This window comes from Maribacter sp. PR66, assembly GCF_028464205.1.
GTDB classification, from domain to species: Bacteria; Bacteroidota; Bacteroidia; order Flavobacteriales; family Flavobacteriaceae; genus Maribacter; species Maribacter flavus.
In genome coordinates, this window is the sequence record NZ_JAQPCH010000006.1 from 114,419 (window position 1) to 172,089 (window position 57,671).

Annotated in this window: 49 protein-coding genes and 1 riboswitch (2 of these 50 running past the window's edge); of the genes, 32 read left to right on the forward strand and 17 right to left on the reverse strand. The window is 42.5% G+C overall.

Annotated elements, in window-relative coordinates:
* The 3 genes from PP181_RS12040 to PP181_RS12050 all read right to left on the reverse strand — a co-directional run.
* Positions 1-160, reverse strand: partial view of a DUF4252 domain-containing protein gene (locus PP181_RS12040; RefSeq protein WP_138258946.1) — the 5' portion only. 395 nt of this gene lie to the left of the window's left edge; only the first 160 of its 555 coding nucleotides appear in the window; the start codon lies at positions 158-160; its stop codon lies beyond the left edge, outside the window.
* 159 nt (positions 161-319) lie between these two features.
* The gene (locus tag PP181_RS12045) at positions 320-769 is read right to left on the reverse strand and encodes a hypothetical protein (protein WP_138258947.1); all 450 of its coding nucleotides are present in this window, start codon (positions 767-769) and stop codon (positions 320-322) included.
* Positions 756-1,268 carry an RNA polymerase sigma factor gene (locus tag PP181_RS12050; RefSeq protein WP_138258948.1) on the reverse strand — a complete coding sequence of 171 codons (513 nt, stop codon included), beginning with the start codon at positions 1,266-1,268 and terminating at the stop codon, positions 756-758. The genes PP181_RS12045 and PP181_RS12050 overlap by 14 nt, the downstream gene beginning before the upstream one ends.
* A gap of 208 nt (positions 1,269-1,476) precedes the next feature.
* Here PP181_RS12050 and PP181_RS12055 point away from each other — a divergent pair, with 208 nt between their 5' ends.
* Both PP181_RS12055 and PP181_RS12060 read left to right on the forward strand, forming a co-directional pair.
* Complete coding sequence (locus PP181_RS12055; protein ID WP_272637303.1) at positions 1,477-3,003, forward strand: S41 family peptidase; 1,527 nt, start codon at positions 1,477-1,479, stop codon at positions 3,001-3,003.
* Positions 3,004-3,025: 22 nt separating this feature from the next.
* Positions 3,026-4,498: a S41 family peptidase gene (locus tag PP181_RS12060; protein ID WP_272637304.1), complete on the forward strand. Its 1,473-nt coding sequence runs from the start codon at positions 3,026-3,028 to the stop codon at positions 4,496-4,498.
* A gap of 50 nt (positions 4,499-4,548) precedes the next feature.
* Here PP181_RS12060 and PP181_RS12065 read toward each other — a convergent pair whose 3' ends face one another.
* Positions 4,549-6,447, reverse strand: a complete 1,899-nt coding sequence (locus PP181_RS12065) for a TonB-dependent receptor plug domain-containing protein (protein WP_272637305.1) — start codon at positions 6,445-6,447, stop codon at positions 4,549-4,551.
* A 70-nt stretch (positions 6,448-6,517) separates the two neighbouring features.
* A riboswitch (cobalamin riboswitch) is annotated at positions 6,518-6,735 on the reverse strand.
* Between the two features lie 223 nt (positions 6,736-6,958).
* Here PP181_RS12065 and PP181_RS12070 point away from each other — a divergent pair.
* The 6 genes from PP181_RS12070 (at position 6,959) to PP181_RS12095 (ending at position 12,239) form a co-directional block, all read left to right on the forward strand.
* Entirely contained in the window at positions 6,959-8,107 is a 1,149-nt protein-coding gene (locus PP181_RS12070; RefSeq protein ID WP_272637306.1) for an ABC transporter substrate-binding protein, read from the forward strand.
* A gap of 1 nt (position 8,108) precedes the next feature.
* Positions 8,109-9,140: a FecCD family ABC transporter permease gene (locus PP181_RS12075; RefSeq protein ID WP_154918936.1), complete on the forward strand. Its 1,032-nt coding sequence runs from the start codon at positions 8,109-8,111 to the stop codon at positions 9,138-9,140.
* An 81-nt stretch (positions 9,141-9,221) separates the two neighbouring features.
* Entirely contained in the window at positions 9,222-9,938 is a 717-nt protein-coding gene (locus tag PP181_RS12080; protein ID WP_246160885.1) for an ABC transporter ATP-binding protein, read from the forward strand.
* A 30-nt stretch (positions 9,939-9,968) separates the two neighbouring features.
* Positions 9,969-11,321, forward strand: coding sequence for a DNA recombination protein RmuC (gene rmuC / locus PP181_RS12085; protein ID WP_154918934.1), 1,353 nt, complete (start codon positions 9,969-9,971; stop codon positions 11,319-11,321).
* Positions 11,322-11,325: 4 nt separating this feature from the next.
* Positions 11,326-11,691 (forward strand): 6-phosphogluconate dehydrogenase, encoded by a 366-nt coding sequence (locus tag PP181_RS12090; RefSeq protein ID WP_272637307.1) that lies wholly within the window; start codon positions 11,326-11,328, stop codon positions 11,689-11,691.
* Entirely contained in the window at positions 11,691-12,239 is a 549-nt protein-coding gene (locus PP181_RS12095; protein WP_272637308.1) for an acyl-CoA thioesterase, read from the forward strand. Before PP181_RS12090 ends, PP181_RS12095 begins: the two co-directional genes overlap by 1 nt.
* Here the strand turns inward: PP181_RS12095 and pgl are convergent.
* Entirely contained in the window at positions 12,236-12,949 is a 714-nt protein-coding gene (gene pgl, locus PP181_RS12100) for a 6-phosphogluconolactonase (protein WP_272637309.1), read from the reverse strand. The two genes, PP181_RS12095 and pgl, sit on opposite strands and share 4 nt — an antisense overlap.
* A gap of 11 nt (positions 12,950-12,960) precedes the next feature.
* Positions 12,961-14,496: a glucose-6-phosphate dehydrogenase gene (zwf, locus tag PP181_RS12105; protein WP_272637310.1), complete on the reverse strand. Its 1,536-nt coding sequence runs from the start codon at positions 14,494-14,496 to the stop codon at positions 12,961-12,963.
* A gap of 132 nt (positions 14,497-14,628) precedes the next feature.
* Between zwf and gndA the strand changes: the two genes are divergently transcribed.
* The 4 genes from gndA to PP181_RS12125 all read left to right on the forward strand — a co-directional run bounded on the left by gndA (position 14,629) and on the right by PP181_RS12125 (position 19,807).
* On the forward strand, positions 14,629-16,041 hold the full coding sequence (gene gndA / locus PP181_RS12110; RefSeq protein ID WP_272637311.1) for an NADP-dependent phosphogluconate dehydrogenase: 1,413 nt from the start codon (positions 14,629-14,631) through the stop codon (positions 16,039-16,041).
* Between the two features lie 15 nt (positions 16,042-16,056).
* Complete coding sequence (locus PP181_RS12115) at positions 16,057-16,398, forward strand: ribose-5-phosphate isomerase (protein WP_272637312.1); 342 nt, start codon at positions 16,057-16,059, stop codon at positions 16,396-16,398.
* Between the two features lie 174 nt (positions 16,399-16,572).
* Complete coding sequence (locus PP181_RS12120; RefSeq protein ID WP_272637313.1) at positions 16,573-18,102, forward strand: M20/M25/M40 family metallo-hydrolase; 1,530 nt, start codon at positions 16,573-16,575, stop codon at positions 18,100-18,102.
* A gap of 190 nt (positions 18,103-18,292) precedes the next feature.
* The gene (locus PP181_RS12125; RefSeq protein ID WP_272637314.1) at positions 18,293-19,807 is read left to right on the forward strand and encodes an NADP-dependent isocitrate dehydrogenase; all 1,515 of its coding nucleotides are present in this window, start codon (positions 18,293-18,295) and stop codon (positions 19,805-19,807) included.
* A 69-nt stretch (positions 19,808-19,876) separates the two neighbouring features.
* Here PP181_RS12125 and carB read toward each other — a convergent pair whose 3' ends face one another.
* Together carB and rpmH are read right to left on the reverse strand one after the other, a co-directional pair.
* A complete protein-coding gene (gene carB / locus PP181_RS12130) occupies positions 19,877-22,729 on the reverse strand; it encodes a carbamoyl-phosphate synthase large subunit (protein WP_154918926.1) in 2,853 nt (950 codons plus the stop codon).
* 103 nt (positions 22,730-22,832) lie between these two features.
* Positions 22,833-22,994, reverse strand: coding sequence for a 50S ribosomal protein L34 (rpmH, locus tag PP181_RS12135; RefSeq protein WP_084696363.1), 162 nt, complete (start codon positions 22,992-22,994; stop codon positions 22,833-22,835).
* A gap of 245 nt (positions 22,995-23,239) precedes the next feature.
* Between rpmH and PP181_RS12140 the strand changes: the two genes are divergently transcribed.
* Positions 23,240-23,755 carry a DUF2892 domain-containing protein gene (locus PP181_RS12140; RefSeq protein WP_272637315.1) on the forward strand — a complete coding sequence of 172 codons (516 nt, stop codon included), beginning with the start codon at positions 23,240-23,242 and terminating at the stop codon, positions 23,753-23,755.
* A 13-nt stretch (positions 23,756-23,768) separates the two neighbouring features.
* Here PP181_RS12140 and PP181_RS12145 read toward each other — a convergent pair whose 3' ends face one another.
* Together PP181_RS12145 and PP181_RS12150 are read right to left on the reverse strand one after the other, a co-directional pair.
* Positions 23,769-24,728 carry a lytic transglycosylase domain-containing protein gene (locus tag PP181_RS12145; RefSeq protein WP_154918924.1) on the reverse strand — a complete coding sequence of 320 codons (960 nt, stop codon included), beginning with the start codon at positions 24,726-24,728 and terminating at the stop codon, positions 23,769-23,771.
* Between the two features lie 46 nt (positions 24,729-24,774).
* On the reverse strand, positions 24,775-25,437 hold the full coding sequence (locus PP181_RS12150; RefSeq protein WP_154920247.1) for an alpha/beta hydrolase: 663 nt from the start codon (positions 25,435-25,437) through the stop codon (positions 24,775-24,777).
* A 165-nt stretch (positions 25,438-25,602) separates the two neighbouring features.
* On the opposite strand from PP181_RS12150, the gene PP181_RS12155 reads away from it, so the two are divergent.
* Entirely contained in the window at positions 25,603-25,896 is a 294-nt protein-coding gene (locus PP181_RS12155) for a GNAT family N-acetyltransferase (RefSeq protein WP_138258968.1), read from the forward strand.
* 27 nt (positions 25,897-25,923) lie between these two features.
* Here the strand turns inward: PP181_RS12155 and mtaB are convergent, their stop codons facing one another.
* From mtaB to PP181_RS12170, 3 genes are all read right to left on the reverse strand, one after another.
* Entirely contained in the window at positions 25,924-27,252 is a 1,329-nt protein-coding gene (mtaB, locus tag PP181_RS12160) for a tRNA (N(6)-L-threonylcarbamoyladenosine(37)-C(2))-methylthiotransferase MtaB (protein WP_154918923.1), read from the reverse strand.
* A 16-nt stretch (positions 27,253-27,268) separates the two neighbouring features.
* The gene (locus PP181_RS12165) at positions 27,269-28,444 is read right to left on the reverse strand and encodes a GlmU family protein (RefSeq protein ID WP_272637316.1); all 1,176 of its coding nucleotides are present in this window, start codon (positions 28,442-28,444) and stop codon (positions 27,269-27,271) included.
* A gap of 138 nt (positions 28,445-28,582) precedes the next feature.
* Entirely contained in the window at positions 28,583-28,855 is a 273-nt protein-coding gene (locus PP181_RS12170; RefSeq protein WP_154918921.1) for a type B 50S ribosomal protein L31, read from the reverse strand.
* 180 nt (positions 28,856-29,035) lie between these two features.
* Between PP181_RS12170 and PP181_RS12175 the strand changes: the two genes are divergently transcribed.
* The 7 genes from PP181_RS12175 to PP181_RS12205 all read left to right on the forward strand — a co-directional run bounded on the left by PP181_RS12175 (position 29,036) and on the right by PP181_RS12205 (position 35,809).
* Positions 29,036-29,554, forward strand: a complete 519-nt coding sequence (locus tag PP181_RS12175; protein ID WP_138258972.1) for a DUF4199 domain-containing protein — start codon at positions 29,036-29,038, stop codon at positions 29,552-29,554.
* 40 nt (positions 29,555-29,594) lie between these two features.
* The gene (locus PP181_RS12180) at positions 29,595-30,569 is read left to right on the forward strand and encodes a glycosyltransferase family 2 protein (protein ID WP_272637317.1); all 975 of its coding nucleotides are present in this window, start codon (positions 29,595-29,597) and stop codon (positions 30,567-30,569) included.
* Between the two features lie 30 nt (positions 30,570-30,599).
* Positions 30,600-32,309, forward strand: coding sequence for a phospho-sugar mutase (locus tag PP181_RS12185; protein WP_272637318.1), 1,710 nt, complete (start codon positions 30,600-30,602; stop codon positions 32,307-32,309).
* Entirely contained in the window at positions 32,309-34,132 is a 1,824-nt protein-coding gene (locus PP181_RS12190) for an ABC transporter ATP-binding protein (RefSeq protein ID WP_272637319.1), read from the forward strand. The genes PP181_RS12185 and PP181_RS12190 overlap by 1 nt, the downstream gene beginning before the upstream one ends.
* Positions 34,133-34,284: 152 nt before the next feature.
* Positions 34,285-34,827 carry an RNA polymerase sigma factor gene (locus PP181_RS12195; protein ID WP_272637320.1) on the forward strand — a complete coding sequence of 181 codons (543 nt, stop codon included), beginning with the start codon at positions 34,285-34,287 and terminating at the stop codon, positions 34,825-34,827.
* A 33-nt stretch (positions 34,828-34,860) separates the two neighbouring features.
* The gene (locus tag PP181_RS12200; RefSeq protein WP_154918916.1) at positions 34,861-35,382 is read left to right on the forward strand and encodes a hypothetical protein; all 522 of its coding nucleotides are present in this window, start codon (positions 34,861-34,863) and stop codon (positions 35,380-35,382) included.
* Positions 35,375-35,809, forward strand: coding sequence for a hypothetical protein (locus PP181_RS12205; RefSeq protein ID WP_154918915.1), 435 nt, complete (start codon positions 35,375-35,377; stop codon positions 35,807-35,809). Before PP181_RS12200 ends, PP181_RS12205 begins: the two co-directional genes overlap by 8 nt.
* A gap of 102 nt (positions 35,810-35,911) precedes the next feature.
* On the opposite strand, the gene PP181_RS12210 is transcribed toward PP181_RS12205, so the two are convergent.
* On the reverse strand, positions 35,912-36,946 hold the full coding sequence (locus PP181_RS12210) for a WD40/YVTN/BNR-like repeat-containing protein (RefSeq protein WP_154918914.1): 1,035 nt from the start codon (positions 36,944-36,946) through the stop codon (positions 35,912-35,914).
* Positions 36,947-37,017: 71 nt separating this feature from the next.
* Between PP181_RS12210 and PP181_RS12215 the strand changes: the two genes are divergently transcribed.
* Positions 37,018-38,238: an RsmB/NOP family class I SAM-dependent RNA methyltransferase gene (locus PP181_RS12215; protein ID WP_272637321.1), complete on the forward strand. Its 1,221-nt coding sequence runs from the start codon at positions 37,018-37,020 to the stop codon at positions 38,236-38,238.
* Here PP181_RS12215 and PP181_RS12220 read toward each other — a convergent pair.
* Positions 38,235-38,603: a winged helix-turn-helix transcriptional regulator gene (locus tag PP181_RS12220; protein WP_272637322.1), complete on the reverse strand. Its 369-nt coding sequence runs from the start codon at positions 38,601-38,603 to the stop codon at positions 38,235-38,237. The two genes, PP181_RS12215 and PP181_RS12220, sit on opposite strands and share 4 nt — an antisense overlap.
* A gap of 103 nt (positions 38,604-38,706) precedes the next feature.
* Positions 38,707-40,293: an amidohydrolase gene (locus PP181_RS12225; RefSeq protein WP_272637323.1), complete on the reverse strand. Its 1,587-nt coding sequence runs from the start codon at positions 40,291-40,293 to the stop codon at positions 38,707-38,709.
* A 167-nt stretch (positions 40,294-40,460) separates the two neighbouring features.
* Between PP181_RS12225 and PP181_RS12230 the strand changes: the two genes are divergently transcribed.
* From PP181_RS12230 to PP181_RS12270, 9 genes are all read left to right on the forward strand, one after another.
* The gene (locus PP181_RS12230; RefSeq protein WP_272637324.1) at positions 40,461-40,829 is read left to right on the forward strand and encodes a hypothetical protein; all 369 of its coding nucleotides are present in this window, start codon (positions 40,461-40,463) and stop codon (positions 40,827-40,829) included.
* Between the two features lie 113 nt (positions 40,830-40,942).
* Positions 40,943-44,635, forward strand: coding sequence for a phosphoribosylformylglycinamidine synthase (gene purL, locus PP181_RS12235; protein ID WP_272637325.1), 3,693 nt, complete (start codon positions 40,943-40,945; stop codon positions 44,633-44,635).
* A 262-nt stretch (positions 44,636-44,897) separates the two neighbouring features.
* On the forward strand, positions 44,898-46,670 hold the full coding sequence (locus tag PP181_RS12240) for an AMP-dependent synthetase/ligase (RefSeq protein WP_272637326.1): 1,773 nt from the start codon (positions 44,898-44,900) through the stop codon (positions 46,668-46,670).
* 144 nt (positions 46,671-46,814) lie between these two features.
* Positions 46,815-47,267: a MarR family winged helix-turn-helix transcriptional regulator gene (locus tag PP181_RS12245; RefSeq protein WP_154918908.1), complete on the forward strand. Its 453-nt coding sequence runs from the start codon at positions 46,815-46,817 to the stop codon at positions 47,265-47,267.
* A 15-nt stretch (positions 47,268-47,282) separates the two neighbouring features.
* On the forward strand, positions 47,283-49,688 hold the full coding sequence (locus tag PP181_RS12250; protein WP_272637327.1) for a 3-hydroxyacyl-CoA dehydrogenase/enoyl-CoA hydratase family protein: 2,406 nt from the start codon (positions 47,283-47,285) through the stop codon (positions 49,686-49,688).
* A 122-nt stretch (positions 49,689-49,810) separates the two neighbouring features.
* Positions 49,811-51,001, forward strand: coding sequence for an acetyl-CoA C-acyltransferase (locus PP181_RS12255; RefSeq protein ID WP_138259010.1), 1,191 nt, complete (start codon positions 49,811-49,813; stop codon positions 50,999-51,001).
* Positions 51,002-51,064: 63 nt separating this feature from the next.
* Positions 51,065-51,394: a four helix bundle protein gene (locus PP181_RS12260; protein ID WP_430905216.1), complete on the forward strand. Its 330-nt coding sequence runs from the start codon at positions 51,065-51,067 to the stop codon at positions 51,392-51,394.
* Positions 51,395-51,443: 49 nt separating this feature from the next.
* Positions 51,444-53,252 (forward strand): acyl-CoA dehydrogenase family protein, encoded by a 1,809-nt coding sequence (locus PP181_RS12265; protein ID WP_138258988.1) that lies wholly within the window; start codon positions 51,444-51,446, stop codon positions 53,250-53,252.
* Between the two features lie 102 nt (positions 53,253-53,354).
* A complete protein-coding gene (locus tag PP181_RS12270; RefSeq protein WP_272637328.1) occupies positions 53,355-54,806 on the forward strand; it encodes a pyridoxal phosphate-dependent decarboxylase family protein in 1,452 nt (483 codons plus the stop codon).
* Here PP181_RS12270 and PP181_RS12275 read toward each other — a convergent pair.
* Entirely contained in the window at positions 54,793-56,598 is a 1,806-nt protein-coding gene (locus PP181_RS12275) for a glycoside hydrolase family 15 protein (protein ID WP_154918904.1), read from the reverse strand. The two genes, PP181_RS12270 and PP181_RS12275, sit on opposite strands and share 14 nt — an antisense overlap.
* Before the next feature lie 102 nt (positions 56,599-56,700).
* On the opposite strand from PP181_RS12275, the gene PP181_RS12280 reads away from it, so the two are divergent.
* Positions 56,701-57,671, forward strand: partial view of a bifunctional alpha,alpha-trehalose-phosphate synthase (UDP-forming)/trehalose-phosphatase gene (locus PP181_RS12280; protein ID WP_272637329.1) — the 5' portion only. The gene runs 1,243 nt beyond the window's last position; the window shows 971 of its 2,214 coding nt (coding positions 1-971); its start codon is at positions 56,701-56,703; its stop codon lies off the right edge, out of view.

Sequence of the window (57,671 nt, forward strand, 5' to 3'; positions counted from 1 at the left end):
CATCTGAGTTTACACTCATTTTCCCAAGCATCTGGAACATTTTTGGCTGCATGGCCACAAAGGTGACCTTGTCATTGTCCTCGTACTTGTCAAAAATATCCTGGGCAGTGGTAAAAAAAGGCGCCAAGACCAAGATTCCTATAAATAATAGCTTTTTCATCTGTTTATTTTTATTGTTTTTAATAGGTCATATGCAATTCGCCAATAACTATCTCAGTGGGTATAAAGAATTGTTATGGCTCATTTCATATTTTTTTGTTTAATCATTTTATTTGTTAAAACTTAAGCTAATTGGTTTAAAAATTTATCCGTATCGTTACTACTCTTTCGTTAAGAATTTATTCGTATTCTTTTGAAATTCCTCCAAGTGGTACAGTTGCTCCGTTCCCTTGTTAAAATTTATCGCCAATAAGGCCAGGGCTTCCTGTGCAGAGGCTATTTCCTCTGGTGTAAACTCTTCTGCCAAGGTTACAGGCTTGGGCGTTGAATTATAAAAATATACCCCTATGGTAAAAACAGCCACCGCAGCCACGGATACCCATTTATACAAAGTTCGGAAACTTCCTTTGGGCGTTTTGGTCAATGCCAATTTTTTTGTGTAACGCTCTTCCTTGGCAACCGCAAAATATTGGAACATTGGTGCATATTGCTCTAAATGTGCAGGTATGTCTTCCCTTGAAAAATAGTCCCTTAGGCTTTCCTCCTCGGCAACGGTAGTGGTAGCATCAAAATACTTTTCCACCAATTTTTCCACTTTATCCAATTCCATAACTATGTTTTTGTATTAATCTTTCCCTAACTGTTTTTCTGGCCCTTGAAAGTGCGACACGAACTGCGGTCGGTTTCATTCCCAAAAGCTCCTCTATTTCCTCATATTCGTATTGTTCCACATCCCTCAATTGAAGTACCATCTTTTGTTGTTCCGGCAATTCATCCATTATCTTTTCAACCCAACTTAGACTATCCCTCGCCTCTACCTGTTTTTGAAGGGAAGTGCTTCCCTCATCCCCGTAATTGCTATGTACCAGTTTCAAATTGCTAGCCTGTTTTGATTTCAATCGGTCCAAACAAAAATTCTTGGTCATGGTCATGGCGAATGCCTCTACGTTATTATAGGATTCAATCGACTTCTTCTTGGTCCATAATTTCAGCAAAATCTCCTGTGTGGCATCTTCGGCTTCCTCACTGGATACCAATAGTCGCTTTGCCAAACGGTATAACTTATCCTTAAAGGGCATAACCACATTTAAAAACTCAGCTTGTTTCATTTTAGGTTTTGTTGCTCAAAATACCTTGTTAAGGCATTCTATAGGGAAGACGACAATCAACGATTTTTGTTACAATTAATTTTTTATTCGGGCTTGTGTAAGTAAATTTAACATCTATATCTATGGATTTTACGTAACTATAAAAAATGCTAAAGGAACATTAACTCCGCAATTGGTATGGAAATTGCTGCGTTATAATAAAATTGCTATGAAAAAATACATTTTGTTTTTATTGTTTGTTGGGATACTTACAGAATCCTGTAAAAAAAATGACGACGCTCCGGTCATTGAAGAAGAACAGGAAGAAATAGTTGAAGAGGAAGTAGTTGAAGAGGAAATCGATATACAGGTACAGAATTTCATGTGGCAGACATTGAATGCCTATTATTTTTGGCAAGCCGATGTTCCCGTATTAGCGGATAACCGATTTTCCACCCAAGTTGAATACGAATCTTATTTAAGGTCACATCCCAATCCCGAAAACTTCTTATTGAATGAGCTTCTTTTTTCCGAGGATCGCTTTACCTTTTACAGTGATGATTATAAGGAACTAACGAATTTTCTTTCTGGAATTTCCAAAAGTAACGGTCTTGAATTCGGACTTTCCAGAATTGGTAGTTCCGATGATGTCTTTGGATTTGTGGAATATGTCATCAAAGATTCCGATGCTTCTACAAAGGACATCAAAAGGGGCGATTTCTTTATTGGCGTTAATGGAACCGAACTTACTGTAAACAACTATATCGATTTATTGTTTGGAGAAAACGATACCTATACGCTTAATATGGCAACTATCGAAAACAATACCATCAGTCCAAACGGTAAGGAGGTAACATTAACCAAACAAGAGGGTTTGGTGGAAGACCCAATTTTAGTAAACTCAGTTCTCAATATTGGGGATAAGAGAATTGGCTATTTAATGTATAATTCCTTCACGCCAGGCTCCGGAGAAGCTTTGAACAATGTTTTTGCCGATTTTAAAGGTCAAAATGTAACGGATCTTGTTTTGGATTTGAGGTATAATTCCGGCGGTAGGGGAACAACGGCACAAATCCTGGCAAGTCTTATCTATGGCACCAATACAAGCGACTTGATTTTTAGGACAAGGTACAATGATAAAGTCCAAGCCTTATTTGAGCCTGGAGAACTGGATAATAATTTTGTCGCTACTACGGGAACTGCCAATGGAAATTCGAATGCTGCCTTGAATACGTTGAACTTGAACACCGTATACATATTGGCGACGGATGCATCCGCTTCGGCAAGTGAATTGGTCATGGTAGGTTTGGAACCTTACATGAACGTAATACACATAGGTACTACCACTGTTGGTAAAAACCAAGGCTCCATAACTTTTGTGGATGATCCAGAAAATGGAAACTTTTATGATTCTGAACGTGAGGACCAAATCAACCCGGAAAATCAATGGGGATTACAGCCCATAGTTAGCAGAGTAGAAAATAGTGCCGGTTTTTCGGATTATGCGGATGGATTGGTCCCGGATATTGAATTGGAAGAGGATGTCACCAACTTGGGTACTTTAGGGGACGTCAACGAACCTTTGTTGGCAAGGGCCATTCAAGAAATTACGGGCATTAGTGCCAAAAGAAGTTTTGAAGTAAACATGCCTGTAAATCTAGTTTCCAGTTCCAAACTGTATGATGAACGCAATATGGCCTTAATCCTCAATGGTTTGAACGTTGGTTCTAAAAACATCTTGAAGGAAATAAAATAAGCTATACCGAGTTCTACCTAGTATGAGTATCAAAAGTCTTTTGCCCCTAGTTTTTGTCCTAGCCGTTTTTTCCTGTTCCAAGGACGATGAATTATCCGTTCCAAAAACAGTAGATCCGCTGCCATCTTCCAATGTTCCCGTCCAGAACTTTATGTGGAAAGCCATGAATTTCTGGTACTTCTGGCAAGCCGATGTCCCAGATTTGGCGGATAACCGTTTTCAAGATTCTGAAAGTTATACGGAGTTTTTACAATCCGTGGAGGAGCCCGGGGCCTTTTTCGATAGTAAATTGCTTTATATAGAGGACAGGTTCAGCTTTTATAATTCTGATTATAGGGAACTGACCAATTCCTTGGCCGGGATTTCCAGAAGCAATGGGCTTGAATTTGGACTGGTAAGAAAAGTCAATAGTGAAGAGGTTTTTGGTTATGTTCGATATATAATACCAAATTCCGATGCGGCTACCAAGGATATTGAACGTGGCGATCTGTTTACCGGTGTCAATGGTACCACCTTGACCATCAATAATTTCCAAAATTTACTTTTTGGTGCCAATAACACGTATGTACTGAACATGGCCGATTTTTCGAACGGGGATGTCATACAGAATGAAAGGGAAGTTTCCCTTACCAAGGAGGAAGCTTTGGCGGAAAATCCGGTTTTCATTTCAAAATCCTTTGAAGTAAACGGCATTACCATAGGGTATCTCATGTACAACCAATTTACAAACGAGTACGATGATGACCTCTATGATGCAGTTTTGGGACTCAAGAATCTAGGTATTACGGAATTGATTGTTGACCTACGCTACAATCCAGGCGGGTCCGTTAATACCACTAGAATACTGGCCAGTATGATCTATGATACCAATACGGACAATCTATTCCTGCGAAAGCGCTACAATAATAAAATCCAGGACCAATTATCTGAAAGTCAGCTAGAGGTCTATTTTACGGATAGGTTGGGTAGCAAAACCATAGAACCATTGGGACTTAACAAATTGTACGTGCTAACTTCGGCGAGTTCTGCTTCTGCCAGTGAATTGCTCATCAATAGTCTGGAACCTTACATTGATGTCGTAATCATTGGAGATGTCACCCGTGGGAAAAATGAATTCTCCACAACGCTTGTGGACGACCGTGAAAATTCCTACCTCTATACACCCTCCAGGGTAAATAAAATAAATCCTGATAATCAATGGGCCATACAACCACTTTTAGGGAGAAATGAAAATGCGGATGGATTCTTTGATTATACGGATGGATTAGTACCAGATATCCAACTAAAAGAGGATTACGGCAATTTAGGCATTTTGGGGGACCTCAACGAACCACTGCTGGCTCGGGCTATCCAAGAAATTACAGGAGCTACGGGTAAAAGGGACTTTACGGTAGAAAACCCGATTGAGATATTCTCCAGTTCCAAAATGTACGGTCCGTTCAAGGACAAAATGATCGATGATACCCTATATGAATTGGATTTGTCCTTAAACTAATACCATTCCAAAAAATAGTAGGCGACCTTAACGGTCGCCATTTTTGTAAACTATAGTGACAATCGCATCCCTATCCTAAAATTTCGCCCTCTAGTCGTATAGTTTAATAGTTCCACATAATCCTCATTAAGTACATTATCCAAGGAGGCAGACAATTGCACATGTTCACTGATTCGATGTTGGGCGGTTACATTCAAAAGTCCATAAGCAGCTAAATTCACATCCATAAACGTGTTGAAATCGGTGTCCAGTCGTTCGGACAGGTGTTGGTAGTTTACCGAAACATAGGTTCCCTGGTTAAAAGTATATCCAAGTTGGGCGTTCCATTTATGCTTGGGTAGACGTAAGGTAATATCGGTACTCAAATTGGTAAACGTATAATTGGCGTTTAATTGCAAATCGTTTAACAACACCGCGGAAACTTCCACTTCTACCCCATCAACCCTATTCGTTCCTTTACTGTTCTGATACCGACTTTCAAAGGTATCCGGGTCAATCACTACATACTCGATTCTTTCCTTTTCCAACCGATTAAAATAAACGGTATTGAACCTAAAATTCTTTGAAAGTCTTATTTCCATACCACCCTCCAACGTCGAGTTTTCTTCCGGGCGCAAATCGGTATTGGCACCAAAAGGACCGTATAATTGGGACAAATTAGGGGCGATGTATGAAGTGGCAAAAGAACCCAAAAACTTCAAATAGCCCTGATCCCATTTAATACGATACGACGGATTTAGATTGTAGATCCAATGTGCGCCATACTCGTTGTGGTTGTTCCATCGGGCACCGGCGTTTACGTTCAAACCAAAATCGCTCACATACACCAAATTGAAATACGGATCTAGGTTCCTGGAAGAAACCTTCTCCGTAAATACAGTCTTCCCCTTCACCAAGTTAAGACCCACAATGGTATAAAAGCGTTCGTTGAAGGTATACTTGTTGAATACATCCATAACAAAAGTTTCTGAATCGAAGGAATTGGGAAAATCCGATACAAATTCCCTTGTGATTTGATTGAAGGCTGTATTCAAATGCAAACTCCCCTTGGCGTAGGTGTAGGTATTTGCCAAACCGAATCGGGATTGTTCGCTATTAAAATGAAAATCGGCATCTTCAATAGGGAATCCATTATCATAGTCGGATCTCAATTTATTGTAGAAGGCCGATGCTTCCGAGTTAAGTTTTTTGGAAAAACGATATCCGACTTTAAAATTTCCATCGATCCTCGAAAAAACATCGGCTTTCTCTCCAAGGGCGGCGGAAAGTCCGTCCGTGAATTGATGTCCGCCAGAAGCCAAGAACGTTAGTTCCCTATTTTTCCCGGAAATGGTCACATTGTTGGAAATATCTGCAAGCGAATTGTTTCGATCAGTTTGGGACTGGTTCGTTCCCCAATTGGACACGACCTCCAGGTTCATTCCATCTTCATCAGATTGCTTTGTGGTAATATTGATGACGGCCGTGGCCGCTGAATTCCCATAAAGGGTACTGGCAGCACCCTTAACGATTTCAATATTTTCTATCTGTGAAAGATTCAGTAAGCGCAGGTCATACTCCGCATTTACATTGGAAGGGTCCGATACCTGGATGCCATCTATGATCACCAACACCTGTCGATTGTTGCCGCCCCTGGCGAATACGGAAATATTTTGACCGGCAAAACTTCGGGTTCCATTAATCTCCAGTCCACTTTTGGTGTTGATGACTTCGGCAACGGTACGGCCTTGGTTCCTTTCTAGTTCGGCCGCCGAAATTTTAATGACCGTTTTTCCCGAGTTTTCCCGTTTTAAGGAAAAACGAGAATCGCTTACGACTACTTCGTCCAAAACGTGTAATTGAACGGAGTCTTTGTTCCCTTGATCAATGCCAAGGGCCTGCCCATCTTGGGCAATCGCCTTGGTGCACAGCAACGCCATGGCACCAAAACCTACCAAATTTTTGTACATTCTTTAATCTCTTGTTCGAGCGAATAGTATGTCTGTCCCCATACGTAAACCTTTATCCCGAAAGTTTAACAATAGTTGTTTGAATCTGGCAGGTCTCCTGACTTGCATCGTATCGAGTTCCTTCCCGTTCCAGAATTCTTGGGAACAGTGGTTTTGTAGATTTCGATACGTACCGAATGCATCGGCGTAGCTTACAGTTGCGGGAACAGTTCCGGATTTACACCGGATTCCCTTTTAATCAATAGTCGGCATAAAGCAAACCATTGAACCAAAATTCGGGACGAAAGTAAAACTAATTTATTTATTCGCGCCTTTTCTTTCCCATTTTAATCGTCAACCAAATAAAACCGATAATGAAGTGCAGCAGGATAATACCCGCAATGATGTAGATAAGGGTGTTTGAAGATCCTCGCATGACCGGAATTTTGACCAAAGCTAGTAGAAGCGGTAGTAATAGAAAGTGACTTTTGTTACCTTGCAGCGATATTGCAACTGAAAAATCAATGCCACATTGAAGTACACTAGGGTAATTTACATTTTGGTTCTGCTAGGGGTTTGGAGTTGTAAGGAAACGCCCAAAACAGCAGATAAAACAACGGATTACACAGTAGTTCCCATTGAATATGCCAGGGGGGTTTCCATTGAAAAATCAGATACTGGCATTACCATACTTAAAATTACCTCACCTTGGCCTAATGCCGAAACGGCTTTTACCTATGCCCTTGTCCCCAAGGAAAAATTGCCCACTATAACCTTGGATTCTGATGCGTTTGATGCTATCATCGGCACTCCGGTTGAAAGCATCGTGGTGACCTCTACGACGCATATTCCCGCGCTGGAATCTTTGGACGTTTTGGATAAACTCATAGGCTTTCCGGATACGGATTACATATCCTCAAAACATGCCAGAAAGCGAATCGATGATGGCCAGATACAGGAATTGGGTAGCAATGAATCTTTAAATGCCGAAATGGTGTTGGCACTCAGACCCGAGTTGGTCGTCGGTTTTAGTATAAATGCCGAAAACAAAACCTACAATACCCTTCAAAAAGCCAATATTCCTGTAGTTTACAACGGCGATTGGACCGAGGAAAGTCCGTTGGGAAAAGCGGAATGGATCAAGTTCTTCGCGCCTTTTTTTGAGAAGGAAATGGAGGCCGACCGGATTTTTAAAAAAATTGCGAAAGACTATAACGATGCCGTTGCAATTGCCAAAAAAACGGGTACCGTACCCACCGTTTTAAGCGGTGCCATGTACAAGGATGTCTGGTATTTACCGGGTGGGGAAAGTTGGGCCGCCCAGTTTTTAAGGGATGCCAATGCAAACTATCTTTGGGCCGATACTCCAGAAACTGGCAGTCTTTCCCTGAGTTGGGAACATGCCCTGGAAAAAGGACAACATGCCGATCTCTGGATTGCACCAGCCCAATTCACCAGTTATATGCAAATGAAGGATGCCAGTACACATTATACTCAGTTCGACGCTTTTCAAAAAAGGAAAATATTTACTTTTTCCAAAACCAAGGGTGCCACGGGCGGAATCCTTTATTATGAGCTCGCACCTCAAAGACCAGATCTTGTACTAAAAGACCTTATCCATATTTTACATCCTGAGGTTTTACCGGAATACGAACCGTTTTTCTTTACCCCACTGGAATAAGTTGAGTCCGTCAAAAACATATAGGTTTCACTTCTTATTACTGGTTTGCATACTTTTCGTGTGCATTGTGGTCAATATCAGTTTAGGCTCCGTAGCTATTTCCTTTTCAGACACTCTAAAAACCCTTTTTGGTTTAAAAATTGACAATCCGTCTTGGGAATATATCATTTGGAACTATAGGGTACCTAAGGCTTTTACGGCTGTTTTAGCCGGAGCCGGACTCGGCTTGAGCGGATTGCTCATGCAAACCTTGTTTAGAAATCCGTTAGCGGGCCCTTTTGTCTTGGGCATAAGCTCGGGGGCCAGTTTGGGGGCAGCCATCCTTATCATGGGAATAACGTTGTTCGCGGGGGTGCTGTCAGCCACCTTCATAAATGATGTTTCCTTGGCCATTGCCTCCAGTTTGGGCAGTTTTTTGGTGCTTTTCTTGGTCATTGGAGTAGCGACCCGTGTAAAGGATACCATGGCTTTATTGATTATTGGATTGATGTTTGGCAGTATTACTACGGCGGTTGTAAGCGTGCTTTCTTACTTTGCGGATTCGGAAAAATTACAACAGTATGTTTTTTGGACTTTTGGGAGTATGGGTGGCCTTTCATGGCCGCAATTGGGTATTTTCAGTGCGATGATCCTTGTGGGAATCCTATTGAGCATAAGTACCATTAAATCCTTGAACGGATATTTATTGGGGGAAAATTATGCCCAAAGTCTAGGCGTAAACCTTAAAACATCCCGCTATTTGATTATCATAGCAACCGGAATATTGGCAGGAAGTATTACGGCATTCGCAGGTCCCATTGCCTTCATCGGTCTGGCCGTGCCCCATTTGACCCGGCAAATTTTTGACACTACGGACCATAAAATATTGGTTCCAGCGGTACTGATCTACGGTAGTTGCATTTTATTAATTTGTGACATGATCGCGCAGTTACCCGGTCAGGCAGCCGTATTGCCCATAAATGCCATAACCAGCATCATGGGTGCGCCGGTAGTCATTTGGCTATTAGTACGAAAAAGAAAGATGATTTTTTAATTAAGAAAGCATATCAAAAAGACAAAGGAAATAAACAGCGTTTTAGAAGTCAGGGATGTATCGGTGGGGTATCCCAATAAATTGGTATGCAAAAATATTAGCTTTTCGGTCGGTATTGGTAAATGCACGGCCATTGTTGGGGTGAATGGTATTGGGAAGTCGACCTTATTGAGAACCCTAGGAAAATTGCAACCACTCTTGGGAGGGAGCATTTGTATCGATGGCACTTCCATTGGGGAGATGAAGCCCCATCAATTCGCAAAAAGAACCAGTGTCGTCCTAACGGAACCGGTGGCCTCCAAAAACCTGACCGTACAGGAATTGGTCGCCTTGGGTAGGCAACCCTACACAAATTGGCTCGGTAATTTGACCCCTTACGATAGGAAAAAAGTGGGTGAGGCCTTGGATGTTTTGGAACTGAACGATCTGGGAGATAAAAAATGCTTTGAATTGAGCGACGGACAATTACAGCGTGTCCTTATAGCCAGGGCCTTGGCCCAGGACACCGATATTATCTTGCTGGACGAACCCACCACGCATTTGGACCTATTTCATAAGGTCAAAATTCTAAAACTGCTGAAATCTATTGCACATCATACCAATAAAACGCTTGTGTTTACGACACATGAAATTGAGATGGCCATTCAGCTTTGTGATACGATGTTGATTTTGGACGGAAACGAAAATCGGTTTGACCAACCTTGCAAACTAATTGAAAATAAGGCGTTTGAACGATTGTTTCCTACAGAAACCGTTCAATTTGATGCAGCTACGGGCACTTTTCGAATTCAGAAGTAACCTGTATCTTTACTCGAGTATTCAATAACGATGAACGAGACATTACTTTATATCATCATAGCAATCCTTTCCTTGGGAATTGGCTTTTTTTTGGGGCACTATATCCAAAATTTAAAGACCAAGTCCAGCCATAGTAAACTGGAAGAAGAAAACAGGCAATTGGAGCTTGCAAGGACCCAAATCGAAAATAAGAACCTGACCCTAGAGAACGAGCGTGAGGAACTCCGGTCAGAAAAAGAGCGGTTGGGCAATCAGATTGTGCGCTACCAGGCAGATTTGGAAAACCTCCAATTGAAGAATCAGGAGCAGAAAGAGGAAGTCGAAAAACTTCAGGAGAAATTCACCAAGGAGTTCGAGAATTTGGCCAATAAAATATTAGAGGAGAAAAGCCTAAAGTTCACGGAGCGCAACGAAAAGAATATCCGGAACATCCTACTTCCTCTCAACGAAAAAATACAACTTTTCGAAAAAAAGGTAGAGGAAAGTCAGAAGGAAAATATCAGTATCCATTCGGCTTTAAAAGAGCAATTACTGAACCTGCAGACCCAAAACCTGAAAATCACCCAAGAAGCGGAAAACCTTACCAAAGCTCTTAAAGGTGACAGCAAAATGCAGGGGAACTGGGGCGAGTTGGTACTGGAGCGTGTACTGGAAAAATCCGGTTTGGAAAAGGACCGGGAATACAGTGTACAGCAGAGTTTTACCCGCGAAGACGGATCCAGGGTAATGCCAGATGTCATCATCAACCTCCCGGATGGCAAAAAAATGATCGTGGATTCCAAGGTGTCCCTCACCGACTATGAACGTTATATCAATGCGGAGGAGGAATTTCAGGAAAAATTTCTGAAGGATCATATCAATTCGCTCCGTAGGCATGTGGACCAATTGTCCGCCAAGAAATATGAAGATCTCTACGAAATGGAGAGTCCGGATTTTGTCCTTATGTTCGTGCCCATTGAACCGGCCTTTGCCATTGCCATTAACAACGACAACACCTTGTACAATAAGGCTTTTGAACAGAATATCGTTATTGTTACCCCATCTACCCTATTGGCTACCTTACGCACTATAGATAGCATGTGGAACAACGAAAAGCAACAAAGAAATGCGATAGAGATTGCCAAACAGGCAGGCGCCTTATATGATAAATTCGAGGGATTTGTGTCCGACCTTACGAAAGTGGGTAAAAAAATGGACGAGGCAAAATCCGAATACAAAGGCGCCATGAACAAATTGTTTGAGGGTCGCGGTAATATCATTACGAGTATTGAGAAATTGAAAAAAATGGGCGCCAAGGCCAAAAAATCACTTCCTGAACCCATTCTCAAAAGGGCCAAAGAAGATGATTTTGAGGAAGAACAGGAACCTAGGTTAAATCTATAATTATATGAAGCGAATATTATTCCTCTTTCTTGGCGGTTGTGCGGTGCTGCTTGCCTTGATCTATGCCTTTATCTACTTTGTTCCCTACAGTGAGGGCGTGCGCTCTGGAGAACTTATAAAAATCAGTAATAAGGGTGTTTTGGTAAAAACTTGGGAGGGTGAAATAAGCCAAGGGATTTCCGGGGCGCAGATTTTTGCTTTTTCCGTATTGGATAAGGATAAGGAGGTCATTGAAAAACTAAAGGAATACCAAGGTCAGTACGTGAAAGTCAATTACACGGAGCGCTATGCTACCTTCTTTTGGTTGGGCGATACCAAATACTTTATAACCCATGTCGAACAGGAGCAATCCCCACATTTTAGAAACTAATGCAAGAATTTAAAACTGTAAAGGACTCCCAAGTTTCGATTACTGAGCTCATGCTGCCCTCCCACTCCAATTTTGGTGGAAAAGTACATGGCGGACATATCCTTAACTTAATGGATCAAATTGCCTTTGCCTGCGCGTCCAAACATTCACAACGTTATTGTGTAACTGCTTCGGTGAATCGGGTGGATTTTTTGAACCCTATAGACGTTGGGGAATTGGTTACTCTTAGGGCATCCATCAATTATACGGGAAAAACCTCCATGGTGGTTGGTGTTCGGGTGGATTCCGAAAATATCACCACGGGAAAGAAACGGCATTGCAATTCCTCCTATTTTACCATGGTCGCCAAGGATGAAAATGGGAATAGCGTTCCCGTACCTGGATTGATCGTGACGGACAAGCAAGGTGTTCGACGATTCGCCCGAAGCAAATACCGCAAACTGGAGGCAAAGGAACGGGATACCAAGTTTGAATCCTATAATTTTAAAGCCGACCAGTATTTGGTGGAGCTACAAAACGAAAACTGCAGATTGGAACTAGGTTCCTAAGAAATTTCCGAAGCTGCATCTTCGTCTAAAAACCATAACAATTCATTAGAACTTGGGTTTACCAAAGATGCTGGATATGCTTCGTATCCCGATTCTCGTTGGGTAATTATCCTCACTTTTTCAGATTTTCCAGCCCCGGTTACCAATAAAGCCACTGTTTTTGCGTGGTTGATGATTTTTCCGGTAATGGTTACCCTACGCTGCCCGGAATCCGGATGAATCGCGACTTCACAATTCATATCGGAATCCCATAATTGAATTTCGTGGGGAAATATGGAGGCCGTATGTCCGTCATCGCCCATACCCAATATGACCAGATCAAATTGGGGTATGCCGTCAACATGAGGAAGTTTCTCATCGAGCAATTTCGAATAACGTAGCGCTTCTTCATTGGGGTCATTCTCGCCCTTGATGCGGTGGATATTTGTTTCCGGTAGTTCGATTTTGGACAATAAATGGGCAACCGTCATCCTATAATTACTTTCGGCACCCGTTGGAGGCACACAACGCTCGTCGCCCCAGTAAAAATGAACCTTCGCCCAATCAATTTTATCCTTAAAGGAAGAAGCCAAGACATCGAACACTATTTTGGGTGTACTTCCCCCGGAGAGCGCAATATGTACTTTATCTCGTTCCTTAATAATTTTGGCCAAGAATTTCGAGAATTCAAGCGCTACCGTCTTTTTATCGGTATATACATTTAATTCCATACTGTAGTTGTTTAACAAAGAACACAATAGTTCTCATCGTCCGTAAGGTTCTCTCCTGGATTTCTCCAATACCCCTCCCCTTCAATCAATTCATCAGAATTTCTTGGGCCCCAAGTACCAGAGGGGTAGCCGTACATCCGCACGTCCTTTCCATTTTGCCAATAGTCCAAAATAGGATCTACGAATTCCCATGCGGCCTCCACCTCGTCTGCCCGGGCGTACAAGGTGGCATCGCCTTGCATAGCGTCTAAAAGTAATCGTTCATAGGCCTCCATTACATGCGCCTCCATCAAACTGGAATAATAGAAGTCAAGGTTGGCACGTTCTACTTTAAATCCTTGTCCCGGTACCTTGACACCAAATTTTATTAAGATACCTTCATCAGGTTGTATCCTGATAATCAATTTATTGTCCTTGTTCTGAATACCTGATTCTTTAAATATCTGATGGTGTGGACTCTTAAAATGTATGACCACTTCGGTAACTTTGGTAGGCATTCTCTTAGCGGTACGTACATAAAAAGGAACGTCCTTCCAGCTCCAATTGTCCACAAAAAATTTAATGGCGGCAAAGGTCTCCGTGGTGGATTCTGCGTCAACGTCCTCCTCTTCCCTGTAGCCCTTTACTATTTTTCCTTGAATATCTGATGCTATATATTGGGCACGGATGGTATTATCATGCAAAGTCTTTTCATCTCGCATAATCCTTAGGGATTTCAATGCCTTTACCTTCTCATCCCTAATTTCCTCCGGCTCGTCCCCTATTGGCGGTTCCATGACGATAAGGGATACTATTTGAAGTAAATGGTTTTGGAACATATCCCTAAGTGCCCCTGATTTATCGTAATAACCGCCGCGCTTTTCAACGCCCACACTTTCTGCATTTGTAATTTCTACATGTTTTATATAGTTCCTGTTCCATAAAGGTTCAAAAATACTATTGGCGAAACGGGTCACTAATAGGTTTTGCACCGTTTCCTTTCCCAAATAATGGTCTATACGATAAATCTGGGATTCCTTAAAATGCTCCTGAAGCCCTTGGTTCAAAGCTTTGGCGGTCTCCAGGCTATAACCAAAGGGTTTCTCGACTATCAAACGCTTCCATCCATTGTTTTGAGTGCTAAGGCCAGCCTCCGCCAAGTTTTTGGCAATGGTTTCGTAAAGCCTTGGAGGAGTGGATAAATAATACATAATATTACCCTGTGTTCTCTTTTCATCGTTCAATTGGCCTACCCGTTCTCTCAAAGAGGCATAATCCACACCATAGGATTCACCAAGGTCTTGATAGAAAAACATTTCCGCAAACTTCTTGGTTTTGGCTTCGTCAGAATTTTTCAGCTTTTCCTTTAAATAGTCGCTTTCTAGTACAACTTGGTTTCGAAAATCCGCATCTGTCATATCACTTCTGCTCGTTCCCAACACAACAAAATGCTCGGGCAATTGGTCTTCAGCGTAAAGGCTGTACAATGCCGGCACCAATTTCCTTGCGGTCAGATCCCCAGAAGCACCAAAAATGACCAACATTTGATTTTCCGTTTTCCTCTTCATCAATTTTTTATTTGAAGCCTAAAAGTATCGAAAACCATTGCCAATACCAATGAGTTGGTTTGAATATGCAGGGAATTATAGATATTTTTCGCTTACTTTTGAAATAAAGGAGTTATCAGGAAATAACATTTTATGGATATGAAATATGATTTTGGCATGGTGGGGCTTGGTGTAATGGGCCGTAATTTTATTTTGAACGTATCGGACAACGGATTTACGGCTTATGGCAATGATTTGGACCCGGAGAAGGTAAATGCCCTTATTAAGGAAGGTGGGGATACAAGCAAAGTAAATGCGTCAACCGATAGCAAAACCTTCTTGGAAGCACTTTCTACCCCTAGAAAAATTATGCTGCTGGTGCCTGCTGGCAAAATCGTAGATATGGTCATTGAATCCCTTCTACCCAATTTGGATGAGGGCGATTTGATCATTGATGGAGGAAACTCCTTTTACACCGATACAGATCGACGGGAAGCTTACCTAGCCAAAAAAGGCATCAATTTCTTTGGTGCCGGCGTTTCTGGTGGCGCCAAGGGAGCCCGTAAAGGTCCAAGCATCATGCCAGGTGGAAACAGGGAAGCCTATCAGCATGTAAAACCGATTTTTGAGGCAGTTGCGGCAAAATATCAAGGGGAACCTTGCGTAGCGTATTTGGGACCCAAATCGGCCGGGAACTATGTGAAAATGGTGCATAATGGTATAGAATATGGCCTGATGCAGTTAACTTCGGAACTCTATGATATACTAAAAAAGGGAGCTGATTACAACAATGATGAACTTCACAAAACCTTTGATGCATGGAACAAAGGTCGATTGCAGTCTTTTTTAGTGGAGATTACCTCAGAAATCTTTGAGCAGGAGGACGATTTGGCCGAAGGACGTTTGGTCGATCAAATCCTGGACAAGGCGAAGCAAAAAGGAACGGGCAAATGGACCAGCCAGAACGCAATGGATTTGGGTATACCCGTTCCATCCATAGATATTGCTGTAAGTATGCGCGAAATTTCGGCTCTAAAGGACGAGCGAATCGAGGCCGATAGGCTGTACGACCGACCCAAGGTGGAAAAAATGGATAAGGCCACCATGGAAAAATTGGCGGAAGAATCCCTGTACTTTTCCTTTATTATCACCTATGCCCAGGGATTACATCAATTGGCAGATGCGTCCAAAGAGTACGGTTACGATTTGAATATTGCAGAAATTGCCAAAATATGGCGTGCCGGATGTATCATAAGGGCCGGACTTTTGGCGGATATTTCGGAAGCTTTTGAAACCAACCCCTCGTTAGCAAATCTGTTGATGTCTCCAACTTTCGTCGAAAAGGTACAGGGCACGGTAGATTCGGCTAGGGAACTGGTCGCTTACGGAGCCAAAAATGGGATTCCGTTACCCGGACTTTCCAATTCCCTCACCTATTTTGACGCCTATACATCCAGTAGACTGCCCCTGAACCTGATACAGGCCCAAAGGGATTATTTTGGGTCGCACACCTACGAGCGATTGGACAGGGAGGGAATTTATCATACGGAATGGGAAAAGGAATAATGCGCTCTGTTGAATATGCCCTATAGTATCTACGTAGTAGAACTGCATAAAAAGGTTTTTACGGAACATAGAAAGTTTCGGGAAGCAAACCCTCAGTTCAATGGGGTTTTGGAATGCCTGTATGTAGGAATGACCAGTAAAACTCCCAAGGAGCGCTTTGAACAGCATAAAAACGGTGTTTTAAGTAAAAAGGGTGTAGATATTTCTTCCACTATCGTAAAAAAATATGGACTATATCTACGTGGAAGCCTTTATAACCAAATAAAACCTATTGCTACAAAGGAAGAAGCCCTAAAGATGGAACGTATGCTAGCCTTGGAATTACGTCGGAAAAGGTATGCGGTTTGGTTCAATTGAATTTGAAAAGGTTCGTTAACATGTTTCACCGAATTTCCCTTTCATTTGTAAGCCGTTTTCCAGTCATATTCGGAAGAACGTTTTTGATTTGGCAGCTGTATATTGATTTATAAGCTCCAAGCGAATCCGCATTTAAGAACTACATTTTACGTATTTTTCGTAAAAAATCACCAAATGTTCAAGTTAGTTCGCACCACCACACTTTTTATTCTAGTTTTTTTCCTAATCCCAAAGAAGCAATTCGGTCAAAAACTGCAAAGGGATCAAATTAAGGAACTAGCCCATCAATATACTATAACTTCCTTTCCAATGTTAAAGGAGCTTTTGAGTATTCCAAACGATGCATTTTTCAAGGAATACATAGAAAAAAACGTACATTGGTGTGAGAAAGCTTTCGGTAATAGAGGGTTTTCAACACAAAGATTGAAGACCACAACTGTTCCCTTATTACTTGCCGAAAGGAAACATAAAAATGCCAAAAAAACCGTTCTAATCTACTTACAGGTTGACGGACAACCTGTGGATTCCACAAAATGGTTTCAGCAGAGTCCATATATTCCAACACTAAAAAAATTGAACAATTCAGGAGATTGGGTTCCCATTTCTTGGGAATCTGTCAAGGATTATCATGATGATTGGCGCGTGTTCGCGCGTTCTGCGAGTGATGCAAAAGGTCCGGTTTCCATGTTTTTAACGGCACTGGATGCTACCAGTGAAAATGAAATTACCCCCAACTACAATATTAAGGTCATTATGGATTTTGAGGAAGAGCTGGGTTCCCCGCAGCTTCCAGATGCTGTAATCCGGAACAAAGACCTACTTTCTGCGGATATGCTAATTATTTTCGATGGCCCAAGACATATCACCAATAGACCTACCTTGACATTTGGGGCCAGGGGAATTGCCACCCTGCAACTAACCACATACGGTCCGGTTGTCCCCCAGCATAGTGGGCATTTTGGAAATTATGCGCCGAATCCGGCACTACGACTTTCCAGATTACTGGCATCCATGAAAGATGAGGAAGGGCGAGTAACAATCGATGGGTTTTATGAGGGTATCCAAATCGATGAAACAACGGAAAAAATACTAAGAGCCGTACCCGATAACGAAGAACAAATTATGGAAAGGCTACAAATAGCGGAGACGGATAAAGTGGGAACTTATTATCAGGAGGCCATTCAGTACCCATCATTGAATATTAGGGGGATGCAATCTGGATGGGTCTATGAGAAAGTTAGAACAATTGTTCCGGATCGCGCGGTAGCGGAATTGGATGTGAGACTGGTATTGGAGTCGGACCCAGAACGATTGATTAGATTGATCAAAGATCATATTAAATCCCAAGGATATGTGGTCATTGATCGGGAACCGACCAAGGAAGAACGGTTGGAACATCCAAAAATCGCTACCCTAACCCATGAAATTTCATACCAATCCTTTCGAACCGATTTTGATTCCGAAGTAGGCCTATGGCTTACGCGTGCACTTGAAAATGCCTTTGGAGAAACACCCATACGCATCCGTATGAGCGGGGGATCCATTCCTATCTCGCCCTTCGTCAACACTTTGGGCATTCCTGCAGTTACAGTCCCTACCGTAAACAGGGACAACAATCAGCACAGCCCTAATGAAAACCTAAGATTAGGAAATTACCGGGAGGGAATACAAACGATGATAGCCATCCTAAATGAAAGGTTATAAATGGACTTCAGATAGTATCAGGCATACTTCCTTTTAAAAACAAACCTTTGGGTAGTCAGAATTCTCAATACCAAGGAGGCTATAAAGTATCATTTTTATTTATAAAATATTTTAATGTTTATTATATTAAATATAAATAAAAATTTATGATTTAGTTTTAAGATCTTTGTTGGAAACAAAATCGACAAAGATGAGAAACAGTCCAGCAGTAGCGCCCGAGAAAAAAATACAACAAAGCCAAACGACCAAAATAGTCATCGCAGAAGGTGATGGAATTGGCCCGGAAATCATGAAGGCCGTTTTGAGAATTTTAAAGGCTGCGAAAGCAAACATAGAAACGGAATCCATCGAAATTGGCGAACAAGTCTATCTGTCCGGCAACAGTGCTGGAATAGACGAAAAGGCATGGGAAGCCATTTCCAAAAATAGTGTCATACTCAAGGCTCCCATTACCACGCCTCAGGGCAAAGGTTATAAAAGTTTGAACGTTACGTTGCGAAAGTCATTAGGGCTTTTTGCCAATGTTAGGCCCGTGAGTGCCCTACATCCCTATGTAAAGACCCATTTTCCAAATATGGACATTGTGGTTATTCGAGAAAACGAAGAGGACCTTTATGCAGGCATAGAACACAAACAAACGGATGATGTTGTGCAGTGCCTAAAACTGATTACTAGGCCAGGCTGTGAGAAAATCGTACGGTATGCCTTTGAATATGCGAAAGCATACAACAGAAAAAAGGTGACCTGTATGGTCAAGGACAATATCATGAAACTCACTGACGGACTGTTTCATACCGTTTTTAAGGAAATTGCCGCGGAATATCCTGAAATTGAAAGCAATTCCCAAATTATCGATATAGGATCTGCAAAATTAGCTACCGTACCAGAGGAATACGATGTCATTGTTACCTCCAACCTTTACGGGGATATCATTTCGGATATTGTGGCCGAAACTGCCGGCTCCGTTGGGATGGCGGGTTCTGCAAATATTGGAGGAAAAGTAGCGATGTTCGAAGCGATTCATGGATCTGCCCCCGATATTGCCGGTCTAAAGATTGCCAATCCATCCGGATTATTGAATGCCGCGATTCTGATGTTGGCCCATATCGGGCAGACCGAAGTGGCCGATACAATCAAAAATGCTTGGTTGACCACCTTAGAGGACGGGATTCATACGGCCGACATATTCCAGGGTAATATTAGCAAAATGAAGGTGGGTACCGAAGCCTTCGCGGATGCCGTCATCGAACGCCTTGGAAAAACTCCCAAAAACCTGCCCGTTAGCACGTTGGCTAAAGGTACGGGCAAAATAGAGATCCCCAATTACAAAAGAAAAGAAACAACTAAACAACTTGTGGGTGTTGATGTTTTTATCGATTGGAAAGGAGAAGACCCAGAAATGATTGGAGGGGGACTTATGAGGATCAAATCACACAATCTAAAGTTAAAAATGATTACCAATAGAGGCGTCAAAGTGTTCCCCGAGGGATTGAAAGAAACGTATTGCACGGATCACTGGAGGTGTCGCTTCGTCTCAAATTCCTCTACTATTGAAACCATGGAACCTCAATATATGGCCGTGGAATATGAACAGGTTATTGCCCTCTTGTCCAAATTGTATCAAAATGGATATGACGTAATAAAAACGGAAAACCTGTATGAATTTGATGGACAACGCGGTTTCTCCTTGGGACAAGGTGAGTAAATGGTTGTACTAAAGAAAAACCCATACCTTTTCGGGTATGGGTTTTTGTATTTTGGCTTTTAACGTATTTTATTTGCTCAAATACATCTTCCTTCTCGCATACAAGTTATAGAACTCGTCATCTTTTAAGCTATCAATGAACAGGATGCTTTCGCCGGTACTCTTCATTTCGGGCCCTAAGTTTTTATTCACATTCGGGAACTTGTTGAATGAGAACACAGGTTGCTTGATGGCATACCCTTCCAGATGCGGTTTAAAATCAAAATCCTTTATTTTCTTTTCGCCCAACATCACCTTGGTCGCATAGTTCACATACGGTTCCTTGTAAGCTTTTGCGATAAACGGCACCGTTCTGGAAGCCCGTGGATTCGCCTCAATGATATACACGATATCGTCCTTGATCGCAAATTGTATGTTAATAAGACCGACCGTATTTAAGGCCAAAGCAATCTTTTTGGTATGGTCCTTAATCTGTTGCATTACAAACTCCCCAAGGTTAAACGGTGGCAAGGTCGCATTGGAATCGCCCGAGTGAATCCCACAAGGTTCGATATGTTCCATAATACCGATGATGTAAACATCCTTGCCATCACAAATGGCATCTGCCTCCGCTTCAATGGCTCCATCCAGATAATGGTCCAGTAACAGTTTGTTGTTCGGGATTTTCCGAAGCAGGTCCACCACATGGGCTTCCAATTCTTCCTTATTAATGACGATTTTCATGCCTTGTCCACCCAACACGTAGGAAGGGCGTACCAACAAGGGAAAATCCAGTTCATCTGCAAGTGTCAACGCTTCCTCGGCCGTTTCCGCTACCCCAAACCTAGGATATGGAATATCGTTCTTTTTTAAAAGATCTGAAAAGCTTCCCCTGTCCTCGGCCAAATCCAAGGATTCAAAACTAGTACCAATAATCTTAATGCCGTATTTGGAAAGTTTCTCGGCCAGTTTCAATGCTGTCTGGCCGCCCAACTGAACGATCACCCCTTCGGGATTTTCATGACGGATGATATCGTAGATATGTTCCCAGAAAACAGGTTCAAAATAGAGTTTATCGGCCGTATCGAAATCAGTGGAAACGGTTTCCGGATTACAGTTGATCATAATGGTCTCGTAACCACATTCCGCAGCCGCCAAAACCCCATGCACACAGCAATAATCGAACTCTATCCCCTGCCCTATCCGGTTGGGTCCCGAGCCGAGAACCACGATTTTCTTTCTATCGGTCACTACGCTGTCATTCTCCACGTACCGTGTACCATCCGGCTTTTCGATCTCCTCCTCAAAGGTCGAATAGTAATACGGCGTCATCGCCTTGAACTCTGCCGCACAGGTATCCACCAGTTTGTATACCCTATTAACATTCAGCTCGGTACGCTTGTTGTAGACCTCACTTTCGTAGCAATCCAGCATATGGGCAATCTGCCTATCCGCAAAACCTTTTTGCTTGGCTTCCAATAAAAGTTCTTTGGATAGGGTCGCAATGGTATATTTTGATATCTCTTTTTCCAGTTGATATAACTCCTCGTACTGCTTCAGGAACCACATATCTATTTTGGTTATATCATGGATCCTGCTCAGTGGAATGCCCATCTGAATGGCATCATAGATGACGAATACCCTGTCCCAACTAGGTATGGTAAGCTTGCTAATTATCTGGTCATAATCCTTATACCCTTTCCCATCGGCACCTAAGCCATTTCGCTTAATTTCAAGGGATTGCGTTGCTTTATGTAAAGCTTCTTGGAAAGAACGCCCAATTCCCATAACCTCCCCAACGGATTTCATTTGAAGTCCCAAGGTACGGTCAGACCCCTCAAATTTATCAAAATTCCAACGGGGTATCTTTACGATCACATAATCCAAGGTAGGTTCGAACAAGGCCGATGTGGATTTGGTAATCTGATTCTCCAATTCGTCCAAGCTATAGCCAATGGCCAGTTTTGTGGCGACCTTTGCAATGGGATACCCGGTTGCTTTTGAAGCCAAGGCCGATGATCTCGAAACCCTAGGGTTGATTTCAATGGCTATGATATCTTCCTTTTCATCCGGACTCACGGCAAACTGAACATTACAACCGCCCTCGAAATCGCCGATACTGCGCATCATTTTAATCGCCATATCCCGCATTCTTTGGAAGGTCCTATCGGATAAGGTCATAGCGGGTGCTACGGTGATGGAATCACCTGTATGGATTCCCATGGGATCCATATTTTCAATGGTACAGATGATGACCACATTGTCATTCTTGTCCCGCAACAGCTCCAATTCATATTCCTTCCAGCCCATTAAGGCCTTGTCTATCATTACCTCGTGTATAGGTGAAATTTCCAATCCGTGGCTCAACAAAGCGTCAAAATCCTCGGGCCTGTAAACGATGGAAGCTCCTGCCCCGCCCAAGGTGTAGGAGGCCCTGATAACCAAGGGAAAACCGAATTCCTGAGCGATTTCCTTTCCCTTTAAGAAAGAAGTCGCGGTAGCCTGTGGCGCCATCCCAACACCGATTTTCAACATCAGTTCGCGGAACTTTTCACGATCCTCCGTAATATTTATTGCATCGATATCTACCCCAATAAGCTCTACGCCAAAATCTTCCCAGATACCTTTTTTATCGGCCTCTATACAAAGGTTTAGTGCAGTCTGACCTCCCATGGTGGGTAGTACGGCATCGATTTGTGGATGTGCCTTTAAGATTTCAACAATTGATTTTGTGGTCAAGGGTTTCAAGTAGACATGATCCGCCATGGAAGGATCGGTCATAATAGTGGCCGGGTTACTATTGATCAAAATTGTCTCTATACCGTCCTCCCTTAAGGAACGGAGGGACTGACTTCCCGCATAATCGAACTCACAAGCCTGACCAATAATAATTGGCCCTGAACCAATAATCAAAATTGAATTTAAATCTTTTCTTTTAGGCATTCCAATACTAGTTTCTCGTTATCTAAATTTTCAAAATTAGGTCAAAAAAAAGGTGCTGAACTTAAAGAAGCAGCACCTTTTTTTAAAAGTTATCTACAAGTCATTACTTTTTGTGTCGTGGCTCAGAGGATACGGTTAGTTTTTTTCTACCTTTTGCCCTTCTTCTGGCAAGAACCTTTCTTCCATTGACCGACGCCATACGCTCACGGAATCCGTGCTTATTTTTTCTCTTTCTCTTAGATGGTTGAAATGTTCTCTTACTCATCGCCTATATTTTTAATCGCTGAATGTTATCGTTTGAATTCCTACTAATGCATAGGTAAAACCGGGTGCAAATATACAAAGAGTTTTGTCTTTGGCAAGAGGTATCGAAAAAAATATTTTAATAAATCCATTCTTTCAAAAAGCTAGGTTTTCCCTAATTTTGCCCGAATCAAATTCCATGGGTTTATTGTTCTTGATCAATTCTAAATTATAGGCAAACCCAATTTATTTAAATCATATTTATAGATGTTCAATAAAAACATAAAACTTGTCATTGCCGGGCTTATCATTGCGTATGCCATATACCAATTTATAGAGGGAAATATAGGTAACGGAATTTTCTTGATTCTTCTCTCGCTCATTTTCATCTTCCTGTATTTTAGGAACGAAATTATCCTATTGGCCTTTTTAAGGATGCGGAAACAAGATCTTGCCGGAACCGAAAAATGGCTTTCCAAAATCAAAAATCCAGAAAGTGCCTTAATAAAAAAACAGCAAGGCTACTATAACTATCTTCATGGGATTATCCACTCCCAAACCAACCTGACCCAGGCCGAGAAATATTTTAGAAGAGCTCTGAAACTAGGCCTCACAATGGATTATGATGTTGCCATGGCAAAACTGAGCCTTGCCGGTATCTCCATGCAAAAACGCAGAAAAAGGGAGGCTACCACCTTGTTGAACGAGGCCAAAAAATTGGACAAGAACAATATGCTCACCAAACAGATCCGAATGATGCAGCAACAAATGAAGAAAATCTAAAAGCGTTCCTTAATTACTTTGTTTCCTTATAATATCCCTTATTTGGGATTTCAATAGCGTACTTTTTACGTGAACTATTATTAAGATGTGGTTCCCGTAGCCAAGGATTATGTCTTTTTAAAATTTTGTAGTTGATTTCATATTGCTGGGCAAAATCGGCAAAGCTGGCAACGGGTTCGTCGATTTCCACGGTAAAAGTGGGTACTGCGGTATAATAGTCGTCTTTTTCCAAATGAAATCCATATTTTTCGGGATTGGAAAGTATTTCCTTAATGGCAAGGATTCTAAATACGTACCTTCCTGTTTCATCGCCCAATAATAAATCCCAGTAGTTATCAACTTGCTGGATTCCCATATACTTATTGATAGAACCTGGACCTGCATTGTAGGCCGCCGCTGTCAAGGACCAACTGCCATATTTATCCTTCCATCTGTTTAAATATTTGCAGGCTACTTCGGTGGATTTTTCTAAATGGTACCTTTCGTCCACGTTGGAATTGATTTCCAGCCCATATTCCCTTCCTGTCTCCCGCATGATCTGCCAAAAACCGGTAGCTCCGGCAGGCGAAACGACATTGGTGAGTCCGCTTTCGGCAACGGCCAAATACTTAAAATCGTCAGGGATGCCATTTTTGGCCAGAATGGGTTCGATAACAGGAAAATATTTATGGGCACGCTTCATCAATAATAGCGCGTTCGATTGCCAATAAGTATTCACCAAAAATTCACGATCTATACGCTCCATAATCTCCGGATCTTCCTGGGGAACAATTTCGCCCGCGAAATTTAAATCTTGGGGGATATCAATAGATGAAATGCGGTACTCAGACGCAACGTTCTTTTCAATAGAATCATTGGCAACCACTTTTTTCGGGTCGTTATTTGAAAACTCGGTGGATTTCGTTGCAAAGACCAAGGTGCCAACAATAAAAAGCACACCGCAAAACATAAGAATATTTTTTAAAACTTTCATAGCCATAGAGGGTTTAGAGATATTCAAAGGTATTAATAGAACTATCTTAATCCAAAATAATTGTGGGCAGGTGCTCATTAAACCATTTTGCTCTGTGAATGATCATGGTATGGGTGGCGTTTTTGACTACCGTACAATTGTCAATGTTCGAGATTGGAAAAACGGCATCCTTATCACCGTGTATATGGACAAGGTTCTTTGGGTACTCCATCTGGTTCCAGTTTACGGTTTGATGAATGCACCAGTCTATATAGCGCTTATCCCGTATGGAAAGATATTTTTCATACAGTTCCAATCGCTTTACCACGGTTTCACCAAAGGCGTATTTTGCCAAAAGTTCCACATTGTTCACCAATCCCGTGGGCAGTAATTTATGGACCTGTGTGTAACGCGCAAATACCATCCGTTTGGGCAATTCGCTTTTCAGCTTTACACTTGAAACGATGATGATTTTTTTAACCGATATATGTTTTGCCATTTCCTGAACCAAGATACCCCCCAAAGAAACGCCTAATAGTATAGGGTTTGGGTGTACAATACGCTTGGTCATCTCTTTGGCGTATGCTCCTAGGGACTGACCTTTTTCAGGGACAAACCAGTCCAAAAAATGCATTTGAAAATTTTCTTCAGGAAGCTTTATATATTCGAAAATGGTATGGCTTGCAGCCATTCCTGGCATAAAATAGACATGTTCTTTTTTATCCACCATAGAGGCAAATGTCATATAAAACTAGGAATGTAGGGAAATTTTTGCTAGTTTTGAACATAATTATGTTGATAACTTTTATAAATCAGCAGGTTTCTTTTAAAAGAATTGAATTGCGATTTGGGAACATCGTATTTTTTGTCTAAACCAAACACTTAAATCAACTATATGAATAATGTAATTATTAAGGACAACGCTTTCTTGCGCCAATTTGAAACGACAATTAACGGCCATCTCGCTAAAATTGAGTACTCCTCCCAAGAAAGAAAAGTCTTTTTAACAAAGCTGGTAGTTCCTGAGGAGGTAGATCAAGAAGGCTTCAAAGAAGATTTTATTAAATCCGTTCTCAATCACATCCAAGAACAAAATTTAAGAGTGGTTCCCACGAGTCCTCAAATAGCGGGATTCCTTAGAAAGAATAGACAATATAAGGAGATGTTGCCGGTGGGCATCAGAATCTAATTTAAAAGCTCCAAAATGGAGCTTTTTTTATGCGATAACTTCTGCATTTACAAAATCAATAGTTACGATTCCGTCCTCCGCGATTTCCTTCAATCGTATGTTGTGGAGTGTATTTACCAGTTCAGGATTCCAAGGGGTTTTTACCTTTACATAGTTTTCCGTGAATCCATGAATATAGCCTTCCTTGTTCTCCCCTTCGAAAAGCACCTCCAACTCCGCACCCAACTGACTTTCGTAAAAGGCCCTTCTTTTTTTAACCGATAAGGCCCTCAGCATTTTGCTGCGTTTATTCCTGATTTTTTTGGGCACCACGCCCTCCATGGTCGCTGCCTCCGTATTGTCCCTTTCCGAATACGTAAAAACGTGCAGATAGGAAATATCCAGATCCTTTAAAAAATTATAGGTCTCCAGAAAATGTGCATCGGTCTCGCCCGGAAAACCAACGATCACATCCACGCCAATGCAACAATTTGGTATCACCTCCTTGATTTTCTTCACACGATCAACGTATAAATCTGTTAAATACCGACGCTTCATAAGCTTCAAGAGCGCATCACTGCCACTTTGTAAGGGTATATGGAAATGGGGCACAAACCGATCGCTTTGGGCTACAAAATCGATTATTTCATTTTTTAAAAGGTTTGGCTCTATGGACGATATCCGTAACCTATGGATACCATCTACATATTCCAAGGCCCTAACCAAATCCAGAAAAGTATGTTCGTGTCTTTTATTTCCGAATTCACCCTTGCCGTAATCCCCGATATTCACGCCCGTCAACACAATTTCCTTAATACCTTGTTCGGCAATTTCCTGAGCGTTCTTGAGTACATTTTCCAAGGAATCGCTCCTGGAAATTCCCCGCGCCAGCGGAATGGTACAGTACGTACATTTATAGTCGCACCCATCTTGGACCTTTAAGAAAGCCCGGGTTCGATCACCAATGGCGTAGCTTCCCACATAAAAATCGGCTTCCTGGATTTCGCAGGAATGCACTTCGCCCATATCGTTTTTGGACAGATCGTTGACATAATCCGCAATGTTGAATTTCTCGGTGGCTCCGAGAACCAAATCCACACCGTCGACTGCGATAAGTTCCTCAGGCTTTAACTGGGCATAGCAACCAATGGCCGCAATAAAGGCCTGTGGGTTTGATTTTTGGGCCTGTTTTACAATGGTCTTGAACTTTTTGTCCGCATTTTCAGTCACCGAACAGGTATTTATGACATACATGTCCGCCTTTTCGTCAAAACTCACCCTGTCAAAGCCCTCTTTTACCAAACTTCGGGCAATGGTAGAAGTTTCGGAAAAATTTAGCTTGCAGCCTAAGGTGTAAAATGCGACTTTTTTGTTCATAACATTCGTGTTCGATTTAGTAATTACGCCATTTTTTGGTGATTTCAAAAACATGGTTCAAAATATCGGCATCGGCATCGGTAAATTCCACACCTCTTCTGGCCATCATAACCTTTGCGGCCTCAAAGGCCTTGTTGGGCATGTAGGTGCTAAACCCAGAGGCCCCGCCCCAGCTAAAACTCGGCACAAAATTCCTAGGAAACCCGGGGACGTAAATATTTGAATTTACGCCGATTACCGTTCCCGTATTGAACATGGTGTTGATGGCCGTTTTGCTATGGTCGCCCATCATCAATCCACAAAATTGCAGTCCGGTCTGTTCAAATTTTTCGGTTGCATAATTCCACAATCGCACCTTGGCATAGTTGTTCTTAAGGTTGGAATTATTGGAATCCGCACCAATATTACACCATTCACCAAGTACGGCATTCCCCAAGTAGCCCTCATGACCTTTACTCGAATAGCCAAAAATAACAGCATTGCTCACCTCGCCACAAACCTTGGAATACGGCCCAATGGTTGTAGCCCCGTATAATTTACCGCCCATTTTTACAATGGCGTGGTCGCAGAGCGCCAGTCCGCCACGGATAAGGCTTCCTTCCCAAATTTCGGCATGCTTGCCAATGTAAATAGGTCCATCGGTAGCATTCAAAATACTGTATTCAACCTTGGCCCCTTCTTCCAAAAAAATCCGTTCCGGACAGATGAGACTATTGGTTTTTGATATGGGCCGACTTTCCCTGCCCTTGGTTAAAAAATCAAAATCCTCCTGTAGGGCTCTTTCATTGAGCGAAAAAATGTCCCAGGTATTTTTGACCTGGAACAAATCAAAATCATAAACAATTTCTTTGTACCCGCTCCAATCACCCTCGCTATGGACATTAGCAGACCTATATGCGATTATGATGTCGTCTTTTTTCAACACTTCCCGTTCCTTCAAACCTTTGACATTCTGAAGTAAGTCGGCACTGGGCAGTATACTTCCGTTAAGAAAAATATTATCCGATTGTAAAACCATCGGGAATTTAGCCTGTAGATACGCTTCCGTTTGGTAGCTACATGAGGTACTTAAATACGCCTCCCATTTTTCCTTGATGGTCATGATTCCAATACGAACATCGGCCACCGGCCTTGTAAAAGTAAAGGGTAAAAGATGTTCCCGCACCGGACCATCAAAAAGAATATAGTTCATGGATTTTTTTTCAAAATTAATCAATAGACTAGGACTACCTATACCATTCCGGTCTAAATAGCTAAAAAATAGATAGTATCCAATGAAAAACGCCTCCAAAATATGGAGGCGTAGATTATCTTGAAAACAAAAGAAATCCTATTCCTCTTCTTTCGTTTCGGGTTTAGAGAATTTCTTGTATTTATTTTTGAACTTGTCTATCCTACCTGCGGTATCCAAAAACTTGGCTTTACCAGTATAGAACGGATGTGAAGTTCTTGAAATTTCTAATTTAACCAACGGATATTCAACACCGTCAACTTCTAAAGTCTCTTTTGTATCCGCTGTAGATTTGGTGATAAAAACGTCTTCATTAGACATGTCCTTGAAAGCTACCAATCTATAATTTTCTGGGTGTATTCCTTTTTTCATGTTAAAATCATTAACGCACCCATTCCAACGGGCACTTATTTTAAGGCTGCAAATTTAGTCAAATTATTAGAATTGCCAATTTATTAAAAGGAAAAAACATAAAATAAAATGATGCTATTTTGTAACTTTTTCACTTAGCCCTATACAAATTAGATAATCAACTTTTAAAACTTAAAAACAATGGAAGAAAATAAACCAAAAACAGGTAAGTATGCTTTGAACTATGGCCTTTTACTGGGAGGCGTAGGAATAATTTTCGCGTTCATGTTGTATACGGCCGATATGCATTACCAAGGAGGAATCGCGGTGATGTTGATAAGTCTTGCGCTTACTATAGCGGGTATCGTTTTGGCGATGATACAATTTAGAAAGGCCAACGGTGGCTTCATGTCATTTTCCCAAGCCCTTAAAGTGGGCGTTGGGGTGAGCTTGATTGCTGGAATCATTGGAATTATTTTTAATCAAATTATGGCCAATGTCATTGATCCCGATATGATGGCCAAAGCCATGGAAATGCAGAGAAATCAACTTATGGAGACTACCTCAATGACTCCAGAACAAATCGATGCGCAAATGGAAATGGGTAAAAAATTCTCCACTCCAACGATGCAGGTAGTTTTTGGACTTGTATTTAGCCTATTCATTGGATTCGTTATTTCACTAATCTCTGGACTGATTCTAAAAAAACAGGAAGAATAGAACTAATTTGTATTTTTGAAGGGAATTCCTAAAGTAAACAATGCAGTTATCCATAGTCATTCCCTTACTGAACGAGGAAGAATCGCTCAAAGAACTTCATGATTGGATTGTATCCGTGATGCAATCCAATCATTTTTCTTATGAAATACTGTTCGTGGACGATGGAAGTACGGACGCATCATGGGACATAATTTCCCAACTTTCCCAGCTAAATCCCTATGTAAAGGGAATTCGGTTTCTAAAGAATTTTGGGAAATCCCAGGCATTGCACGCGGGATTCAATTTGGCCAAAGGCGACGTTATTATCACGATGGATGCGGACCTACAGGACAATCCCGAAGAAATTCCAGAATTATATAATCTTATCCAATCCAAGGAATATGATTTAATTTCCGGTTGGAAAAAGAAGCGATACGACTCCCTTATATTCAAAAACCTACCCTCCAAACTTTTTAATTGGGCGGCCAAAAAAACATCAGGTGTAAAATTGCACGATTTCAATTGTGGTCTAAAGGCCTATAACAAGTCGGTCGTAAAAAGCATAGAAGTATCCGGAGAAATGCACCGATACATTCCGGTATTAGCGAAGAATGCCGGTTTCAACAAAATAGGTGAAAAGGTCGTAAAACATCAGGCCAGGAAATATGGGCATACCAAATTTGGAATGGAACGCTTTATCAACGGTTTTTTGGATTTGATAACCATTTGGTTCGTTTCCAGATTTGGAAAAAGACCTATGCATTTATTTGGTGCTTTGGGCGTTTTGATGTTCATTATAGGTTTCGGTTTCGCACTATATTTAGGAATAGATAAACTTTTTTTAAACCCATTTGGTCGTTTGATTACGGATAGACCTGAATTTTATATCTCCTTGATTTCCATGGTAATCGGTACGCAGTTATTTCTAGCCGGATTCATCGGTGAAATAATAACCAGATCGAAGCGAAACGAACCCCGTTATCATATTTCCGAAGAATTAAATTTGAACTCGGAACAAACACAATATTCTTTGTAAATTTAAATAACACTTAAAACCAAAAATTACATGGATACCATTCTGGAAACCGCAAAAAGTTGGCTTACCGATTTTTTTGACCCAAAAGTAAAGGAAGAAATACAGCACCTTATTGATAACGACACAGAAGAACTTAAGGACCGTTTCTATAAAAATATGGAATTTGGTACAGGTGGTATGCGTGGTGTTATGGGGGTTGGAACTAACAGAATCAACAAATACACATTGGGTAAAAGTACCCAAGGACTCAGCAACTACCTCAAAAAAGTTTATGCCGGCGAAGATATAAAAGTGGTCATAGCATTTGACTGCCGCCATAACAGCGACACCTTGGCAAGAACGGTGGCGGAGGTATTTTCGGCCAATGGCATCCATGTGTATTTATTTTCAGAATTACGCACTACGCCAGAATTGTCCTTTGCAGTAAGACACTTGAACTGCCATGCAGGAATCGTGCTTACGGCATCGCATAACCCACCGGAATATAATGGTTACAAGGTCTATTGGACGGATGGAGGACAAATTGTACCTCCCCAGGACGGTGAAATAATAGCCGAAATAAACAGTCTCGGTTTTGAGGATATCAATTTTAATGCCAATGAAAGCTTGATTACAGTAATCGATACCGATGTGGACGAAGCATTTATTGAGGCATCGGTCAAGAACGGTAACTTCAATGCTGCCGGAAAGGACGATTTTAAGATTGTGTTCACTTCCTTGCACGGAACTTCGATTACCGCCATCCCCGAAGTATTAAAAAGAGCAGGGTATGAAAATGTAATCATAATTGAGGAACAAGCAAAACCCGATGGTTCCTTCCCCACTGTAAAATCCCCCAATCCAGAGGAATCCGCAGCCTTGTCCATGGCGGTTAAAAAGGCAGAGGAAATTGGAGCCGATATGGTTGTGGGTACCGACCCCGATAGTGATAGACTGGGAATCGCGGTCCGTAATTTGGAAGGCAAGATGCAAATTGTCAACGGAAACCAGGCCATGGTACTGATGACCAAATTTTTATTGGAAAAAAGAAAAGAAAAAGGATTCAAAGGCAATGAATTTATAGCCACGACCATCGTTTCCACACCCATGATGGAGGTGATGGCCAAGGCGTATGGCGTGGAATTCAAAACCGCATTGACCGGCTTTAAATGGATCGGAAAGATGATAAAAGATTTCCCCCAATCGGATTTTATTGGTGGTGGCGAGGAAAGTTTTGGTTATATGGTGGGCGATTTCGTGCGGGACAAGGATGCGGTTACGGCTACCCTATTGGCCTGTGAAATTGCCGCCCAGGCAAAGGCGAATGGCAGTTCCTTTTATAGGGACCTTATTGATTGTTACGTGGATTACGGTTTTTATAAGGAACACCTGATTTCCCTTACAAAGAAAGGGATGAGCGGTGCAGAGGAAATCAAACAAATGCTAAAAGATTTTAAGGAAAACCCTGTTGAATCCGTAGCGGGTTCCAAAGTAAAATGGATTGAGGACTACAATACGTCTAGGGCCAAAAACGTGCTGACAGGGGAAGAAAAACCCATCGATATCCCAAAATCCAACGTATTGATATACGAAACCGAAGATGGCACCCGAATCGCTGCAAGACCCAGTGGCACGGAGCCCAAGGTGAAATTTTACATCAGCACCAATACAAAATTGGACAAGGCAGAGAACTTTACTAAAGTATCCGCACAGTTGGATGCAAAAATCAAAAGCATCGTTAGCGAGCTCAATCTAGGTTAATGGATTATTTTAAAAAGATTCTGCTTTTTGCGAAACCCTATCGCAAATATGGATATCTGAACATCTTTTTCAACATTTTATATGCGCTTTTCAGCGCGTTATCCTTCGCGGCCCTTATACCAATGTTGGATGTCTTGTTCGATAAAACAAAACAGGTATATCGGGCACCCCAATATCAGGATTTGGGACATTTGAAGGATTACCTTCAAGAATACATAAATTACAGGGTCACGGCGTATTCCGGAAACGATGAGATGAAGGGCTTGATTCTAGTAATTGGGCTGGTTCTAGTATTATTCCTTCTTAAGAACTTGTTCAACTACTTGGCCATGTTCTTTATTACCTTTTTACGAAATGGCGTCTTGAAGGACATCCGAAATAGGATGTACGAAAAGGTGGTGGAGCTACCAATTTCCTATTATTCCGAAAAAAGAAAAGGGGATGTAATCGCAAGGATAACCTCGGATGTATTAGAGATTCAACATTCCTTTCTTTCAATTCTGGAACTTATTGTACGTGAACCTCTTACAATTTTGTTTACAATATTGATAATGTTCGGGATAAGCTTTAAACTGACCCTCTTTGTATTCATTTTTATTCCCATTGCAGGTATGATTATATCCAAGATTGGAAAATCCCTTAAAAAGCAATCGGATAACGTACAACGGGAACAAGGCGAATTTTTATCGATTATAGAAGAAACTCTGGGTGGACTGAGAGTCATCAAGGCGTTCAATTCGGAATCCAAATTCTACAAAACTTTTTCAAGTTCTACGGAACGGTTCTTCAATTTTAGCAATATGTTATTGAATCGTCAAAATTTGGCCTCTCCAACAGGTGAGTTTTTGGGCATCCTGGTCATTGGTGTATTACTTTGGTTCGGTGGAAAAATGGTATTGATCGACAAAACTTTAGATGCATCCTCTTTCATTGCCTATATGGGTTTGGCCTACAACATCCTAACCCCTGCGAAAGCCATCAGTAAAGCTTCATATGGCGTTAAAAAAGGGAATGCCGCGGCCGAACGTGTTCTGGAAATTTTGGAAACCGAAAACCCAATCTCTGAAATTGAGAACCCGGTTGTTAAATCCGACTTCCTCCAACAAATTGTGCTTAAAAATATCTCCTTTAAGTATGAAGATGAATACGTGCTGAAAAACTTCAATTTAACGGTTCCAAAAGGGGCCACAGTTGCTTTGGTAGGTCAATCCGGTAGCGGAAAAAGTACCATTGCCAATTTGGTGACCCGATTCTATGATGTTAATGAAGGTGAGATAAACATTGATGGTGTAAATATTAAAAACCTTTCCAAAAAATCCTTACGAGGTCTATTGGGATTGGTCACCCAAGATTCCATTTTGTTCAATGATTCCGTAAAAAACAACATCCGATTAGGCAAGGAAAATGCCACCGACGCGGATATTATAGAAGCGGCCAAAATAGCGAATGCCCACGATTTTATAATGGAACTTCCAAACGGGTATGATACCAATATTGGGGACGGCGGTAATAAATTGAGCGGCGGACAAAAACAGCGTCTTTCCATAGCACGGGCCGTTTTGAAAAATCCCCCGATCATGATTTTGGACGAGGCCACTTCCGCCTTGGATACGGAAAGTGAACGCTTGGTACAGGATGCCCTCGAAAAAATGATGCGAAATAGGACTTCTATAGTCATTGCGCATCGCTTGTCAACCATCCAAAATGCAGATACCATTGTAGTTCTGAACAAAGGCGAAATAGTGGAACAAGGAAGCCATAACGAGCTTTTAAGCCAAAACGGTACCTACAGGAAATTGGTGGAAATGCAGTCTTTGGGATAATGGTCGTTGGTTGTTCGTAAAATCTACATTTTTCATTTTCAATTTATCACTTTTCACTAAACTCCTAACCACTAACCCCTAACCGCTAACCGCTAACTACTAAAAACTAAACCTTTTCGTACTTTAGTAGTCATAGTACAAAAAGCTTTCGGTTGATTGCAGAGGAAACCTTAGTCCAGGAATTAAAATCAAAGGAGACACAGTCCAAGGCCTTTGAGCAACTGGTTGCGAATTATAAGGAACGTTTATACTGGCATATCCGCAGAATTGTACTGAATCATGATGATGCTGATGATGTGCTTCAGAATACCTTTATTAAAGTGTATCGGAATATTGACGGCTTTAAAGGAGAAAGTAAACTGTTCTCATGGATGTACAAAATCGCGACCAACGAAGCGTTGAGCTTTTTAAAACAACAACGAACTAAACTGGGAGTGACCGATGGTGAATACCAAGACAAAATGGTTCAAAACTTAGAGGCCGATGTTTATTTTGAAGGCGATGAAATTCAATTGAAATTGCAAAAGGCAATCGCTACCCTGCCTGAAAAACAGAAATTGATTTTCAACATGAAGTATTATGAGGATTTAAAATATGAGGAGATTTCCGAGATTTTGGATACCACCGTTGGGGGACTAAAAGCCTCTTATCATTTAGCCGTAAAAAAAATAGAGGGTTTCCTCAAAGACGATTAAACCTTTTAATGAATTGAGAGTCATAGTAATAAGATGAACGAGAAGAAGACAAATAAAAATCCCTTCAGCACACCAAAAGGCTATTTTGATAGCTTTGAGGAAAGTCTTAGGGATAGGTTGACAAAGGAAAACTCACCTATCCCCAAGCAAGAGGGTTTTAGGATCCCTTCATCTTATTTTGACGATTTACAGTCCAGGCTTACCGCCAGACTGGAAGAGGAGAAAACCGTTCCAAAAGTCATACAGTTAACACCATTCAGGAAATTTATGGCCATTGCTGCGTCCATTGCGGCGGTAACCTTCTTGGCCCTTGGTATAAATTGGGGTAATGGCGAAGAGCTTAGTTTTACAGATTTGGCGAATTCCGAAATCGAAGCCTATTTTGACGATAATGAGCTGGATCTTTCCTCCGATGAAATCGCGGAGGTACTTCCTGTCCATACCTATGAAATAAACGACTTCGTACAACCACAATTAAGCGAGGACAATCTGTTGGATTATCTCAATGAAAATGTGGAATATTTTGAAGAATTAAATTTAGAAAACAATGAATAGACTATTTATAGCCATATTGATGTTGTTTACGACCCTGTCCTTTGCCCAAGATAAGTCCAGGGAAAAGATCAAGGCTCTCAAGGTGGCCTACTTGACCGAGCATCTGGAACTTTCTAGCAAAGAGGCTCAGGAATTTTGGCCAGTTTACAACGAATATGAAGAAAAAAGACATGAGTTGAGACACAAGCAATGGGTGGAGATAAAAAGCAAACTTAAAGACGTAGGGAGCTTGAACGAGGAGGAGGCTCAATCCCTCTTGTCCGCTTATCTTAAAATTGAGGAAGAGGAGGAAGAATTGGAAAAAGATTTCCTTAACAAGGTAAGTAAGGTAATTTCGGCGAAGAAAACCTTGGTCCTAATGCGTTCCGAAGAAGATTTTAAACGGCAGTTGATAAAGCAGTACCGCCATAATAAAGGCGGACGCTAGCATGTTCAAAAAAGAAATTTTAGACCTGACAGGTTTTGAAAACCTGTCAGGTTTTTTTTTAGTATCATTTTTCAGGGAAAGTTGCCTGAAGGTAAAGTTTGGTCATCTAAAAATCAGCTTGGAAATCCGATGCTTTCCAGCGGCATAGGCCACGGAATCCGATAAAAATCGGATGGTATAAAAACCTTCCTTGCTAAGCTGTGTCCATGCATCTCCCCCATCCGAAGAATAGGAAATTCCATTAAAACCGACTGCCACGATCGCTTTTCCATCGCGATTCGGCACAAATTGAATACAGCTCCTATAACCGGGATACTGACCATCGGCAATAAGTTGCCATGTTTTACCACCGTCCTCCGTTTTGATTTTATTTTGGGTATTTACTTCCGGTTTGGTGTAATCCCCTCCAATGGCAATACCTACATTTTGGTCGTAAAAATCAATGGAATAAATACCTTGTGTGGCAACTTCATTTTCCATGGGGGTCCCAATACTATTCCAAGTAGTTCCCCTATCCATCGTATGATAGATGCTACCGGTGGTCGTGGCTATCCAAGCCTGATTTCCCATAACTTCAATATTGGTGTTGCTCGCTGCAAAGGCTCCTTCGCCTTCCGTTCCCTCAGGAAGTTCATTACAAGGAATCTTTCTCCAAGTCGCTCCGCCATCCCTAGTTATTATGATACTCAAACATCCGTCCACGGTATCCCCTACGGCCAAACCTTCCAAGTTGTTCCAAAACATCATTGAATCATAAAATACGGTTTCGCCAACTTCGGTATACACCAATTCCATTTGCCCGTTGTCACCTGTTTTATAAAGCAATGCCGGACTCCCAACGGACAGCATGAAAAAATCGGAATTTGTATGTGCAACGGCCCTAAAGAAGGGTACAATACTATCGTATTTTATAGTATTGGACCGAATCTTTCCGGAAGCAACGTCTACAGTACCGTACACGCCGTCACTACCTGCAAAGGCCAAGGTATTTTGATCTAAAAATTCGATGGCCCGTATGCTCACGGAATCCAAAAAAACATCCTCCACTTCCACGGTTGTAAAAATCTTGACAACTTCTTTTTTGGAACAGGAGATAAAAACGAGAAGGAAAAATCCGAAGAAGGCTAAGGGGCGCATGTGTACAAAGTTTCTCAAAAATAAATGGAATCCACTCTAAAACAATACCTTTGCACCCTTAATTTTTTCTCATGAAGTTGCATAGAAACTTGGTATTCGCGGTAATAGATGCTTTGAACCTGATTTTTAACGAGGGCGAGTATGCGGATAAGGTTGTCCAAAAAGTGTTGAAGTTCGATAAGCGCTGGGGAGCACGGGACCGAGGGTTCATTGCGGAAACCACCTATGAAATGGTTCGATACAAAAGGTTGTATGCCGAAATTGCCGAGGTGAAAGCACCTTTCACCAGGCCCGACCTTTTTAGAATGTGGGCGGTATGGGCAGTATTAAGCGGGATTAAGTTGCCCGATTGGAAACAAATTGAACCTACCCCAGAAAGAAGGATTAAAGGTCGGTTTGACGAACTTTCCAAAATTCGAAAATACAGGGAGGCCATCCCTGATTGGATCGATGAATTGTGTGCCAAAGCCTTGGGTGAGGAACTTTGGACAGCCGAAATCGCAAAATTGAACGAGCCTGCCGAAGTCATCCTTAGAACGAATACCCTTAAAACCACGAAGGAAAAACTTCGAAAAAAACTTTTGGACGAAGGCATCGTTACCGAACCCATTAAAGGATATCCCCTCGCACTTTTGCTTCCGGAACGGGCCAACGTATTCGTAACCCAAAGTTTTAAGGATGGACTTTTTGAGGTACAGGATGCCTCTAGTCAATTGGTAGCGGAACTTTTGGACGTAAAACCAGGGCAACGCGTTGTGGATACCTGTGCCGGTGCAGGAGGAAAATCCCTGCATTTGGCCGCATTGATGGAAAACAAAGGACAGCTGATCTCCATGGATATTTATGGCAGCAAGCTAAAGGAACTGAAAAGACGTGCCAGAAGAAATGGAGCGCATAATATAGAACCTAGGGAGATAACGTCTACCAAGGTCTTCAAAAAGTTATACGATAGTGCGGACAGGGTTTTGATCGATGCTCCCTGCACAGGTCTAGGGGTACTTCGTAGAAACCCGGATACCAAGTGGAAATTACAGCCGGTATTTCTGGAAGAGATTACCAAGACCCAACAGGAAATCTTAAGAAGTTACAGCAAGATCGTAAAAGCGGGTGGTAAGATGGTATATGCTACGTGTTCCATATTGCCCCAAGAAAACTCGGAGCAGGTAAAGACCTTTCTGACCTCTGAGGAAGGGAGCAAATTTACATTGGTGACTGAAAAGAAAATATTCGCCTCCAAAAGCGGCTTTGACGGCTTTTATATGGCCTTATTACAAAAAGAAACAACCAATTAACCGAACAAGGGCAATTGTTGGTCCCCTTGGGTATCGGTTTTTTTGCCGGATGGTTTCTCCACAGGTTTTTGTCCCCACTTTTTCATGGCTTGAACTACCGGCATGAGGGTTTTGCCTTTGGCCGTGATGGTATACTCGACACGCGGTGGTATTTCAGCATACATCTTGCGTTCCAGGATTTGTGATTTTTCCAATTCCTTTAATTGCTTGCTCAACATTTGCTTGTTGATACCTTTTATGTTCTTTAAGAGTGTCGAGAATCGGTTGATACCCATGGAAACCCTATAAAGGATAATCGGCTTCCATTTGCTACCTATTTCCTCCATACAGGCGGTTACCGGACAATATTCGGATGGTTTGTTCAAAACTGTGGTATTTAAAATGTAGATAATACTTTGATACACCCCAAATATAAAACATAGGTCTAAATTATAGACCGATGTTCGTTACTATTTTTTACTTAAAAAGTTATTCTTTGACAGTGGGATATTCCACGCCTAATTGTTCCAAATAACTGTCGTATTTGGTTTCGTCATAGTAATATTTTTGAAGCTCCTCCCTAAACTGGCCCTGTTTGTCCGTATTCAAGTAAATCGGTGGCATATCGGTTTCGGCGATCATTGGTTTATAGGTAGTTTCCTTTTGTTGTACGTTTTTAAAATAGTCCCAAGCCCCTTCGAGAAGTTCCGGCTTCGTTAAAAAATCCAGAATGGTCATGGCCTCGGCCTTGGCCCCGGCAACTACACCCTTGTGTGCAATGGGCGTGGCCATGGCGATTGCATTACTCCAATGGTGTCCCTGCAAGCCGGGAATATTGGATGGAAACCGCATGGTCACGGTAGGTACTTTCCATGAAATATCGCCAATATCGTCCGAACCGCCACTTACCGGCTCTTCCACCGGAAGTCCAAGGGGATCCAATTCCGTTGGCAAACCTTCAATTTTTTCGGAACCGACCTCTGTCTGTACGGCCTTGGCCAAGGTTTGGTCGGCCTCTGACCATTGCGGAAGTCCCACCTGCTTGATATTGTCATACATGGTTTCTGCAATGACCTTGTTATAATGTCTTGGCCACGCAGTTCCCAATACTTTGGAGCTCATGGTGGTACCCGTCATCAAGGCGGCTCCCTTGGCCATATCATTGGCAAGGGCATACATTTCCATAATTCCTTCATACTTTATGTCCCTAAAATAAAACCAGATAGCGGCCTTGGATGGCACTACATTGGGCTGGTCCCCTGCATCGGTAAAAATGGAGTGTGATCTTTTTAGGGGATGTAAATGCTCCCTTTTATAATTCCAGGCTATGTTCATCAGTTCGGCGGCGTCCAAAGCACTTCTTCCGCGCCAGGGCGAACCTGCGGAATGTGCCGCTTCTCCTTCAAAGGAATACTCCACGGATATCAATCCGGTACCCCTGGTGGGTCCGTAGGAGACTCCTAAATTGTTCCCTACATGGGTAAAAATACACATGTCGATATCATCGAAAAGACCATCGCGCACATACCAAGCTTTGGCAGCCACCAGTTCCTCGGCGATACCCGGCCAAAGTATCAAGGTTCCCCCAATGTTCTCCTTTTCCATAATTTCCTTTACGGCGAGGGCCGACATGATATTCAGGGGAATACCGGCATTGTGGCCTTCACCGTGCCCTGGCGCTCCCTCAACAAGGGGCTTATGATAAGCAACCCCAGGGTACTGCGAAGCTTTGGGAATACAATCCACATCGCTTCCCAAAGCGATTACAGGGCCTTCCCCGTTGCTCCATTTCGCGAACCAGGAGGTTGGAATGCCCGAAAGCGAATTTTCGATTTCAAAACCATACTCCTGTAAAATCCCCGTAAGGTATTTGGAGGACTCCACTTCCTGAAAGCCAAGCTCGGCAAAACTAAAAATCTTGTCCACCATCACCTGGGCCATCTTTTTATCGGATTCGATCAAGGCATTGGCTTCCATTTTAAATTTCTCGATCTGTTTCTTGGAATACTTTTTTTGGGCGAAGGTCAGCATGGCACAGGAAAGGCACATGATGAACGTGCATAGTCTTTTAGTCATTTTGGTCGATTATTGAATTAGTTTGTAAAAGGTACTAAAATATTGGATTGCAGGTATTCCCAAATTAAATAATTACCATATTTCAATTTAGGGGCTTCCTAATTTTAATTTTAAAGGTTTTGAACTAAAAAAAATCAAATAACTTTAATGCTAATGGAAACGATACAATGAAAAATGTTCCAATAGCCTTACTATTCATTTTGTTGAGTTCTTGCTATTTATTTCGTGGGAACGGCATCGACATAAATATTACCAATACTACCGAACAAAACATTTCCAATATCGTTGTAAAAACTTCGGAGAATACCGATAGTCTGGTTATCGAACTATTGGGCCCAAAGGAATCCAAATCCGGATTTCTAAAAATGGTGAATGCCAAGACCGATGGAAGCTATGTAGTGTTATATAACAAAGCGGATGGAGAAACAATTGAAACTGTGGGAGGATATTATAGTAACGGAATTTCTTTTTTGGATTTGATGCGTATTGAAATACAAAAGGATACAGCCTTGATTTACTTTACAGAAAATCCTTAGAGATGAATTTTATATCAACAATATTGGTTGAAAACTGTCCACCTTACACTATGAAAAATAAGGGTTAAAATCGTAATTTTGCATTTTCCAATTTGCAAAAGAAACGTACCGATATGATTCACTTTTTTGGAAACCCGGCAGCCAAAATTTTTGCCGTCCAAACCACCCAGGAAATCACGCTGGAAAATGAACAGAAATTAACATGGTTGTTCGGCAACCAACCCAAAATACATGTGGCGTCGCTGGACGCCTTTTTTGTTGGTCCACGGGCCGCCATGATTACCCCATGGAGTACAAATGCCGTTGAAATCACCCAGAATATGGGGATTACGGGCATTCTTAGGATCGAGGAATTCAATGCCGTTTCTAAGGATTTTTCCGATTTTGACCCCATGCTTTCCCAAAAGTACAAGGGCATCGGTCAGACTATCTATGATATCAACATACTTCCGGAACCCATTTTGGAAATAGCCGATATTGCCGGTTATAACCAAAATGAAGGTTTGGCCTTGAGCGATGAGGAAGTCGCCTATTTGGAAGGTCTTTCCAAGAAAATGGGAAGGAAATTGACGGATTCAGAGGTATTCGGTTTTAGTCAGGTAAACTCGGAACATTGTCGGCATAAAATTTTCAATGGCACTTTCATAATCGACGGCAAGGAAATGCCATCGAGTCTTTTCAAGCTCATAAAAAAGACGAGTCAGGAAAACCCCAACGATATCGTATCGGCCTACAAGGACAACGTGGCCTTTTTAAAAGGGCCCAAAGCCATACAATTCGCCCCAAAATCGGCCGACAAACCCGACTTTTACGAAGAGAAGGAGTTTGATTCCGTGTTGTCATTAAAAGCCGAAACCCACAATTTCCCTACCACGGTTGAGCCCTTCAACGGGGCCGCAACAGGTTCCGGCGGGGAAATTAGGGACCGCTTGGCAGGTGGCAAGGGATCATTGCCCTTGGCAGGTACGGCGGTGTACATGACTTCATTTTCAAGGCTTGAAAAAGATAGGGAATGGGAACAGGCCATGCCAGAACGAAAATGGCTCTACCAGACCCCTATGGATATATTGATTAAAGCCTCCAATGGGGCATCGGACTTTGGGAACAAGTTCGGGCAGCCGTTAATTGCAGGTTCCGTCCTTACATTCGAGCACGATGAAAAAGACTCGGTCCTTGGAGCGGAAGCCAGAAGATTGGGCTACGACAAGGTAATCATGCAAGCGGGCGGAATCGGTTATGGAAAAGCGGAACAAGCCTTAAAGGACACTCCGAAAAAAGGGGATAGAATTGTCATTCTTGGCGGCGACAATTACAGGATAGGCATGGGAGGTGCCGCTGTTTCCAGCGCGGATACGGGTGAATTTAGTTCCGCCATCGAATTGAACGCCGTACAACGTTCCAATCCAGAAATGCAAAAACGTGCCGCCAACGCAATCAGAGGCATGGTCGAAAGTGAAAACAATAGTATTGTTTCCATTCACGATCACGGTGCCGGAGGCCATTTGAATTGCCTATCGGAATTGGTGGAAGAAACCGGGGGCAAGATAGATTTGGACAAATTGCCCGTGGGCGACCCTACACTCTCTGCCAAGGAACTCATTGGAAACGAATCCCAGGAACGCATGGGACTCGTCATCGGACAAGAAAATGCGGCACTTTTAAAAAGGATTGCCGATCGTGAACGTTCGCCTATGTACGAGGTGGGCGATGTAACCGGGGACGACCGATTTACCTTTGAATCCAAAACGACGGGTGCAAAACCTATGGACGTGCAATTGGGGGATATTTTTGGAAGTTCCCCAAAAACGACAATGAGCGATGTTTCCGTCAAAAGGTCCTACAAGGAACCTGAATATGGATTGGAACACTTTCACGAATATTTGGACCAAGTCCTGCAATTGGAGGCCGTAGCCTGCAAGGACTGGTTAACAAATAAGGTGGACCGTTGCGTTGGGGGGCGTGTGGCAAAACAACAATGCGCCGGGCCCTTGCAACTTCCGTTGAACAATGTTGCGGTCATGGCCTTGGACTTTAAGGGAACCGAGGGCATAGCTACGAGTATTGGCCACTCCCCTATTTCCGGGTTGATCGACCCAGCCGCAGGTAGTAAAAACAGTATTGCCGAAGCTTTGACCAACATCATTTGGGCCCCGTTGAAAGACGGATTGAAGTCGGTTTCCCTATCCGCCAACTGGATGTGGCCCTGTAAAAACGAAGGCGAGGATGCACGGTTGTATCAGGCTGTCCAAGCGGTCTCGGATTTTTCCATCGCCCTTGGCATCAACGTTCCAACGGGAAAAGATTCCCTTTCCATGAAGCAGAAGTACCCGGATGGGGATGTAATCGCACCGGGCACCGTAGTTATATCGGCAGCCGCAAGTTGTAACGATATCAAAAAGGTAGTGGAGCCTGTATTGCAAAAAAATGGGGGTTCCATTTACTACATCAACCTTTCCAGGGACGCTTTTAAAATAGGTGGTTCTTCGTTTGCCCAAGTACGCAATTCCATTGGTTCTGAAGCTCCTACCATTCAGAACGACGATTATTTTAAATCGGTTTTCGACCTGATACAAACCTTGATTCAAAACGAGCAAATCCTCGCAGGCCATGATGTTGCGTCTGGCGGACTTATAACTACCTTGTTGGAAATGTGTTTTGCCGATACCCATTTGGGAGCTGATTTGGACCTGACCGATTTGGGAGAATCAGATACTATTAAATTGTTATTTTCCGAGAATGCGGGTATCGTATTCCAGCTTCGGGATAACCTGGTCGAAAAATTATTGGTCGATGCCAATATCGACGTAAAGAAAATAGGAACGGTGACCGATACTCCAGAACTGACCATTAAAAATGGCGGTATGGAAATGGGATTGAACATTGCGTCGTTACGTGATACTTGGTTCAAGACTTCCTATTTATTAGACAACAAACAAACGGCCAACGGACTTGCCAAGGACCGGTATGAAAATTATAAGCACCAACCCTTACATTATACATTTCCGAATTCAGGGCCCATCAAACTTCCTAGCCGAAACCTTGCCGAAGGACAGACCAGGCCCAAAGCGGCGATTCTTCGTGAAAAAGGAAGCAACTCCGAGCGGGAAATGGCCAATGCCATGTATCTGGCCGGATTCGATGTGAAAGACGTTCATATGACCGATTTAATTTCGGGCAGGGAAACTTTGGAGGACATCCAATTTTTAGGTGCTGTAGGAGGCTTTTCAAATTCCGACGTTCTGGGGAGTGCCAAAGGCTGGGCAGGAGCGATCAAATACAACGAAAAGGCCAATAAGGTCATCAAGGACTTTTTTGCCAGGCCCGATACCTTATCCATTGGAATCTGCAACGGATGCCAATTGTTCATGGAATTGGATTTGATAAATCCGGAGCACGATATACATGGAAAAATGACCTACAACGACTCCCACAAACATGAAAGCAATTTCACTTCGGTAAAGATACTGGAGAACAACTCGGTCATGCTCTCCACGTTGGCGGGCAGTACTTTGGGAGTTTGGATTTCACATGGTGAGGGCAAGTTCAAATTACCAAAAAAAGAAAGCGATTATGGCATTGTAGCAAAATATGGGTACGAAGGCTATCCAGCAAACCCAAACGGCAGCGATTTCAATACGGCCATGCTTTGTGATAGATCGGGCAGGCATTTGGTGACCATGCCACATATTGAGCGATCCACCTTTCCTTGGAATTGGGCCTATTATCCATCGGATAGAAACGATGAAGCTTCTCCTTGGTTGGAGGCTTTTGTGAATGCTAGGGAGTGGGTTTTATCAAACAAATAAATGAATTATTTTATAACGGATAATTAGATGTTATTAAGACCTGTAAAGTTTTAATGAACTGACGGGTCTAGTTCCCAGAAACAGCTATTATACATTGGTATTGCCATACAAGGGAACGGCCCCGGGAATGCGTTAAGAAAAAAACCAATTGCATTTCATTTTCATTTACCATATTCCCAATTATTAATAGGTAATTTTAATAGTACCTATTTAGAATCCCAAGTTCTTTCATTATTTTGCAAAAAAGTTTGATAAACCAACTATGCAAAAAGTTACCCGCCTTTTCGATTTTCCTTATTATCAATTGGAAAACCACCCATTGCAGAAAGCACTGGTCACCAAATACGATGGAAAATGGATATCCACATCAACCCAAGAATATATCGATAAAGCAAATGCAATTAGCCGAGGTCTAGTGCGTCTTGGCGTAAAACCCAACGACAAAATCGCCATCATCTCCATGACCAACCGTACGGAATGGAACGTTATGGATATTGGTGTTTTACAGTTGGGCGCACAAACCGTACCCATTTACCCCACCATTTCGGAAGAGGATTATGAATATGTATTAAACCATTCAGAGGCTAGGTTTTGCTTTGTTTCCTGTGCCGAAGTGCTTGCGAAAGTGAATTCCATCAAATCGAACCTAAAACATATTAAGGGAGTTTACAGTTTTGAAACCTTGAACGATTGTGATAATTGGCAGGCCGTACTAGACCTGGGCAAGGACGATTCCAATCAGGCCGAAGTGGATAAACTAAAAGAACAGGTCAAGGCAAATGACCTGGCCACGTTGATTTACACCTCCGGAACCACCGGAAGACCCAAGGGCGTGATGCTTTCCCATGACAACATTGTTTCCAATGTCATAGCGAGCGAAAAACGGGTCCCGTTCAAGGCTGGGGCGAGTGCCCTGAGTTTTTTACCGGTATGCCACATTTTTGAACGAATGATTTTGTATCTATACCAATACTGCAGTATTGAAATCCACTTTGCGGAAGGCTTGGACAAGATCAGTGATAATATCAAGGAGGTAAAACCCAATGTAATGACGGTCGTACCCCGACTTTTGGAGAAGGTTTATGACGCCATCATCGCCAAAGGAAGTGCTCTGACGGGTATCAAGAAAAAGCTCTTTTTCTGGGCGGTATCCGTAGGACTTAAATTTGAACCTTACGGCGCCAATGGATGGTGGTACGAGCAGCAATTGAAACTGGCCCGTAAATTAATTTTTAGCAAATGGCAAGAAGGTCTTGGGGGCAACCTAACAACGATGGTTTCAGGAAGTGCCGCCCTTCAACCAAGGTTGAGCCGAGTGTTTGGAGCGGCAGGAATTCCTGTAATGGAAGGCTACGGACTTACGGAAACCTCGCCGGTAATTTCGGTCAACCAGGAAAAAGGTGGTGGTTGGAGAATTGGATCTGTGGGCAAGATCATTGACAAGGTCGAAGTGAAAATCGCGGACGACGGCGAAATCCTTTGCAAAGGTCCCAATGTAATGTTGGGCTATTATAAGGAACCTGAAAAAACCGCTGAAGTATTGAAAGATGGCTACTTCCATACGGGTGACATTGGTGAAATAGATGCCGACGGATTTCTACGGATTACGGACCGAAAAAAGGAAATGTTCAAAACCTCCGGGGGCAAGTATGTGGCTCCACAATTATTGGAAAACCGATTCAAACAATCCCGCTTCATTGAACAGATCATGGTCGTAGGCGAAGGTGAGAAAATGCCCGCCGCCTTGATACAACCAGATTTCGCCTTCCTGCATGATTGGGCGACCAAAAAAGGGCTGACAATCCCAGAGAATTCTGATATTATCCTAAATCCCGTGGTGTTGGAACAATACCAGACCGAGGTCGATTTGGCAAACGAGCAATTCGCGAAATGGGAAAAAGTGAAGCAGTTTAGGCTCACGCCAGATGTTTGGAGCATTGAAGGCGGTCACCTAACCCCTACCATGAAACTACGGAGGAAAATCGTTAAGGAAAAGTACATAGACCTGTACAACGATATCTATGGGCATGGATAAATCTAAATGAAATCCGTCCCCGTCTAAAATCGTGGCCAGAAAGTAATTCTGCTTCGAAAAGCAAATAGGGAATTTCAAAATTTCATAAATTTATTATGCATGCATAATAAATTTTTATATATTTGGTAACCAACTAAAAACCTTATGAAGGAAGTTACCATTGATTACGCCCTTCGTGCTACATGGCAGGCAGTAGCCCGAATGTACAATGAGGAAGCTAAGAATTTTGAAACTACAATGGCTATCGGTTTTACTTTATTGAGCATTGATCCAAAGACGGGTACGCCTTCCACTTCATTGGGGCCAAAAATGGGAATGGAAGCGACCAGCTTGTCCAGAATCCTAAAAAGTATGGAAGAAAAAGGACTGATCGAAAGAAAACCGAATCCAGCGGATGGACGTGGAGTTTTGATCCATCTTACAGATTTCGGACTGGAAAAACGGAAGGATTCCAAGGATGTTGTACTTCAGTTTAATGAAGTGGTAAAAAATCATGTATCCGAAGAAAAATTAAAAAACTTCTTTGAGGTTACGGAGGTCATCAACAAACTTATAGTGGATAAAAAGATTTACACAAAAAAAGCAACAACTAAATAATACAGCTTTATTAAAATGATCAAGCATATTAAAAAAGTAGCAGTAATTGGTTCGGGTATTATGGGTAGCGGTATTGCTTGCCATTTTGCCAATATCGGGGTAGAAGTATTGCTTCTGGATATTGTACCGAGGGAACTTACGGACAAGGAAAAAGCCCAAGGACTTACTTTGGAAGACAAAGTAGTTAGAAACCGCTTGGTAAACGATTCCTTGGCATCGGCATTAAAATCGAAACCTTCTCCCATCTACCACCAAAAGTTCGCCGATAGGATTACCACCGGAAATTTAGAGGACGATATTTCCAAGGTCAGTAAAGTCGATTGGATCATTGAGGTGGTCGTAGAACGATTGGATATCAAAAAACAAGTTTTTGAAAATCTGGAAAAACACAGAACTCCGGGAACCCTTATCACTTCCAATACGTCGGGGATACCCATAAAATTTATGAGCGAAGGAAGAAGTGAGGATTTCCAAAAGCACTTTTGTGGTACCCACTTTTTCAATCCAGCTCGATATTTAAAACTATTCGAAATTATCCCGGGCCCAAAGACGCTTCCTGAAGTGTTGGAATTTCTAAATGGATATGGGGAAAAGTTCTTGGGTAAAACATCCGTAGTTGCCAAGGACACACCTGCTTTTATTGGAAATAGGGTCGGCATTTTCAGTATTCAAAGTTTGTTCCATACGGTCAAGGAATTGAACATGACCGTGGAGGAAATAGATAAATTGACCGGGCCTGTTATTGGCCGACCAAAATCCGCCACTTTTAGGACCGTGGATGTGGTTGGCTTGGACACGTTGGTACACGTTGCAAACGGAATATCTGAAAATTGCAAGGACGACGAGCGCCATGAACTTTTTGCCCTTCCGGATTTCATCAAGACCATGATGGAAAAAAAATGGTTAGGCAGCAAAACCGGGCAAGGTTTTTATAAAAAAGTACAGGATGATAAAGGCAAGAGCGAAATTTTGACCTTGGATTTGGACACGATGGAGTATCGGTCCAAGAAAAGTGCCAAATTCGGAACCTTGGAATTGACAAAGACCATTGACAAAGTGGTGGACAGATTCCCCGTTTTGGTCGATGGAAAAGATAAGGCAGGCGAGTTTTACAGAAAGAGTTTCGGTCAGTTGTTCGCCTATGTTTCGCACCGTATTCCTGAGATATCGGATGAATTATATAAGATAGACGACGCCATGAAAGCCGGATTTGGTTGGGAACACGGACCTTTCCAGATTTGGGATGCCGTAGGTTTGGAAAAAGGCTTGGAATTTATTAAAGCGGAAGACCAAACAGCCGCATCTTGGGTTGCCGACATGAAAGAGGCCGGTATTACTTCCTTCTATAGTGTGAAGGACGGCAACACCTATTTTTATGATATCCCTAAAAAGGAAATGGTTAAGGTACCGGGTCAAGATGCCTTTATCATTTTGGATAATATTCGTAAAACCAAGGAGGTCTTTAAAAATAGCGGTGTCGTAATTGAAGATTTAGGTGATGGAATCCTTAACTGTGAATTCCAGTCCAAAATGAACACGATTGGCGGCGATGTTTTGGCCGGACTAAATAAGGCCATCGACCTAGCCGAAAAGGATTTCCAAGGATTGGTCGTAGGTAACCAAGCCGCGAACTTCTCCGTGGGTGCGAATATCGGAATGATTTTTATGATGGCGGTCGAGCAGGAATATGACGAGCTCAACATGGCCATTAAAATGTTCCAGGACACGATGATGCGTATGCGCTATTCGGCCATACCCACCATTTCGGCACCACATGGGATGACCTTAGGCGGTGGTTGTGAATTATCGCTACACGCGGATAAGGTCGTAGCAGCTGCGGAGACCTATATCGGTCTTGTGGAGTTCGGTGTCGGTGTTATTCCAGGTGGTGGCGGTTCCAAGGAATTTGCCATGAGGGCATCGGATTCCTTTAAAAAGGGAGATGTGGAATTGAACGTCCTCCAGGAATATTTCCTGACCATTGGAATGGCCAAGGTATCGACCTCTGCCTATGAAGCCTACGATTTGGGCATCCTACAGCATGGAAAGGATATCGTGGTGGTGAACAAAGACCGACAAATTGCGACGGCCAAGGAATATGCCAAGTTAATGGCAGAATCCGGATACACCCAACCGCCAAAGAGAAAAGACGTAAAAGTATTGGGCAAACAAGCTTTGGGCATGTTCCTAGTGGGAACGGATTCTATGGAGGCCAGCCACTATATCAGCGAACACGATAAGAAAATCGCCAACAAGCTGGCCTATGTCATGGCGGGTGGCGATTTATCGGAACCAACCATGGTATCGGAACAATACTTATTGGATTTGGAACGTGAAGCCTTCCTTTCCCTTTGTACAGAAAGAAAAACCTTAGAACGTATTCAACACATGTTAAAAACGGGTAAACCGTTAAGAAATTAAAATCCCCTCTAAATCTTCCCAAAGGGAAGACTTATGAAAGCGGACTAACTATGAAAATTAATAACTACTAAATAATGACCCATTTTACTCCTTCTCCTTTGGAGAGGGCTGGGGAGAGGCTTATGAAAACAGCATATATAGTAAAAGGATATAGGACTGCCGTAGGAAAGGCGCCCAAAGGTGTATTCCGATTCAAAAGAACGGACGAACTGGCAGCGGAAACCATCGAACATATGATGAAGGAATTGCCGGGACTTGACAAAAAAAGAATCGATGATGTCATTGTTGGCAATGCCATGCCCGAAGGTTCCCAAGGTCTTAATATGGCTAGGTTGATTTCCTTGATGGGCCTGAACATTGTGGATGTACCAGGGGTTACGGTAAACCGTTTTTGTTCCTCGGGTATTGAAACGATAGGGATTGCTACGGCCAAAATCCAATCGGGAATGGCAGATTGTATCATTGCCGGAGGAGCAGAAAGTATGAGCGCGGTTCCCATGACGGGTTATAAAACCGAACTCAACTACGATTTGGTAAAATCCGGACATGAGGATTACTACTGGGGGATGGGAAATACCGCCGAAGCTGTTGCCAAGGAATTCAATGTTTCCAGGGAAGACCAGGACGAGTTTGCCTATAATTCCCACATGAAGGCATTAAAGGCACAAGCGGAAGACCGATTCCAAGACCAAATCGTTCCCATTGAAGTCGAGCAAACCTATGTAGATGAAAATGGAAAAAAAGCAACTAAAAAATATACGGTAACCAAGGATGAAGGTCCCCGTAAAGGAACATCCCTGGAGGCATTGGCAAAATTGCGTCCCGTGTTTGCAGCCGATGGCAGTGTTACGGCAGGAAACTCCTCACAAATGAGTGACGGTGCGGCATTCGTAATGGTCATGAGTGAGGAAATGGTCAAGGAGCTCAACCTTGAACCGATAGCCCGTTTGGTCAATTATGCGGCCGCTGGCGTGCCTCCCAGGATTATGGGAATTGGACCTGTAGCCGCCGTACCCAAAGCCTTGAAACAGGCCGGTTTAAAACAGGAGGATGTAGAATTAATTGAATTGAACGAGGCCTTTGCCTCCCAATCCTTGGCTGTCATCCGTGAATTAAAATTGAACCCGGATATAGTTAACGTCAATGGTGGTGCAATAGCCTTGGGTCATCCCTTGGGATGCACTGGGGCAAAACTATCGGTTCAGCTTTTTGATGAAATGCGCAAAAGGAACATGCAAGGGAAATATGGAATGGTCACCATGTGCGTAGGTACCGGGCAAGGTGCCGCAGGCATTTATGAGTTTCTTTCTTAAGAAAAGAGATAAAAGAATAAAGAAAAAAGACCGAAGTTGGGAACTAGACATAATTATAAAAATTTGAAGATTTGGCAATTAGGTCTTGAAATTGTTAATGACATATCGGACATTTTGGTGGATTTCCCCAAACACGAAAGGTATGGCTTGAGTTCTCAAATTAGTAGGTGTTCGGTATCAATGCCCAGTAATATTGCCGAGGGATCAGCTAAAACCGATAAAGGTTTCAAAAACTTTATAGACTATTCTTTAGGCTCTTCATTTGAGCTTGGTACACAGCTTTTGGTAGCACATCACAGAAAGTATATTGACAATGGAACATTGAAAAAATTGGAAGATAAAATAGCGGAGTGGCAACGCATGACCATGGGTTTTCAAAACGGATTGGATTAAGAAGTCCATTTTCTCTATTCTATCCTCTCTATTCTAAACATTAAAAATCATGAGCACAGAAACAAAACAGGAAATCCTTCGAGGAGGTCAATTTTTAGTGAAAGAGACTAATTGTGAAGACATTTTTACCTTAGAGGACCTCAACGAAGAGCAAAAAATGATGCGGGAGAGCACCAAGGAATTCGTGGACCGAAAACTTTGGGCCCATTGGGAACGATTTGAAAAGAAAGATTACGCCTATACCGAAGAGTGTATGCGCGAGGCGGGTGAATTGGGTCTTTTAAGCATCGCAGTTCCAGAAAAATATGATGGCATGGGAATGGGCTTCGTATCCACCATGTTGGTCTGTGATTATATTTCGGGGGCTACGGGTTCCTTCAGCACGGCGTTTGGTGCCCACACAGGAATCGGTACCATGCCGATTACCTTGTATGGAACGGAGGAACAAAAACAAAAATATGTGCCCAAATTGGCTACCGGTGAGTGGTTTGGGGCATATTGCTTGACCGAACCGGGTGCCGGATCGGATGCCAACTCGGGTAAAACCAAGGCCGTACTTTCAGAAGATGGCAAGTATTACAGTATTACGGGTCAGAAGATGTGGATTTCCAATGCCGGGTTCTGCAACCTGTTCATTGTCTTTGCAAGAATCGAGGACGATAAAAACATCACAGGTTTTATAGTCGAGAACGACCCGAGCAACGGGATTACCTTAGGGGACGAAGAGAAGAAATTGGGCATCCACTCCTCCTCTACCCGGCAGGTATTTTTCAATGAGACAAAGGTGCCCGTTGAAAACATGCTATCGGAGCGCGGAAACGGCTTTAAAATCGCCATGAACGCCCTGAACGTGGGTAGGATAAAATTGGCCGCAGCCTGTTTGGAAGCGCAAAGAAGGGTGATAAACGAGGCCACAAAATACGCCAATGAACGCATTCAGTTCAAGGTTCCGATCATGAGTTTCGGTGCCATCAAGGCGAAAATTGCGGATATGGCCACCAACGCATACGTGGATGAAGCGGCCTGCTATCGTGCCGCCAAGAATATCGAGGACCGAATCGCGATACGGGAGGCCGACGGTAACTCCCATCAGGAGGCCGAGTTGAAGGGTGTGGAAGAGTATGCCATTGAGTGCTCCATATTGAAAGTGGCGGTTTCAGAACATGTACAGCAAACCACGGATGAAGGAATACAGATTTTTGGTGGTATGGGCTTTAGTGCCGATACCCCGATGGAATCGGCCTGGCGGGACGCACGGATAGCCCGAATTTACGAGGGAACCAACGAAATCAACCGGATGCTATCCGTAGGCATGCTGATAAAAAAGGCCATGAAAGGCCATGTAGATCTACTAGGACCTGCAACCGCTGTTGGAGAGGAACTGATGGGCATACCATCTTTTGATACCCCCGATTTCTCGGAATTGTTCGCCGAGGAAAAGGACCTATTGAAACGGTTGAAAAAAGTGTTCTTGATGGTTGCAGGTAGTGCCGTACAGAAATTTGGACCTCAATTGGAAGAACATCAGCAATTGTTAATGGCTGCATCGGATATACTGATTCAGGTATATCTTGCGGAATCGGCATTATTACGTACCGAGAAAAATGCCAAGCGTTTTGGTGAAGATGCACAGGCCATACAAATTGCCATGTCCAAGCTCTATTTATATCGAGCGACTGAAATCATCATTCAGAAAGGAAAGGAGGCCATCGTTTCCTTCGCCGAAGGCGATGAGCAACGCATGATGCTTATGGGACTCAAACGCTTTACAAAATATACCAATAACCCAAATGTGGTGGCTTTACGTACCCAAATTGCGGATAAAGTCGCGGCAGACCAGGGTTATACCTTTGACTAATTCAGATTGCCCTTTTGTTTTGTTAGACAGAAGCAAAAACCGCCCCTATTTGGAGCGGTTTTTTTATTTGTACAAATTGTGCGAAGCATCTAATTTTGACTTATGCAGAACACTCTATTACACAAGGTCTATTCCACCGAGCTCTTTGAGGAAAACGGCCATAGGGCCATAGAAATGTTGACACAACATTTGGCCGATAAACTTCAGGAGAAAACGGGCAAGGCCATCCATTGGAACGACCCGGAAACCGAATTGGAATTTTGGAAGGATTTTTTGGAACATGGCAAACCTGAGGAGTTGTTCAAATCGATTACGGAACGTACCACCTACGTACACCATCCCCATTACATTGGGCATCAGGTGAGTCCGGCGGCACCTATAACGGCACTTACCGGCATGATCAGTTCCTTATTGAACAATGGGATGGCGGTCTACGAAATGGGTATGGCGCCCAGCGCCATTGAGCGCGTAGTAACCAATGTCCTATGCGAGAAAATTGGATGGAATGCGGATGCCCGGGGATTTCTGACCTCCGGCGGGACCTTAGCGAATCTCACGGCGCTTTTAACGGCGCGAAAAGCTATATTAAAAGAAGATGTTTGGAATGCAGGAACGAGCAGTGCCCTAGGTATTATGGTGAGCGAGGAAGCCCATTACTGTGTAGACCGGGCAGCCAGAATTATGGGACTTGGAGAGAAAGGAATCATTAAAATACCTTGTACGGAATCCTACCAGATGGACACATCTGTCTTGGAAGAAAAATATCAAGAAGCGAAAGCAAAGGGAATTACCATCTTTGCCATTGTGGGAAGTGCTCCTTCCACGGCAACGGGTATGTTCGATAATCTGGAAGCCATAGGTAGTTTTGCGGAACAAAAGGGACTATGGTTCCATGTGGACGGTGCCCATGGCGGTGCGGGTGTATTTTCCAAAAAATACAAACACACGTTAAAAGGTATAGAAAAAGCCGATTCCGTTGTAATTGACGGACATAAAATGATGATGTTACCAACGATTACCACGGCCCTGCTACTTAAAAACGGTATGTATGCCAATGCAACGTTCAGCCAAAAAGCAGATTATTTACTGACCGATTCAGACCATGAGGATTGGTACAATTCCGGAAAAAGAACCTTCGAGTGCACCAAGACCATGATGAGCATCCATTGGTATACGATGCTCAAATTCTATGGTGAGGAAGTCTTTGAAGCCTATGTGACCCAATTATATGACATGGGTGCAGCCTTAGGGCAAATAATCGAAAAACATCCCAGTTTTGCATTGGCAGTTACGCCAATGTCCAATATTGTTTGCTTTCGATATACCCATGCAAACCTATCCCAGAATCAGTTAAACGAATTAAATGCCAAGGTACGTCAGCAACTTTTGGAAGACGGCGAGTTCTATATCGTTCAAACGAAGTTACGGGGCTGGCACTATTTGCGGGTCACCGTTATGAATCCCTTTACAACCAAGGTTCATTTTCAAAACCTTTTGGACAAAATCGTTCTGTTGGCCCAAAATTTAGTTTCCTCTGAAACTACAATTTGTTAATGGACGCCAATACCTGCTCCTCGCTTTCCTGTCTGGAAAAGTTGATGGCACACTCTATCAATGCCAAATGCGAATAGGCCTGCGGAAAGTTTCCGAGCAATCTTTTGGTCTTAAAATCAATATCTTCGCTAAAGAGACCTAAATGATTGCTATAGGATAACAGCGTATCGAAATGTTTCATAGCCTTTTCCTTTTCCCCAATCTTGAACAGGCTGTTAATGAACCAAAAAGTACAAATGGTAAAGGAAGAGGAAGGCAAGCCAAAATCATCCTCGTTTTTATATCGGTATAAAAGACCATCGTTGCTCAATTCCCGTTCTATGGCATGAACGGTACTTACGAATTTAGGGTCTTTGGCATGGATAAACCCATAGGATTCCATCAGCAAGACCGATGCATCCATATCGGGAGAGCCATAGGATTGGGTAAAGGCATTCACCTCTGGATTCCATGCGTTGGCATGAATATCGTTTTTGATTTCCTGCTCCAATTGGGTCCACTTTTCTAATTTGTGGGTTTTTCGGAACAATCGGGCCACTTTAATGGCTCTATCAATGGCAACCCAGCACAAAACTTTTGAGAAGGTAAAGTGTCTATCTTCAGTCCTAAATTCCCATATACCCTTATCCGCCTCCTTCCAGTGGTGCGATACAATCCAAACGATGCCCTTTGTTATTCCCCATAAATCCTCTCCATTTTCAGTGTCATTACTGTATTTGGACAATTGTTCGTAAATAACATCCATTAGAATTCCATAGATATCATTTTGTCGTTGCTTGTAGGCCGCATTCCCAATTCGTACAGGTTTTGAGCCTTTGTAGCCGCTCAAATGGTCCAAGGTACGTTCCGTCAATTTTTTCTCCTTATTGATACCGTACATGATTTGGAGTTTCTCGTCCTTATCCGGAATAAGGTCCACTATAAACTGTAAATACCGTTTGGCAACGTTTCTATGGCCCAATTCGCCTATGACCTTGATGGCCATGGAAGCGTCCCGTATCCAGCAGAAGCGATAATCCCAATTTCGGACTTCCCCAATGGTTTCGGGCAAAGAAGTAGTCGCGGCGGCCAATACGGCGCCGGACTTGTCATAGGTCAACAATTTAAGTGTAATGGCACTCCTGCTTATTTGTGAATTATACTTTTTATAGTTTGGAGTCTTACTGCTCCAATTGAGCCAATATACTTTTGTTCTTTCAAGTTCAGTATACATTTTCCGTACGGAGGGCTGGAACAACTTCTCATTATAACCCAAAAGAAAATATCCATCTTCCGTAATCTCCAACTCTCTTCCTTCCACTACTGCATTTTTATTAAATGAGGTGTACAAGAAGCAAGTATCGAATTTCTCACCGTGGGTCAAGCTTACAATAAAGTTCTTCTTTACATATGTTTCAGTTTTTCCAAAGGCATATTCCAACCTTGGGTCGTATTTGACACTGAATTTTGGTTTTCCACTAATATGTTTTATGTACCTTATAACTTCCGGTGGTGAATTATAACCACCTTCGGCTTTTCTATAACGTGGCATGAAATCACGAATTTCAAATACGTCCTCCCCAGAAGTAAATTTGGTAATCAATACAGCCGTATGTTTTTTGTAACGTTGTTTAATCACATAGGAGTCATTGACCAAAACCTCAAAGCTACCCCCCTTTTCTTCGTCCAACAACTTTGCGAACAGCGATGAGGAATCAAATTCTGGAAGACAGCACCAATCTACGGAGCCTCTATTTGATACCAAGGCCGCACTTCTACAATTCCCTATTATTCCGTAATCCAAATTATTCATTCAATAAAAATCTTGATTCATTTGGGCATACAATTGCTATTGCCCTTCTTTTTCCCGAAATTGAGGGAAAATAAATTTATTTCAAAGCAAAAATTGCGATTTATGGCCAAAACTATCATAATCTCAAATAGACTCCCCGTACAATTACAAATCAGCAATGGAACTATTTCGGCAATACCCAGTGTTGGCGGACTGGCTACAGGAATGAAATCTGTCCATTCCGGTGGCGACAGCCTCTGGATTGGCTGGAGCGGTCTCACGGACGAAGAAACACCAGAGGAGCTAGAGTCGCAAATAGACAATGCCTTGGCGGAGCACGGTTCTTCCAAAGTGAAACTTACCCAAAAAGAGGTAGACGGATTTTATTATGGTTTTAGTAACCGAACCGTTTGGCCCCTGTTCCATTACTTTTTGGAATATTCCGAGTTTGAATGGGAAAGTTGGGAAATTTATAAAAGCGTTAACCAAAAATTTGCCGATGCCATCTTGGATAATACCAATAATGACGACGTTATTTGGGTCCATGACTATCAATTAATGCTTGTGCCCCAAATGGTGCGTGAGAAACGGCCCAATGTCTCCATTGGTTTCTTTCTCCATATTCCCTTTCCATCTTTTGAAATATTCAGGACCTTGCCGTGGCGAAAAGAGATACTGTCCGGGCTTTTGGGCTCCGATCTCATAGGTTTTCACACTTATGATTATGAAAGGCACTTTTTAAGTTCGGTACGTAGGCTTTTGGGGCTTGAAGTGAGCTTCAATGATATTTATTTGGACGACAGGGTCATCAAGGTAGACTCCTTCCCCATGGGTATCGATTATAAGAAGTTTAATGAAGCGGCGATGGAGCATGCACAGCGCGATGAATCTCAAAAGTCTGAATTACAAAAAAGATTGGATACCCATAAGGAATCTACTCCCGATGCGAAGTTCTTCCTATCCATAGACCGTTTGGACTATACCAAGGGAATCGCGAAGCGGTTGAACGCCTTTGAATACTTCTTGAACAAATATCCGCAATACAAGGAGAAAGTTCGATTGATAATTTTGGCGGTACCCTCACGCTCCAATGT

Excerpts from the sequence above, each read along its gene's own strand:
- zwf (WP_272637310.1), bottom strand. The coding sequence starts at position 14,496 with ATGAAGAGGAAAACGGAAAATCAAATGTTGGTCATTTTTGGTGCTTCT.
- PP181_RS12175 (WP_138258972.1), top strand. The coding sequence starts at position 29,036 with ATGGAAGAAAATAAACCAAAAACAGGTAAGTATGCTTTGAACTATGGC.
- pgl (WP_272637309.1), bottom strand. The coding sequence starts at position 12,949 with ATGGAATTAAATGTATATACCGATAAAAAGACGGTAGCGCTTGAATTC.
- PP181_RS12240 (WP_272637326.1), top strand. The coding sequence starts at position 44,898 with ATGCAAAAAGTTACCCGCCTTTTCGATTTTCCTTATTATCAATTGGAA.
- PP181_RS12265 (WP_138258988.1), top strand. The coding sequence starts at position 51,444 with ATGAGCACAGAAACAAAACAGGAAATCCTTCGAGGAGGTCAATTTTTA.
- PP181_RS12185 (WP_272637318.1), top strand. The coding sequence starts at position 30,600 with ATGGATACCATTCTGGAAACCGCAAAAAGTTGGCTTACCGATTTTTTT.
- PP181_RS12180 (WP_272637317.1), top strand. The coding sequence starts at position 29,595 with ATGCAGTTATCCATAGTCATTCCCTTACTGAACGAGGAAGAATCGCTC.
- PP181_RS12090 (WP_272637307.1), top strand. The coding sequence starts at position 11,326 with ATGAAGCGAATATTATTCCTCTTTCTTGGCGGTTGTGCGGTGCTGCTT.
- PP181_RS12120 (WP_272637313.1), top strand. The coding sequence starts at position 16,573 with ATGTTCAAGTTAGTTCGCACCACCACACTTTTTATTCTAGTTTTTTTC.
- PP181_RS12170 (WP_154918921.1), bottom strand. The coding sequence starts at position 28,855 with ATGAAAAAAGGAATACACCCAGAAAATTATAGATTGGTAGCTTTCAAG.
- purL (WP_272637325.1), top strand. The coding sequence starts at position 40,943 with ATGATTCACTTTTTTGGAAACCCGGCAGCCAAAATTTTTGCCGTCCAA.
- PP181_RS12115 (WP_272637312.1), top strand. The coding sequence starts at position 16,057 with ATGCCCTATAGTATCTACGTAGTAGAACTGCATAAAAAGGTTTTTACG.
- gndA (WP_272637311.1), top strand. The coding sequence starts at position 14,629 with ATGGATATGAAATATGATTTTGGCATGGTGGGGCTTGGTGTAATGGGC.
- PP181_RS12215 (WP_272637321.1), top strand. The coding sequence starts at position 37,018 with ATGAAGTTGCATAGAAACTTGGTATTCGCGGTAATAGATGCTTTGAAC.
- PP181_RS12045 (WP_138258947.1), bottom strand. The coding sequence starts at position 769 with ATGGAATTGGATAAAGTGGAAAAATTGGTGGAAAAGTATTTTGATGCT.
- carB (WP_154918926.1), bottom strand. The coding sequence starts at position 22,729 with ATGCCTAAAAGAAAAGATTTAAATTCAATTTTGATTATTGGTTCAGGG.
- PP181_RS12250 (WP_272637327.1), top strand. The coding sequence starts at position 47,283 with ATGATCAAGCATATTAAAAAAGTAGCAGTAATTGGTTCGGGTATTATG.
- PP181_RS12210 (WP_154918914.1), bottom strand. The coding sequence starts at position 36,946 with ATGCGCCCCTTAGCCTTCTTCGGATTTTTCCTTCTCGTTTTTATCTCC.
- PP181_RS12150 (WP_154920247.1), bottom strand. The coding sequence starts at position 25,437 with ATGGTGGATAAAAAAGAACATGTCTATTTTATGCCAGGAATGGCTGCA.
- PP181_RS12275 (WP_154918904.1), bottom strand. The coding sequence starts at position 56,598 with ATGAATAATTTGGATTACGGAATAATAGGGAATTGTAGAAGTGCGGCC.
- PP181_RS12145 (WP_154918924.1), bottom strand. The coding sequence starts at position 24,728 with ATGAAAGTTTTAAAAAATATTCTTATGTTTTGCGGTGTGCTTTTTATT.
- PP181_RS12165 (WP_272637316.1), bottom strand. The coding sequence starts at position 28,444 with ATGAACTATATTCTTTTTGATGGTCCGGTGCGGGAACATCTTTTACCC.
- PP181_RS12255 (WP_138259010.1), top strand. The coding sequence starts at position 49,811 with ATGAAAACAGCATATATAGTAAAAGGATATAGGACTGCCGTAGGAAAG.
- PP181_RS12270 (WP_272637328.1), top strand. The coding sequence starts at position 53,355 with ATGCAGAACACTCTATTACACAAGGTCTATTCCACCGAGCTCTTTGAG.
- PP181_RS12225 (WP_272637323.1), bottom strand. The coding sequence starts at position 40,293 with ATGACTAAAAGACTATGCACGTTCATCATGTGCCTTTCCTGTGCCATG.
- PP181_RS12125 (WP_272637314.1), top strand. The coding sequence starts at position 18,293 with ATGAGAAACAGTCCAGCAGTAGCGCCCGAGAAAAAAATACAACAAAGC.
- PP181_RS12050 (WP_138258948.1), bottom strand. The coding sequence starts at position 1,268 with ATGAAACAAGCTGAGTTTTTAAATGTGGTTATGCCCTTTAAGGATAAG.
- PP181_RS12060 (WP_272637304.1), top strand. The coding sequence starts at position 3,026 with ATGAGTATCAAAAGTCTTTTGCCCCTAGTTTTTGTCCTAGCCGTTTTT.
- PP181_RS12200 (WP_154918916.1), top strand. The coding sequence starts at position 34,861 with ATGAACGAGAAGAAGACAAATAAAAATCCCTTCAGCACACCAAAAGGC.
- PP181_RS12055 (WP_272637303.1), top strand. The coding sequence starts at position 1,477 with ATGAAAAAATACATTTTGTTTTTATTGTTTGTTGGGATACTTACAGAA.
- mtaB (WP_154918923.1), bottom strand. The coding sequence starts at position 27,252 with ATGAACAAAAAAGTCGCATTTTACACCTTAGGCTGCAAGCTAAATTTT.
- PP181_RS12095 (WP_272637308.1), top strand. The coding sequence starts at position 11,691 with ATGCAAGAATTTAAAACTGTAAAGGACTCCCAAGTTTCGATTACTGAG.
- PP181_RS12245 (WP_154918908.1), top strand. The coding sequence starts at position 46,815 with ATGAAGGAAGTTACCATTGATTACGCCCTTCGTGCTACATGGCAGGCA.
- PP181_RS12205 (WP_154918915.1), top strand. The coding sequence starts at position 35,375 with ATGAATAGACTATTTATAGCCATATTGATGTTGTTTACGACCCTGTCC.
- PP181_RS12065 (WP_272637305.1), bottom strand. The coding sequence starts at position 6,447 with ATGTACAAAAATTTGGTAGGTTTTGGTGCCATGGCGTTGCTGTGCACC.
- rmuC (WP_154918934.1), top strand. The coding sequence starts at position 9,969 with ATGAACGAGACATTACTTTATATCATCATAGCAATCCTTTCCTTGGGA.
- PP181_RS12155 (WP_138258968.1), top strand. The coding sequence starts at position 25,603 with ATGAATAATGTAATTATTAAGGACAACGCTTTCTTGCGCCAATTTGAA.
- rpmH (WP_084696363.1), bottom strand. The coding sequence starts at position 22,994 with ATGAGTAAGAGAACATTTCAACCATCTAAGAGAAAGAGAAAAAATAAG.
- PP181_RS12230 (WP_272637324.1), top strand. The coding sequence starts at position 40,461 with ATGAAAAATGTTCCAATAGCCTTACTATTCATTTTGTTGAGTTCTTGC.
- PP181_RS12140 (WP_272637315.1), top strand. The coding sequence starts at position 23,240 with ATGTTCAATAAAAACATAAAACTTGTCATTGCCGGGCTTATCATTGCG.
- PP181_RS12190 (WP_272637319.1), top strand. The coding sequence starts at position 32,309 with ATGGATTATTTTAAAAAGATTCTGCTTTTTGCGAAACCCTATCGCAAA.